Source organism: Mycobacterium bohemicum DSM 44277 (genome assembly GCF_001053185.1).
GTDB classification, from domain to species: domain Bacteria; phylum Actinomycetota; class Actinomycetes; order Mycobacteriales; family Mycobacteriaceae; genus Mycobacterium; species Mycobacterium bohemicum.
Window position 1 is genome coordinate 345,691 of the sequence record NZ_CSTD01000003.1, and the last position, 56,761, is coordinate 402,451.

At 70.1% G+C, this 56,761-nt stretch carries 48 protein-coding genes and 11 pseudogenes (2 of these 59 running past the window's edge); 29 read left to right on the plus strand and 30 right to left on the minus strand.

Annotation, left to right across the window (positions count from 1 at the left end; genetic code table 11):
• Window positions 1–335: pseudogene (locus BN971_RS16160) on the minus strand (cation-translocating P-type ATPase) (its annotated part extends 1,561 nt beyond the left edge of the window); the annotation flags it as partial.
• Between the two features lie 157 nt (window positions 336–492).
• On the opposite strand from BN971_RS16160, the gene phoU reads away from it, so the two are divergent.
• A complete protein-coding gene (gene phoU / locus BN971_RS16165) occupies window positions 493–1,158 on the plus strand; it encodes a phosphate signaling complex protein PhoU (protein ID WP_085182106.1) in 666 nt (221 codons plus the stop codon).
• Here phoU and BN971_RS16170 read toward each other — a convergent pair.
• Both BN971_RS16170 and BN971_RS16175 read right to left on the minus strand, forming a co-directional pair.
• Window positions 1,152–2,471 carry an ABC transporter ATP-binding protein gene (locus BN971_RS16170; RefSeq protein ID WP_085182171.1) on the minus strand — a complete coding sequence of 440 codons (1,320 nt, stop codon included), beginning with the start codon at window positions 2,469–2,471 and terminating at the stop codon, window positions 1,152–1,154. The two genes, phoU and BN971_RS16170, sit on opposite strands and share 7 nt — an antisense overlap.
• Window positions 2,472–2,488: 17 nt before the next feature.
• Window positions 2,489–4,237, minus strand: coding sequence for an ABC transporter permease (locus BN971_RS16175; RefSeq protein ID WP_085182105.1), 1,749 nt, complete (start codon window positions 4,235–4,237; stop codon window positions 2,489–2,491).
• Window positions 4,238–4,453: 216 nt separating this feature from the next.
• Here BN971_RS16175 and BN971_RS25880 point away from each other — a divergent pair, with 216 nt between their 5' ends.
• Both BN971_RS25880 and BN971_RS16185 read left to right on the plus strand, forming a co-directional pair.
• The gene (locus BN971_RS25880; protein ID WP_249262747.1) at window positions 4,454–4,600 is read left to right on the plus strand and encodes a hypothetical protein; all 147 of its coding nucleotides are present in this window, start codon (window positions 4,454–4,456) and stop codon (window positions 4,598–4,600) included.
• 88 nt (window positions 4,601–4,688) lie between these two features.
• A pseudogene (locus BN971_RS16185) lies at window positions 4,689–6,323 on the plus strand (sulfatase-like hydrolase/transferase); the annotation flags it as partial.
• 330 nt (window positions 6,324–6,653) lie between these two features.
• Here BN971_RS16185 and BN971_RS16195 read toward each other — a convergent pair.
• Complete coding sequence (locus BN971_RS16195) at window positions 6,654–6,989, minus strand: DUF732 domain-containing protein (RefSeq protein ID WP_085182102.1); 336 nt, start codon at window positions 6,987–6,989, stop codon at window positions 6,654–6,656.
• Between the two features lie 132 nt (window positions 6,990–7,121).
• Entirely contained in the window at window positions 7,122–7,472 is a 351-nt protein-coding gene (locus BN971_RS16200) for a DUF732 domain-containing protein (RefSeq protein WP_085182101.1), read from the minus strand.
• 205 nt (window positions 7,473–7,677) lie between these two features.
• Between BN971_RS16200 and BN971_RS16205 the strand changes: the two genes are divergently transcribed.
• Window positions 7,678–8,625 (plus strand): extracellular catalytic domain type 1 short-chain-length polyhydroxyalkanoate depolymerase, encoded by a 948-nt coding sequence (locus tag BN971_RS16205; protein WP_085182100.1) that lies wholly within the window; start codon window positions 7,678–7,680, stop codon window positions 8,623–8,625.
• Between the two features lie 197 nt (window positions 8,626–8,822).
• Window positions 8,823–9,494: pseudogene (gene pstS, locus BN971_RS16210) on the plus strand (phosphate ABC transporter substrate-binding protein PstS); the annotation flags it as partial.
• A gap of 3 nt (window positions 9,495–9,497) precedes the next feature.
• Here pstS (BN971_RS16210) and BN971_RS16215 read toward each other — a convergent pair.
• The 3 genes and pseudogenes from BN971_RS16215 to BN971_RS16225 all read right to left on the minus strand — a co-directional run bounded on the left by BN971_RS16215 (window position 9,498) and on the right by BN971_RS16225 (window position 12,203).
• Window positions 9,498–9,758: a DUF732 domain-containing protein gene (locus tag BN971_RS16215; protein ID WP_249262739.1), complete on the minus strand. Its 261-nt coding sequence runs from the start codon at window positions 9,756–9,758 to the stop codon at window positions 9,498–9,500.
• Window positions 9,759–9,760: 2 nt separating this feature from the next.
• A pseudogene (locus tag BN971_RS16220) lies at window positions 9,761–11,503 on the minus strand (DEAD/DEAH box helicase); the annotation flags it as partial.
• 34 nt (window positions 11,504–11,537) lie between these two features.
• Window positions 11,538–12,203: a TetR/AcrR family transcriptional regulator gene (locus BN971_RS16225; protein ID WP_085182097.1), complete on the minus strand. Its 666-nt coding sequence runs from the start codon at window positions 12,201–12,203 to the stop codon at window positions 11,538–11,540.
• Window positions 12,204–12,371: 168 nt separating this feature from the next.
• Between BN971_RS16225 and BN971_RS16230 the strand changes: the two genes are divergently transcribed.
• The 3 genes from BN971_RS16230 to BN971_RS16240 all read left to right on the plus strand — a co-directional run bounded on the left by BN971_RS16230 (window position 12,372) and on the right by BN971_RS16240 (window position 14,199).
• Window positions 12,372–12,755, plus strand: a complete 384-nt coding sequence (locus BN971_RS16230; RefSeq protein ID WP_085182096.1) for a hypothetical protein — start codon at window positions 12,372–12,374, stop codon at window positions 12,753–12,755.
• A 221-nt stretch (window positions 12,756–12,976) separates the two neighbouring features.
• Window positions 12,977–13,414 (plus strand): ATP-binding protein, encoded by a 438-nt coding sequence (locus tag BN971_RS16235; protein ID WP_085182095.1) that lies wholly within the window; start codon window positions 12,977–12,979, stop codon window positions 13,412–13,414.
• On the plus strand, window positions 13,411–14,199 hold the full coding sequence (locus BN971_RS16240) for an RNA polymerase sigma factor SigF (RefSeq protein WP_085182094.1): 789 nt from the start codon (window positions 13,411–13,413) through the stop codon (window positions 14,197–14,199). Before BN971_RS16235 ends, BN971_RS16240 begins: the two co-directional genes overlap by 4 nt.
• Here BN971_RS16240 and BN971_RS16245 read toward each other — a convergent pair.
• The 7 genes and pseudogenes from BN971_RS16245 to BN971_RS16275 form a co-directional block, all read right to left on the minus strand.
• Window positions 14,173–14,590: pseudogene (locus BN971_RS16245) on the minus strand (STAS domain-containing protein); the annotation flags it as partial. The gene BN971_RS16240 and the pseudogene BN971_RS16245 sit on opposite strands and share 27 nt — an antisense overlap.
• 189 nt (window positions 14,591–14,779) lie before the next feature.
• Window positions 14,780–16,573, minus strand: coding sequence for an acetyl/propionyl/methylcrotonyl-CoA carboxylase subunit alpha (locus BN971_RS16250; protein WP_085182093.1), 1,794 nt, complete (start codon window positions 16,571–16,573; stop codon window positions 14,780–14,782).
• 120 nt (window positions 16,574–16,693) lie between these two features.
• Window positions 16,694–17,113, minus strand: coding sequence for a SufE family protein (locus BN971_RS16255; RefSeq protein WP_085182092.1), 420 nt, complete (start codon window positions 17,111–17,113; stop codon window positions 16,694–16,696).
• A complete protein-coding gene (locus BN971_RS16260) occupies window positions 17,110–18,003 on the minus strand; it encodes a sulfurtransferase (RefSeq protein WP_085182091.1) in 894 nt (297 codons plus the stop codon). Before BN971_RS16260 ends, BN971_RS16255 begins: the two co-directional genes overlap by 4 nt.
• 115 nt (window positions 18,004–18,118) lie before the next feature.
• Window positions 18,119–18,760 (minus strand): Maf family protein, encoded by a 642-nt coding sequence (locus BN971_RS16265; protein ID WP_085182090.1) that lies wholly within the window; start codon window positions 18,758–18,760, stop codon window positions 18,119–18,121.
• The gene (locus tag BN971_RS16270) at window positions 18,757–19,005 is read right to left on the minus strand and encodes an acyl-CoA carboxylase subunit epsilon (RefSeq protein ID WP_085182089.1); all 249 of its coding nucleotides are present in this window, start codon (window positions 19,003–19,005) and stop codon (window positions 18,757–18,759) included. The genes BN971_RS16265 and BN971_RS16270 overlap by 4 nt, the downstream gene beginning before the upstream one ends.
• A gap of 71 nt (window positions 19,006–19,076) precedes the next feature.
• The gene (locus tag BN971_RS16275; RefSeq protein WP_085182088.1) at window positions 19,077–20,717 is read right to left on the minus strand and encodes an acyl-CoA carboxylase subunit beta; all 1,641 of its coding nucleotides are present in this window, start codon (window positions 20,715–20,717) and stop codon (window positions 19,077–19,079) included.
• Window positions 20,718–20,806: 89 nt separating this feature from the next.
• Between BN971_RS16275 and BN971_RS16280 the strand changes: the two are divergent.
• A pseudogene (locus tag BN971_RS16280) lies at window positions 20,807–21,129 on the plus strand (hypothetical protein).
• Between the two features lie 20 nt (window positions 21,130–21,149).
• Window positions 21,150–21,668: a PH domain-containing protein gene (locus BN971_RS16285; RefSeq protein ID WP_085182167.1), complete on the plus strand. Its 519-nt coding sequence runs from the start codon at window positions 21,150–21,152 to the stop codon at window positions 21,666–21,668.
• On the opposite strand, the gene BN971_RS16290 is transcribed toward BN971_RS16285, so the two are convergent.
• Complete coding sequence (locus tag BN971_RS16290; RefSeq protein WP_085182087.1) at window positions 21,623–22,297, minus strand: GtrA family protein; 675 nt, start codon at window positions 22,295–22,297, stop codon at window positions 21,623–21,625. The two genes, BN971_RS16285 and BN971_RS16290, sit on opposite strands and share 46 nt — an antisense overlap.
• Before the next feature lie 97 nt (window positions 22,298–22,394).
• Between BN971_RS16290 and BN971_RS16295 the strand changes: the two are divergent.
• The 6 genes and pseudogenes from BN971_RS16295 (at window position 22,395) to BN971_RS16320 (ending at window position 28,837) form a co-directional block, all read left to right on the plus strand.
• Window positions 22,395–23,700 (plus strand): annotated as a pseudogene (locus BN971_RS16295) (5-(carboxyamino)imidazole ribonucleotide synthase).
• Window positions 23,693–24,205 carry a 5-(carboxyamino)imidazole ribonucleotide mutase gene (gene purE, locus BN971_RS16300; protein WP_090350323.1) on the plus strand — a complete coding sequence of 171 codons (513 nt, stop codon included), beginning with the start codon at window positions 23,693–23,695 and terminating at the stop codon, window positions 24,203–24,205. The pseudogene BN971_RS16295 and the gene purE overlap by 8 nt, the downstream one beginning before the upstream one ends.
• A gap of 16 nt (window positions 24,206–24,221) precedes the next feature.
• Window positions 24,222–25,391, plus strand: coding sequence for an acyl-CoA dehydrogenase (locus BN971_RS16305; RefSeq protein ID WP_085182084.1), 1,170 nt, complete (start codon window positions 24,222–24,224; stop codon window positions 25,389–25,391).
• A gap of 256 nt (window positions 25,392–25,647) precedes the next feature.
• The gene (locus BN971_RS16310; protein ID WP_085182166.1) at window positions 25,648–26,793 is read left to right on the plus strand and encodes a PP2C family protein-serine/threonine phosphatase; all 1,146 of its coding nucleotides are present in this window, start codon (window positions 25,648–25,650) and stop codon (window positions 26,791–26,793) included.
• A 71-nt stretch (window positions 26,794–26,864) separates the two neighbouring features.
• A complete protein-coding gene (locus BN971_RS16315) occupies window positions 26,865–28,391 on the plus strand; it encodes a sensor histidine kinase (RefSeq protein WP_085182165.1) in 1,527 nt (508 codons plus the stop codon).
• The gene (locus BN971_RS16320; RefSeq protein ID WP_085182083.1) at window positions 28,388–28,837 is read left to right on the plus strand and encodes a response regulator; all 450 of its coding nucleotides are present in this window, start codon (window positions 28,388–28,390) and stop codon (window positions 28,835–28,837) included. The genes BN971_RS16315 and BN971_RS16320 overlap by 4 nt, the downstream gene beginning before the upstream one ends.
• A gap of 9 nt (window positions 28,838–28,846) precedes the next feature.
• On the opposite strand, the gene BN971_RS16325 is transcribed toward BN971_RS16320, so the two are convergent.
• The 4 genes from BN971_RS16325 to BN971_RS16340 are packed head-to-tail and all read right to left on the minus strand — an operon-like array spanning window position 28,847 to window position 32,774.
• Window positions 28,847–29,695 carry a PstA family ABC transporter permease gene (locus BN971_RS16325; protein ID WP_085182082.1) on the minus strand — a complete coding sequence of 283 codons (849 nt, stop codon included), beginning with the start codon at window positions 29,693–29,695 and terminating at the stop codon, window positions 28,847–28,849.
• A 1-nt stretch (window position 29,696) separates the two neighbouring features.
• Window positions 29,697–30,743: a phosphate ABC transporter permease subunit PstC gene (pstC, locus tag BN971_RS16330; RefSeq protein WP_085182081.1), complete on the minus strand. Its 1,047-nt coding sequence runs from the start codon at window positions 30,741–30,743 to the stop codon at window positions 29,697–29,699.
• A 9-nt stretch (window positions 30,744–30,752) separates the two neighbouring features.
• Window positions 30,753–31,880 carry a phosphate ABC transporter substrate-binding protein PstS gene (gene pstS, locus BN971_RS16335; RefSeq protein ID WP_085182080.1) on the minus strand — a complete coding sequence of 376 codons (1,128 nt, stop codon included), beginning with the start codon at window positions 31,878–31,880 and terminating at the stop codon, window positions 30,753–30,755.
• 6 nt (window positions 31,881–31,886) lie between these two features.
• Window positions 31,887–32,774, minus strand: a complete 888-nt coding sequence (locus BN971_RS16340) for an ATP-binding cassette domain-containing protein (RefSeq protein ID WP_170322186.1) — start codon at window positions 32,772–32,774, stop codon at window positions 31,887–31,889.
• A 275-nt stretch (window positions 32,775–33,049) separates the two neighbouring features.
• Between BN971_RS16340 and pstS (BN971_RS16345) the strand changes: the two genes are divergently transcribed.
• From pstS (BN971_RS16345) to BN971_RS16355, 3 genes are all read left to right on the plus strand, one after another.
• A complete protein-coding gene (gene pstS / locus BN971_RS16345) occupies window positions 33,050–34,165 on the plus strand; it encodes a phosphate ABC transporter substrate-binding protein PstS (protein ID WP_090350324.1) in 1,116 nt (371 codons plus the stop codon).
• A 31-nt stretch (window positions 34,166–34,196) separates the two neighbouring features.
• The gene (locus BN971_RS16350) at window positions 34,197–36,083 is read left to right on the plus strand and encodes a serine/threonine-protein kinase PknD (protein WP_090350382.1); all 1,887 of its coding nucleotides are present in this window, start codon (window positions 34,197–34,199) and stop codon (window positions 36,081–36,083) included.
• Window positions 36,084–36,179: 96 nt separating this feature from the next.
• Window positions 36,180–37,445, plus strand: coding sequence for an MFS transporter (locus BN971_RS16355; protein ID WP_085182161.1), 1,266 nt, complete (start codon window positions 36,180–36,182; stop codon window positions 37,443–37,445).
• A 15-nt stretch (window positions 37,446–37,460) separates the two neighbouring features.
• Here the strand turns inward: BN971_RS16355 and BN971_RS16360 are convergent, their stop codons facing one another.
• Window positions 37,461–38,645 (minus strand): CoA transferase, encoded by a 1,185-nt coding sequence (locus BN971_RS16360; RefSeq protein WP_085182079.1) that lies wholly within the window; start codon window positions 38,643–38,645, stop codon window positions 37,461–37,463.
• 12 nt (window positions 38,646–38,657) lie between these two features.
• A complete protein-coding gene (locus BN971_RS16365; protein ID WP_085182160.1) occupies window positions 38,658–39,572 on the minus strand; it encodes a class I SAM-dependent methyltransferase in 915 nt (304 codons plus the stop codon).
• Window positions 39,573–39,720: 148 nt separating this feature from the next.
• Between BN971_RS16365 and BN971_RS16370 the strand changes: the two genes are divergently transcribed.
• Both BN971_RS16370 and BN971_RS16375 read left to right on the plus strand, forming a co-directional pair.
• Window positions 39,721–41,373 (plus strand): AMP-binding protein, encoded by a 1,653-nt coding sequence (locus tag BN971_RS16370; protein WP_245836935.1) that lies wholly within the window; start codon window positions 39,721–39,723, stop codon window positions 41,371–41,373.
• Between the two features lies 1 nt (window position 41,374).
• On the plus strand, window positions 41,375–42,151 hold the full coding sequence (locus tag BN971_RS16375) for an SDR family NAD(P)-dependent oxidoreductase (RefSeq protein ID WP_085182078.1): 777 nt from the start codon (window positions 41,375–41,377) through the stop codon (window positions 42,149–42,151).
• Between the two features lie 13 nt (window positions 42,152–42,164).
• Here BN971_RS16375 and BN971_RS16380 read toward each other — a convergent pair whose 3' ends face one another.
• Window positions 42,165–42,857, minus strand: coding sequence for a hypothetical protein (locus tag BN971_RS16380; protein WP_085182077.1), 693 nt, complete (start codon window positions 42,855–42,857; stop codon window positions 42,165–42,167).
• Between the two features lie 100 nt (window positions 42,858–42,957).
• On the opposite strand from BN971_RS16380, the gene BN971_RS16385 reads away from it, so the two are divergent.
• Entirely contained in the window at window positions 42,958–43,614 is a 657-nt protein-coding gene (locus BN971_RS16385; RefSeq protein ID WP_085182158.1) for a cation efflux transmembrane domain-containing protein, read from the plus strand.
• A 51-nt stretch (window positions 43,615–43,665) separates the two neighbouring features.
• Here the strand turns inward: BN971_RS16385 and ctpC are convergent, their stop codons facing one another.
• From ctpC to BN971_RS16405, 4 genes are all read right to left on the minus strand, one after another.
• Window positions 43,666–45,759 (minus strand): manganese-exporting P-type ATPase CtpC, encoded by a 2,094-nt coding sequence (ctpC, locus tag BN971_RS16390; RefSeq protein ID WP_090350326.1) that lies wholly within the window; start codon window positions 45,757–45,759, stop codon window positions 43,666–43,668.
• Window positions 45,760–45,826: 67 nt separating this feature from the next.
• Entirely contained in the window at window positions 45,827–46,108 is a 282-nt protein-coding gene (locus tag BN971_RS16395; protein ID WP_085182075.1) for a DUF1490 family protein, read from the minus strand.
• A 233-nt stretch (window positions 46,109–46,341) separates the two neighbouring features.
• Window positions 46,342–47,058 (minus strand): TIGR03089 family protein, encoded by a 717-nt coding sequence (locus BN971_RS16400; protein WP_211279827.1) that lies wholly within the window; start codon window positions 47,056–47,058, stop codon window positions 46,342–46,344.
• Window positions 47,046–48,521: an LCP family protein gene (locus tag BN971_RS16405; RefSeq protein ID WP_085182074.1), complete on the minus strand. Its 1,476-nt coding sequence runs from the start codon at window positions 48,519–48,521 to the stop codon at window positions 47,046–47,048. Before BN971_RS16405 ends, BN971_RS16400 begins: the two co-directional genes overlap by 13 nt.
• Before the next feature lie 88 nt (window positions 48,522–48,609).
• Between BN971_RS16405 and rfbD the strand changes: the two genes are divergently transcribed.
• The 3 genes and pseudogenes from rfbD to manB all read left to right on the plus strand — a co-directional run.
• Window positions 48,610–49,524 (plus strand): dTDP-4-dehydrorhamnose reductase, encoded by a 915-nt coding sequence (rfbD, locus tag BN971_RS16410; RefSeq protein WP_085182073.1) that lies wholly within the window; start codon window positions 48,610–48,612, stop codon window positions 49,522–49,524.
• Window positions 49,521–50,411 (plus strand): glycosyltransferase family 2 protein, encoded by an 891-nt coding sequence (locus BN971_RS16415; protein ID WP_085182072.1) that lies wholly within the window; start codon window positions 49,521–49,523, stop codon window positions 50,409–50,411. Before rfbD ends, BN971_RS16415 begins: the two co-directional genes overlap by 4 nt.
• 1 nt (window position 50,412) lies before the next feature.
• Window positions 50,413–51,192 (plus strand): annotated as a pseudogene (gene manB / locus BN971_RS16420) (mannose-1-phosphate guanylyltransferase); the annotation flags it as partial.
• On the opposite strand, the pseudogene BN971_RS16425 reads toward manB, so the two are convergent.
• Window positions 51,189–51,752: pseudogene (locus BN971_RS16425) on the minus strand (2-phospho-L-lactate transferase CofD family protein); the annotation flags it as partial. The pseudogenes manB and BN971_RS16425 overlap by 4 nt on opposite strands.
• Before the next feature lie 339 nt (window positions 51,753–52,091).
• On the opposite strand from BN971_RS16425, the gene BN971_RS16435 reads away from it, so the two are divergent.
• Window positions 52,092–52,454, plus strand: coding sequence for a WhiB family transcriptional regulator (locus BN971_RS16435; protein ID WP_308203774.1), 363 nt, complete (start codon window positions 52,092–52,094; stop codon window positions 52,452–52,454).
• A gap of 26 nt (window positions 52,455–52,480) precedes the next feature.
• On the opposite strand, the gene BN971_RS16440 is transcribed toward BN971_RS16435, so the two are convergent.
• Complete coding sequence (locus tag BN971_RS16440) at window positions 52,481–52,918, minus strand: metallopeptidase family protein (protein WP_090350329.1); 438 nt, start codon at window positions 52,916–52,918, stop codon at window positions 52,481–52,483.
• A gap of 35 nt (window positions 52,919–52,953) precedes the next feature.
• Here BN971_RS16440 and BN971_RS16445 point away from each other — a divergent pair.
• The 3 genes and pseudogenes from BN971_RS16445 to manA all read left to right on the plus strand — a co-directional run.
• Window positions 52,954–54,315 (plus strand): annotated as a pseudogene (locus BN971_RS16445) (phosphomannomutase/phosphoglucomutase); the annotation flags it as partial.
• Window positions 54,310–54,573 (plus strand): annotated as a pseudogene (locus tag BN971_RS26710) (TobH protein); the annotation flags it as partial. The pseudogenes BN971_RS16445 and BN971_RS26710, both read left to right, overlap by 6 nt.
• Window positions 54,574–54,581: 8 nt before the next feature.
• Window positions 54,582–55,808: a mannose-6-phosphate isomerase, class I gene (manA, locus tag BN971_RS16450; protein ID WP_085182065.1), complete on the plus strand. Its 1,227-nt coding sequence runs from the start codon at window positions 54,582–54,584 to the stop codon at window positions 55,806–55,808.
• Here the strand turns inward: manA and BN971_RS16455 are convergent.
• Window positions 55,786–56,761 carry the 3' portion of an FAD-dependent oxidoreductase gene (locus tag BN971_RS16455; RefSeq protein WP_372511899.1) on the minus strand. The gene runs 410 nt beyond the window's last position, so the window shows 976 of its 1,386 coding nt (coding positions 411–1,386); its start codon lies beyond the right edge, outside the window; the stop codon is at window positions 55,786–55,788. The two genes, manA and BN971_RS16455, sit on opposite strands and share 23 nt — an antisense overlap.

Below are 56,761 nucleotides of genomic sequence, written 5' to 3' on the forward strand. Positions count from 1 at the left end.
CGGGAATGCAGGGCCGCCGCGGCCTGCTCCGCGCGGTACTCGTTGAAGAACCCCAGTCCGATGCTGGCGGCCAAGATGGTGCCGATGATCAAAGCCTGGCTATGGTCGCCCAGTGCGTACGACAGCACAGCGGTGACGGCCAACAGGATCAACACCGCGTTCTTGAGCTGACGGGCCAGCACCGCGAGCGCGCTGACGCGATGGATGTGGATTGCGTTGGGGCCGTGACTTTCCAAACGTTCGACGGCCTCGGCGCTCGACAGTCCGTCGGCCGAGCTGTCGAGCCAATCCAAAACCGCCTCGACTCCGGCGGCCGACACCGCATGAGCGGTCAGCGGTTCGCGGATCGCCGGAACGGGCACCACCGCAGATTAGCGGCAACGTCGTCGCCCGGCAGGGGCCGTTCAGGCCCCCGTTCGGGAGGCTTTCGTCACTTGGCAAGCCGGCGGAAATTCTCTAGCGTGTGACGCGCGCCATGACGAGAGGCTTGCGATGCGAACGGCTTACCACCAGCAGATCGCCGATCTGACCACGCAACTCGGCGAGATGTGCGGCCGGGCCGGGGAGGCGATGAAGCGCGCGACGCAGGCCCTTCTGGAGGCGGACGCCGACGCCGCCGAGCAGGTGATCGGTGGCCATGAAGAGCTGGTCGAGATGCGCGCGCGCGCCGAAAAGGACGCGTTCGATCTGCTGGCGCTGCAGCAGCCGGTGGCCGGCGACCTGCGGGCGATCTTCAGCGCCATCCAGGTGATCGCCGACACCGAGCGGATGGGCGCGCTGGCCGTGCACGTGGCCAAGATCGCCCGGCGCGAGCATCCGAAGCAGGTGCTGCCCACCGAGGTGCGGGCGTTCTTCGCCGACATGGCGGACGTCGCAATCGCCATGGGGGAGAGCGCAAAACAGGTGCTGATCTCCCGCGACCCGCGGCACGCCGCCCAGCTTCACCAGCAGGACGACGCCATGGACGACCTCTACCGGCAGCTGTTCCGCGTCGTGCTGGATGACGCCTGGCCGCACGGCACCTCCGTGGCCGTCGAAACCGCCCTGCTCGGACGCTTTTACGAGCGCTTCGCCGACCACGCCGTCGAAGTCGGGCGGCGCGTCATCTTCATGGTCACCGGGGTGCTGCCCGCCGCGGACGAGATCTCCACCTACTGATCGGGCGTGGGCGTCACCAGCGTCGCGTTGGGATCGGCCGTGATCTGGTCGGTATCGGCGTTGTAGTCAAAGAGTTCGGCGTAGCGGCCCCAGCCGATCGCGATGTCGAGTTGCCGCTGGGCGTTCTGGGGATTGAACCCCTGCTGGAGGATGTCGAGGAAGAATCCGGCGCGCAGGTTGCCGTCGGGGCAGTCGTGCAGTGCGTGACAGATGGTGCGCACCAGCGGTGCGCGGGTGCGCGCCTGCTGGGCGAAGATCTGCTTGCTGGTTTGGATGTCGGCGACAGTGAAATCCCTTCCGGTAGATGTTAATTCGAGGTTTGCGCCGCTGACATGCATGAAGTCGAGCAGGGCTGTGGCGTCCACCAGCGGCAGCAGGTCTTCGGCGGCAATGCCCAAATCGGCTGCGATGTGCGGGATGTCGGCGCGCCCACCCTTGCCGTATACGATTTCGACCAGGCCGGCCAGCCCGCCGACGGTGGCTCTGGGTAGCGGGTGGCTGGAGGGTGTGGCGGAGCCGGATTCGACGAGCGTGGTGGCCGGTCCGGTGCCGGTCAGCAGCTCATAGAGTTTGTCGACGAGCGCTTCAAAGGACGGGGAACGGCGGTCGCGGGGGCGTTCCAGCTCGATGGGGAATTCGGCCAGTATGCGGCCGGGATTGCTGGCCAGCACAATAACGCGGTCGGCCAGCACGATCGCCTCTTCGATGTTGTGGGTGACCAGGCAGATGGCCTTGGTGGGGAATTCCTGGCCGGTCCACAGAGTCATCAGCTCGTTGCGCAGGTTTTCGGCGGTAAGGACGTCGAGCGCGGAGAAGGGCTCGTCCATCAGCAGCAGGTCGGGTTGCAGCACCAGCGCGCGGGCGAATCCGACGCGCTGGCGCATTCCACCGGAAAGCTCCTTGGGATAGGCGGATTCGAAGCCGTCCAGCCCGATCAGATCGATTACCTCCACCGCGCGCTTACTCCGTTCGGCGGGAGGCATTTTGCGTGCCGCAAGGCCGAGCTCGACATTCTTTTGTACGGTCAGCCAGGGCATCAGGGCGAAGTTCTGGAACACCATCGCCGTGCCCGGGTTGGCGCCGGTCAGTTCGGCACCGTCGTAGCGCGCCACGCCGCTGGTGGGTCCGACGAGCCCGGCGATGACGCGCAGCAGCGTCGACTTGCCGCACCCGGAACGACCCAGCAGCGCGACGACTTCCCCGGCACGGATGTCGATGTTGATGTCATCGAGAACCTTCAGCTCACCGCCGTCGGGTTTGCTGAAGCTCTTGCTCACGTGCTCGAGTTGGACGATCACGTCGTTTGGGGCCATCGGAACCTCCGTCACGATCAGGATAGGGAGAAGCGCCGCTCGGACAGGCGGTAGAGGCGTTGCCACAGAACGATGTTCATCGTCACGACATAGAAGCTCATCGCGATCACGCCGATGAGCAGCCGCGGGGCGTCGCCGACGGCGGTGGCATGCGTGATGTAGGAGCCCAAACCGACAGCCGACAGCGTGGTGCCGTGGTACTGCACGACCTCGGCGACAATGGACGCGTTCCACGCGCCGCCGGCGGCGGTGATGCCGCCGGTGACGTAGCTGCCGAAGATTCCCGGCAGTATCAGGGTGCGCCACTTCAGCACGGTGGGCAGGCGCAGGCTGGAGGCGGCGTCGCGAAGCTCGGTGGGAATGGAGGTCGCCCCAGCGATGACGTTGAACAGGATGTACCACTGAGTGCCCAGCGCCATCAGCAGGGTGCCGCCCCAGTTGATGCTGATTCCGGTGGCCAGGAGCAGGGCGGTGAACACCGGAAACAGGAAGTTCGCCGGAAACGACGCCAGCACTTGGACGACCGGCTGAGCGAAGCGGGTTACCTTGGGATTCAATCCAATCCATACTCCAATCGGCACCCAGATCAACGTCGATGCGACCACCACCACCACGACACGGGCGAAGGTGGCCAAGCCGAGCAGCGCGGCGTGGCCGACCTCGGCGAAGCCGACGCTGCCGGCAATGTACTCGACCACCCGTAAAGCGCCGTAGCCCAAGACGATAGCCAAAGCGAGAACGAAAACGGCGTCACCGATACGGCGGCGCACGGTCGACGCTTTCAGCGGCCCCCCGGTCATGCCGAAGATCGCCGTGGCCCGGTCGACCGGGTAGACCAGCCGGCCGAGCGGGCGGGCGACGATGCCGGGGACGCGGGAGCGACGCAGGACGTCGAGCGTCACGCTTCGCGGTGCCTCGATAGCCTCGGATTCTTCGATGCGGAATCGTTCGGACCATGCCGTCAGCGGACGCCAGAACAGCGCGTTGACCCCGATGATCACGACGATCATCGTCACGATCGCAAGCAGGACCCGAACGAGGTTTCCCTGGTCGCTGGCGGCCGCGACGTAGGCGCCGATCCCGGGCAGGGCGAACCTGTGGTTGTTGACGCTCAAGGCTTCTGACGCGGTCAGGAAGAACCAGCCGCCGCCGAAACTCATCATGCCGTTCCAGACCAGCGGAATCACCCCGCTCGGGAGGTCGACCCGCCAGAACCGCTGCCAACGTGACAGCCGCAGCAGCCTGGATGCCTCGTCCAGATCGCGGGGCTGGGTGATCAGGGACTGGTAGAACGCGAACGTCATGTTCCAGGCCTGCGAGGTGAAGATCGCGAATATCGACGCGCATTCCAAACCCAGCAGCGAGCCGGGGAACAATGCGATGAACCCGGTGATGGTGATCGCCAGAAACCCGAGCACCGGCACGGATTGTAGGAAGTCCAGCAGCGGGATCAGCACCTTTTCGGCGCGGCGGGAGCGGGCCGCCGCGGTGGCATAAAAGAACGTGAAAACAAGCGACAAGCCCAGCGCCGCGAACATCCGCAACAGCGAGCGGGCGGCGTAGTACGGCAGGTTAGCCGGGTCGGTGGACACCGACGAGGGTGCGCTGGGCACCGTCCACGGCACTGCCGTTCCGCGGCCGACGCGCACCACCAACCACAGCAGCACTGCGGCGCCGACGAACACGGCGACGTCGGCGGCCCAGTTGCGTCCCGGTCGCGCCGCCACCGCCACACCCCGGCCGGGGAATGTGCGAACCACCGTCATCCGCGCACCCTCCAATACAAGTGGGATGCTCACGATTCCCGTTGAGCCCGGGCCCATCGTGGCGCAAGGGACGCATTTGCACCACCCGGGTACCCGTCCGGGGCTCAGCGGGTGAATCGGCGGTGAACAAACACCCGGGGAGCCCTTCGAGGTCTATATTTACCGACCGGCCCGTTCATCTGACGGGCCGCGGTCCGCCCAACAGGGAGTCTCGCCATGAGCGAAGAGCACGCGCTGGTCATCGTCGCCGGCTACCAGGATCTCGATTTGGCCCGCCGCGACTTCGGCACCCTCGCCGAACGGACCGAGGGCAAGCAGATCCCGCTGCGCGGCGCGGTGTTGGTGGGCACGGTCAGGGCGTAGGAACTCGCGCCCGCGTTGAGGGTCTGCACGAACTGGTTGTGGAAGGTGGCCGCCTGGGCGGTCAAAGCGTTGAACTCTTGGGCGTGGGTACCGGGGCCAGTTCGACGAGGGCTGGGACGTCTACCGCCGCAAGACGTTCGAACGCCAGAAGGAACTCGGGATCATCCCGCCCGACACCGAGCTCACCGAGCGGCCCGACCTGTTCCCGGCGTGGGAGCGCCTCTCGGACACCCAGAAGAAGCTGTACGCCCGGCAGATGGAGGTGTTCGCCGGGTTCTCCGAGAACGCCGACTGGAATGTCGGCCGGCTGCTCGACGCGATCGAGGACCTCGGCGAATCCGACAACACGCTGGTCTTCTACATCTGGGGCGACAACGGCGCCAGCATGGAAGGCACGGTCACCGGCTCGTTCAACGAGATGACGTTCCTCAACGGCGTGGTGCTCGACGCCGATCACCAGCTGAAGCTGATCGAGCAGTACGGCGGGATCGAGGCGCTGGGCAACGAGCACACCGCGCCGCATTTCGCCTCCGCGTGGGCGCACGCGAACAACACCCCGTTCCAGTGGGGCAAGCAGATGGCCAGCCACCTCGGCGGTGCCCGTGACCCCATGGTGGTCGCCTGGCCGGCCCGGATCCGTCCGGACGCCCGGTTGCGGTCGCAGTTCACCCACTGCATCGACGTGGTGCCAACGGTGTTGGAGGCCATCGGTTTACCGGCGCCGACCCACGTCGACGGCATCGAACAGGAGGCCATGGACGGCACCAGCTTCCTGCACACCTTCGCCGACGCTGACGCCGAGGAGCGTCACACGGTGCAGTACTTCGAAATGTTCGGCAGCCGAGCCATTTACGAGGACGGCTGGTGGGCGTGCACCCGGCTGGACAAGGCGCCGTGGGACTTCTCCCCGGAGACGCTGCAGCGGTTCGCGCCCGGCAGGTACAACCCCGACGACGACGTGTGGGAGCTGTACTACCTGCCCGACGACTTCTCCCAGGCCAGGAACCTCGCCGCGGAGCGCCCGGACAAGGTCGCGGCGCTCACGCGCAGGTGGTGGGAGGAGGCCGAACGCAACCGGGTGCTGCCGCTGCTCGGGGGTGTGGCGGTGATGTTCGGCAACCTGCCGCCGCTACCGACCACCACCCGGTTCTCCTTCAAGGGCGACGTGCAGAACATCCAGCGCGGCACGGTGCCCAGGATCTTCGGCCGCTCGTATGAGATCGAGGCGCGGCTGCACGTCCCGGACGAGGGCGCGCAGGGGGTGATCGTCGCCAACGGCGACTTCATCGGCGGGTTCGCGCTGTGGGTCGATGAGCGGCAGCGCCTGCACCACACCTACTCCTACCTCGGCGTGGACACCTACAAGCAGGTGTCCACCGAGCCGATCCCGACCGGCGACGTGACCGTGCGGGCGCTGTTCGAATCCGATCAGCCGCTCCCGGGTTCGGGCGGGCGGCTGACCCTGTGGGCCGACGACACCCTGATCGGCGAGGGCCGGATGCCCAATACGGTGCCGATGGCCTTCACCTCGTACGCCGGGATGGACATCAGCCGCGACAACGGGCTGGTCGTAGACCTCGACTACGAGGACCGGGCGCCGTACGCGTTCACCGGAACGGTCAAAGAGGTGGTGTTCGACCTGAAACCCGTCGCCGGGGAGGCGGAGCTGGCGCTGCACGAGCACGCGTCGGTCCAGGCCATCGGCCACGGCGCGGCCGGCTGAGACGACCGGCCCGGGCTACTGAAAGGGGGAGGCCGCGGGCAGGCTCGACAGGCCCTGCCGGATTCCCTGGTTCACCCTGTCGGTGCGGACCGGGCTGTCGGCCGGGGCGACGTCGGCGCAGCCGCAGCTGAGTACACCGAAGACGCTGGGATCGGCGGCGGCGGGGGCGGCCAAGCCGAGACAAGTACCGAAAACGATTGCGCTGCTTAGTATTGCCTTACTTATCAAGTGCAGTTCTCCGTAATAGGTGACACGCAACATGATACGGGCGGCCGGAAACCGGAGGGTTAACGCCGACGTTGCAATCAGGTCAGCGGGGTTGCGATCACGTTACGAGGCGTACTTGGGGCAGTACGTGCGAATGGCGGCGCCGACGAAGAACCCGGCGTGGTACCCGTCGAGGTTGCTGTTGCCCTGCACGGTCGACGCCACCTGCGCGGGGGTTTTGCCGTTGTCGAGTTCGTCGCAGACCTCGTGGGCCGCGACGAGCGCCTTGTCCGGGGATCCGAATTTGATGCCCTTGGACTTCAGCGCCGACAGGAAGGAGTCATCGACCGCGTCGGCGTGCGCGACGCCGTCAAGCGGGCCCAGCAACAACCCCGCGGCCAGCACCAGGCACGCCGCCGCGCGGGCAGGCAGGCCCCCGATGACGCCGTTGCTGGTCATTAAAACTCCCGTGGAACAAAACCGCCACCGAGGTGCGGCGGCGGTCGAGGCGACTTGCCATTTTACGTTCCCCGGCGGGGGACGTCTCAGAGTTGTCAAGCGGCTGTCACGCGGGTCTCCCCGGACCGGCCGTCAGGACGGGATGTCGGCGTATTTCGGGCAGTACGCGCGTTCGGCCACGGCGACGAAGTAACCGGCGTTGTCGCCGTCGAGCGTGCTGCTGTTCATCACGTCGGTCGCGACCTGCTCCTGGGTCTTGCCCATGCCGAGCTGGTGACAGACCAGATGACCGGCGGCGATGGCGGATTGGTTCGTCTCGTGGACGATCCCGTGCGCCTTGAGCGCTGCGATGAACTCGTCGTCGACGACGTCGGCGCGGGCGGCGGGAGCCGCTCCGAGAGGGGCGAGCAGTGCGCCCGCCATCAGCGGGCCGGCGGCCAGCAAGGCCAGGCGGCCAGGCTTACGGATACGGATGCTGGTCATGTGTGTCCCCGCTGCGATAGAAGCGTGATTGCTTTGTCGCCTCTAAGTGTTGCGCCGAAAGTGGCCGGCAGGTTAAGACGGGTTTCCCATCAGGCGACGTCGACATTGCCAACGTACCAACTTTGCGCTAGGTTCCGCCGCGGGCCACCGTCGTTCACCGGAGGGCCCTCGTCGATTCACCAGGCCGATCGGTAATTTGACTCCCGTGTCCAACGCGCGATGGTTGTGCCTCGCCGTCTCGGCGGTGTGCGCGGCGATCTGCGCGGCCTCGCCGGCGCTTCTCGCCGGCTGCGGCGCCCGCCACGTCTCGGCGTCGAGCGCCCGAGACATTGCCGGCACCTTCCGCGCGGACGGCATGGACCGGACGTACCGCCTGCACGTACCGCCCGGCAATCCGGTGGGGCTGGTGCTCAGCCTGCATGGTGGCGGCGGCACCGGGGTCGGGCAGCAGGGCCTGACCGACTTCGACGCGGTCGCCGACGCCCACGCCCTGCTGGTGGCCTATCCCGATGGCTACGACAAGAGCTGGGCCGACGGTCGCGGCGCGTCGCCCGCCGATCGCCGCCACGTCGACGACGCGGGTTTCCTCGTCGCGCTCGCGGGCAGGCTCGCGACCGACTACGGCGTCCCCGCCGGGCACGTGTTCGTCACCGGAATGTCCAACGGGGCGTTCATGTCCAACCGCCTGGCGTGCGAGCACGCCGACGCGTTCGCCGCGGTCGCGGCGGTGGCCGGGACGCTGGGCGCGGGCGTGGGCTGCAACCCGTCGCGGCCGGTGTCGGTCCTGGCGGCGCACGGCACCGCCGACCCGCTGGTCCCGTTCAACGGCGGGGAGGTGCGTGGCCGCGGCGGGGTGAGCCACGCGATCTCGGCCCGCGGCATGGTGGACCGCTGGCGTTCGGTCGACGGGTGCCAGGGCGATCCGTCGGTGCAGCCGCTGCCCGGCGCCGGCGACGGCACCCTCGTGCGCCGATTCGATTGGGCGTCGTGTGCGGCGTCCACGGAGGTGGTCTTCTACCAGATCGACAGCGGCGGGCATACCTGGCCGGGCGGCAAGCAGTACCTGCCGAAGGCGATCATCGGCGCCACCGCCCGCGGGCTGGACGCCTCGGAGGTGATCGCGCAGTTCTTCCTGGCGCACGCCAGGGACTAGCGGGCGACCAGCGGTGTACGGGCGGCGAACGGCAGTTGAACGCCCGGCGCCACGGGCTTGAGGTTGTTAGCATGCCTCATGCTCGGAGGAATCGGGTTGAGGCTCAGGCGATTCGGCGCCGTCCTGGTTGCCGTGGCCACCGTTGCGGCCGCGGCGGCGGCGTGCGGCGGCGACAACGACGCGACCGGGACGAGCACGACGGCGCCACTGCGGCAAGGATCTTCAACGGGGCCATCCCCGCGTGGAACGACGGCGCGATCGCGGCCCTGAACCCCGGCGTCCCGCTGCCGGCCGAGCCGATCCGGGTCATCTTCCGCAGCGACGAGTCCGGCACCACGGACAACTTCCAGCGCTACCTGGACAGCGCGTCCAACGGCGCGTGGGGCAGGGGCGCCGGCAAGACGTTCACCGGCGGCGTGGGCGAGGGCGCCAAGGGCAACGACGGCGCGGCCGCCGCCGTCAAGGCCACCGAGGGGGCCATCACCTACAACGAATGGTCGTTCGCGACCGCGCAACACCTGAGCATGGCCAGAATCATCACGTCGGCCGGACCCGAGCCGGTGGCCGTCAGCGCGGATTCGGTGGGCAAGACGATCTCGGCGGCCTGGTTCATCCGCGACGGCAACGACCTGGCCCTCGACACGATCTCGTTCTACCGGCCCAACCAGCCCGACGCCTACCCGATCGTGCTGGCCACCTACGAACTGGTGTGCTCGAAATACCCCGACCCGCAGGTCGGCGCGGCAGTGCGGGCGTTCCTGCAGAGCACGATCGGCGGCGGCCAGAATGGCTTGGCGGACAACGGTTACATCCCCGTCCCGCCCGAGTTCAAGTCACGGTTGTCGAAGGCGGTCGACGCGATTTCCTGACGCTCAGGACGCGCTGTGGTAGCGCGGGCAGTACGCGGCGACGCTCGCGCCGACGAAGAATCCCGCGCGGTAGCCGTCGAGCTGGCTGTTGGTCATCACCTCGGTCGCGACGTCGGACTTCTGCTTGCCCAGGTCGAGTTCGTCACAGACCTCGTGGCCGGCGATGAGCGCGGCCTGCGGCGACGCGAAGTTGATGCCCTTGGCCTTCACCGCGTTCAGGAACGCGTAGTCGACGGCGTCGGCGTGCGCGGTCGCGGCCGCCACGGCCGCCAGCTGGTGGCGCCCAGCGAGATGACGTCGCCGGGCCGCGACTCGTAGACCATCTCCTCGTCGAGTTCGCCCACCCGCGAGGGCTTTTCGGGGTCGGTGGCGAGGTAGACGGTGAACATGCCCCGGTCCGGGATCGCCCCGCCGGAGGTGACGGCCAGCCGCTGCGCGCCGGGCCGCGCGGTCAGCGTGCCGGCATCGCGGTCGTAGACGAGCCGCGGGCGCAGTTCCGCGAAGTCGGTGGACGGATACTTGCCCGCCAGCAGGTCCAGGGTGGCCTCGTAGACGCTGCGCGGCAGGGTCGCGAACGGGGCGGCCCGCCGCACGGTGTCGAACCACCGGTCGGCGTCCAGCGGCTCGAGCGCGGCCGCCGCCACCGTGTGCTGCGCCAGGATGTCCAGCGGGTTGGCCGGCACCCGCATCGTCTCGATCTGGCCGGCCAGCATCCGCTGCACGGTCACCGCGCAGCCGATGAGGTCGGTGCGGTGCTTGGGGAACAGCACCCCCCGGGAGACCTCGCCGACCTGGTGGCCGGCCCGGCCGATCCGCTGCAGCCCGCTGGCGACCGACGGCGGCGCCTCGACCTGGATCACCAGGTCCACCGCGCCCATGTCGATACCCAGCTCCAGGCTGGACGTCGCCACCACGGCCTTGAGCAGCCCCCGCTTTAGGTCGTCCTCGACCAGGGCGCGCTGCTCCTTGCTGACCGAACCGTGGTGGGCGCGCGCGAGCACCGGGTCCGCGCCGTAGGTCTGGCCGCTGCCCATGATGTGCGCCGGCGCGCCGCCCGGCACCCCGGGATTGGCGTCGGTGGTCAGGGTCTGGCCGCAGCGCTCGGCGTGGATCTCGTTGAGCCGGGCCGTGAGCCGCTCGGCGAGCCGCCGGGAGTTGGCGAACACGATGGTCGAGTTGTGCGACTCGATCAGGTCGACCAGGCGGGCCTCGACGTCGGGCCAGATGCTGTTGTTCTCCAGGTTCGCCATGTCCGGCACCGGCACCTGCACGCTGAGCTCGACCGTCTTGGACGACGCCGGGGCCACGATCGTGGTGGGGTGCCGGCCGGACAGGAACCGGGCCAGCTCCTCGGGCGGACGCACGGTGGCCGACAACCCGATGCGCTGCGCGGGCCGCCCGCCCCGCAGCTCGTCGAGGCGCTCGAGCGAAAGCGCGAGGTGCGCGCCCCGCTTGCCGGCGGCGATGGCGTGGATCTCATCGACGATCACCGTCGCCACGCCGGCCAGGGTCTCCCGCGCGGCCGAGGTCAGCATCAAAAACAGCGACTCCGGGGTGGTGATCAGCACGTCGGGGGGGCGGGCGATGAGCTGGCGGCGCTGGGCCGGCGGGGTGTCGCCGGACCGGACGCCGACGCTGATGGCGGGCGGGGGCACGCCGTGCCGGGCGGCCACCCGGGTGAGCCCGGCCAGCGGGGTGCGCAGGTTGCGCTCGACGTCGACCGCCAGCGCCTTGAGCGGGGAGACGTAGAGCACGCGGGTGCCCGCCGGCGCGTCGGCGGAGCCGGCGAGGGACGCGAGCGAATCCAGGGCCCACAGGAAGGCCGCCAGGGTCTTGCCCGAGCCGGTGGGCGCGATCACCAGGGTGTTCTTCCCGTCGGCGATGGCGTCCCACGCCTGCGCCTGCGCGGTGGTCGGCGCGGCGAAGGTGCCCTCGAACCACTCCCGGGTGATGCGGCCGAAACGGCGCAGTGGATCGGGAGGCGGCGGGGAACCGCGGCGAGCGTTCACCCCCCCATGGTGCCAACCGGTGCCGACACGAGCCTTACAGTCGCGCGGTGGCCATCGCCCCGGCCAGCTCCTCCGGGATCTCCGGCACGCGGGCGATGGCGTCCAGCAGGGCGTGCGCGCAGGCGTCGGCCAGCCGGTCGGCGTCGGTCGTGGGGTCGATGATGCGCTGGCGGCACACCTCGAAGGTGAACGAAAGCCAGCCGCTGAGGATCACCCGCAGGTCCCGCTCGACGTCGGGCTGCAGGGCCCGGTTGTCCTGCATGCCGCTGACCACCTCGGCGATCCGGGACATGATGTGTTCCATTTGGCGGTTCTTGGCTTCCTCGTCGATCCCGAGCAGGACCGGGTCGGACCGGCCGAGGCCCACGTACGCCGCCCACGCCGCCTCCGGGTTCTGCTCGTGATAGGCCATGTAGGCCAGCACCCCGGTGCGGATCTCCTCGAACATCGTCATGCCCGCGGGCGGGGGGTTGTTGGTGGCCTCGTACAAACGGTCGGCCTCGTCCTTCACGACCGCCGCGAAGAACGCCCGCTTGTCGGGAAAGTAGTGGTACATCAGGGCCCGCGAGACCCCGGCGCGTTCGGCTATCTCGTCGATGCGGACCTCGTCATAGGGTCGTTTCCCAAAGACTTCTGCCCCCAACGCGAGCAGCTCGGCACGGCGATCCTCGGGGGATAGCCGCCTTCTAGCTGTCGGCATGTGTCAGATAGTACTCACCGAGGTTAAGGGCGGTTTGTCTCGGCAGTGGGCCGGGTGGGCAACCGTGAAATTCCCCTGGCGTGAGTTCACCTGGCGCGGTAACTTTTTCCACCCGGAACCCGATGCACTACACGGCAGCGCTGGTCGGGAGTATTCGAGGGGCAGGGGATGCAGAGGGCAGGTGAGCGATCGCCGGGCGATCACCTCGGGCGCGAGGACCGCGAGGTGCACGCCGCCGTGAGGTTCGCCGTGCTGGCGGCGGCCGCCGGGCTCGGGTTCTTGATCCTGGCCGCCTTGTGGGTCAGCACCTGCCCCGGGACCAGCGTCGACACGGCGGCCTGCGGCGCACCGCAGCGCGCGCTGCTGGCCCTCGGCAGTCCGGTGATTCTGTTCGTCGCCGGGCTGTGGGCGTTCCTGCGCACCTATCGGGTGTGGAAGGCCGAGGGCACCTGGTGGGGATGGCAAGGGGCCGGCTGGTTCCTGCTCACGTTGATGGTGCTGACCGTGTCCATGGGCGTCGCGCCCATCGCCGGGCCCGCGCTGACGGGTTAGCGTTCAGCCGCGGGAAATCCGGCGGTTACCGCGCTTACCGAGTGGGTATCAGGTGTAGACCATGATGAGTGCCCTCAAGGTCTTGCCAGCGAGATCAGACGCCGACATCGACGTCCGCATCGGGCGAGTACCCGGCGGCGATCATGACTAACCAATTGGAGCCTACGGTCCACGGCAGGCTGCAGAGTAGTAGTTTCAGTCAAACGGTGCCGGGAGACCAGATGTCCGATGCGGGAGCGCGCGCCAACAGGAGTCAACGAGGCCATCGCGCGGTAGAACTGCACGTCGCGGCGCGCCTGGAGAACCTGGCGATGCTGCGCACCCTGGTCGGCGCGATCGGCACCTTCGAGGACCTCGACTTCGACGCCGTCGCCGACCTGCGCCTCGCGGTCGACGAGGTGTGCACCCGGCTCATCCGCTCGGCCACCCCGGACGCCACGCTGGTCGTGGTGGTGGACCCGCGCGACGACGAGCTGGTGGTGGAGGCCTCGGCCGCCTGCGACACCCACGACGTGGTGGCGCCCGGCAGCTTCAGCTGGCACGTCCTGACCTCGCTGGCCGACGATGTCCAGACCTTCCACGACGGCCGCGAACCGAACGAAAGCGGCAGCATCTTCGGTATCAAGCTGACGGCGCGACGGGTGGCCTCCAGCAGGTGACGGCGCGAGCTGCCGGCGGGTCGGTGTCACGACCGAACGAGTACGCCGACGTCCCGGACATGTTCCGTGAATTGGCCGCCGCGGCGGCCGATTCGATGGAGTTCCAGCGCCAACGGGACAAGATCGTGGAGCGCTGCCTGCCGCTCGCCGACCACATCGCCCGCCGGTTCGAGGGTCGCGGGGAACCCCGCGACGACCTGGTCCAGGTGGCGCGGGTCGGGCTGGTCAACGCGGTGATCCGGTTCGACGTGGAGGCCGGCACGGACTTCGTGTCGTTCGCGGTGCCCACGATCATGGGCGAGGTCCGCCGCCACTTCCGCGACAACAGCTGGTCGGTCAAGGTGCCGCGGCGACTCAAGGAGCTGCACCTGCGGCTCGGCACGGCCACCGCGGAGCTGTCGCAACGGCTGGGCCGGGCGCCGACGGCCACCGAACTCGCCGCGGAACTCGGCATGGACCGCGCCGAGGTCGTCGAGGGCCTGGTGGCGGGCAGCTCCTACAACACCCTGTCCATCGACAGCGGGGGCGGCGGCGACGACGACGAGGCGCGCGCGATCGCCGACACCCTGGGCGACGTCGACACCGGGCTGGACCAGATCGAGGACCGCGAGGCGCTGCGCCCGATGCTCGACGCGCTACCCGAGCGGGAACGAACGGTGCTGGTGCTCAGGTTCTTCGAGTCGATGACCCAGACGCAGATCGCCGAGCGGGTCGGCATCTCCCAGATGCACGTCTCCCGGCTGCTGGCCAAGTCCCTGGCGCGGCTGCGCGACCAGCTGGAGTAGGGGTTCAGGCGGCCCCGCGCTCGGGGGGATCGGCCGGCACCAGCGGTTCGCGCAGCGGCGTGGTCACGGGCAGGGTGTCGTCGGGGTCGCAGATGCGCAGCAGCCTCGACACCGCCGTGCTGGACACCATGGCCCAGTCGATTCCTGCTCCCGAGCACATCACGTTGATCCGGTGCAGCGCCGAAAAGCCCGCGGTGCCAATGAAATCCAGCCCCCGCAGGTCAAGGATCACGCGGCGGGAGCGGCCGAGGCTGTGCTGGACGTAGGCCGCCAGCTCGTCGGCGTTGGCCGCGTCGAGTTCACCGTCGACGGTGATGACCGTGCCCGACGGTTCCCAGCGCGCGTTGAACCGGGTGGTGCGGCAATTTTGCCAGGGTTGCGCCACAAGCATGCTTGACTCCCTCATGTGAGGAGGATGTGCTGTGGATGACGTCGGGTCTGTCGGGCGCCGTTAGCGCTACTGGGAGGGGAGGGGTTCACCTTCCCGACAAATCCGTGACGTGATCCGGTGTGGCTGTGAACTCAACCTGCCAAGAACCCTACTCGCGTCGGAGAGGACCCGACAACCGATCACGCGGGTTCATTTGATTTCGGCGAGCACCGTGCCCTGGGTGATGGCGGCACCGGCCTCGACCGCGAGCCCGGTGATGGTGCCGTCCTTGTGCGCGGTGACCGGGTTCTCCATCTTCATCGCCTCGAGGACCACCACGAGGTCGCCGGTGGAGACTTCCTGGCCCTCCTCGACGGCCACCTTCACCACGGTGCCCTGCATGGGCGCGGTCACGGCGTCGCCGGAGGCCGCGGCCCCCGCGTGCGACCCGCGCTTGCGCGGCTTGGGCTTCTTGCGGATCACGCCGGCCGGGTCGGCGGCACCGTTGGACAGCGCCAGGTCGCCCGGCAGCGACACCTCCAGCCGCCGGCCGCCCACCTCGACGACCACCTTCTGCCGCGGCCGCGCGTCGTCCTCGTCGAGCGGGTCGCCGGCGGTGAACGGCTCGACGGTGTTGTTCCACTCGGTCTCGATCCAGCGGGTGTGCACCGTGAAGCCGTTCTCGTCGCCGATGAACGCCGGGTCGGACACCACGGCGCGGTGGAACGGGATGACCGTCGCCAGGCCTTCGACCTCGAACTCCGCCAGGGCGCGGCGGGCGCGCGCCAGCGCCTCCTGGCGGGAGGCGCCGTACACGATGAGCTTGGCCAGCATCGAGTCGAACTGGCCGCCGATCACCGAGCCGGTCTCGACGCCGGAGTCCAGCCGCACGCCCGGACCGGTCGGTGGGTGGAACTTGGTGACGGGCCCGGGGGCGGGCAGGAAGTTGCGGCCGGCGTCCTCGCCGTTGATCCGGAACTCGATGGCGTGCCCCCGGGGCGTCGGGTCCTCGGTGATGTCGAGCTTCTCGCCGTTGGCGATCTTGAACTGCTGCAGCACCAGGTCGATCCCGGCGGTCTCCTCGGTCACCGGGTGCTCGACCTGCAGGCGGGTGTTGACCTCCAGGAACGAGATCAGGCCGTCCTGGCCGACGAGGTATTCGACCGTGCCGGCGCCGTAGTAGTGGGCCTCCTTGCAGATCCGCTTCGCCGACTCGTGGATCTCCTTGCGCTGCGCCTCGGTCAGAAACGGCGCCGGCGCCTCCTCGACCAGCTTCTGGAAGCGGCGCTGCAGCGAGCAGTCGCGGGTGCCCGCGACCACGACGTTGCCGTGCTGGTCGGCGATCACCTGCGCCTCGACGTGGCGCGGCTTGTCCAGGTAGCGCTCGACGAAGCACTCGCCGCGGCCGAACGCCGACACCGCCTCGCGGACCGCCGACTCGTAGAGCTCGGGGATCTCCTCGAGGGTGCGGGCGACCTTCATGCCCTTACCGCCGCCGCCGAACGCCGCCTTGATCGCGATCGGGACGCCGTACTCCCGGGCGAAGGCCACCACCTCGTCGGCGTCCTTGACCGGGTCCGGGGTGCCGGGCACCAGCGGGGCCTGCGCGCGGGCGGCGATGTGGCGGGCGGTGACCTTGTCACCGAGGTCGCGGATGGACTGCGGGCTGGGCCCGATCCAGATCAGGCCGGCGTCGATCACGGCCTGGGCGAAGTCGGCGTTCTCCGACAGGAAGCCGTACCCGGGGTGGATGGCGTTGGCTCCCGACTTCGCGGCCGCGTCCAGGAGCTTGCCGAAGTCCAGGTACGACTCCGCCGACGTCTGACCACCCAACGCGAACGCCTCGTCGGCCAACCGCACGTGCGGCGCGTCGGCGTCGGGTTCGGCGTACACCGCCACGCTGGGCAGGCCCGCGTCCCGGGCCGCCCGGATCACCCGGACCGCGATCTCGCCGCGATTGGCGACGAGCACCTTGGAGATCCTCGAGCTGGCGTGATTGGCCACTGCGCCTCCCTGTTGGCTGGACGTATTCGTCTCTAAGAGAATTTCTTACAAGTCTTGTCCGGGGAAGTTTATGCGCCGCGCCGCGCGGGCCGTTAACCGCCTCTCCCATCCCCTTTGAGGTCACGACATTTCGCGCACTCGCCGCTTGATGCGGGCCAGCATGGCCGACATGCCGCGCAGCCGCAGCGGGCTGATCAACGCGGCCAGCCCCAGCTCGGTGTAGAAGTCCTCGGGCACCGCCAGGATGTCGGCGGCGGGCTGGCCGTCGAGGCCGGCGGCCAGGATCGAGGCGAAACCTCGGGTGGTGGGCGCCTCGGCCGGGGCGCTGAAGTAGAGCCGCACGCGGTCGGGATCGCCGGCGTCGACGTGGAGGAACAGCGGCGTCTGGCACTCCGGCACCGGCTCCATCGCCGCCTGGGCGAGGTCGGGCGGAAGCGCCGGGAGGTCGTCGGCGAACTCCAGCAGCAGCCTCAGCTTGTCCTGGCCCTGCACCTCGGCGAACTCGGACACCACCTCGGCCAGTGGCACGGGCATGGTCATCGGGCGGGCACGGCTCCGGGTTCTTCACCGCCGACGATCGGCACCCGCACGGTGTTGCCCCACTCGGTCCAGGACCCGTCGTAGTTGCGCACCCCGGGCTTGCCCAGCAGGTGGGTCAGCACGAACCAGGTGTGGCTGGACCGCTCGCCGATGCGGCAGTACACGACGGTCTTGTCGTCCGGGTCGAGGAAGCCGTAGAGCTCCTCCAGTTCGGCGCGGCTGCGGAACCGCCCCGACTCGTCGACCGCCCTGCTCCAGGGGATCGACCGGGCGGTCGGGATGTGGCCGCCGCGCAGCACACCCTCCTCCGGGTACTCGGGCATGTGGGTGCGCTTGCCGGTGTACTCGTCGGGCGAGCGTACGTCGATCAGCGGCTGGCTGCCCAGGATGGCCAGCACGTCGTCCTTGAACGCGCGGATGGGCTCGTCGTTGCGGGCGACGACGGGGTAGCCGGTGCCGGTCTTGGTGGGGACGTCCAGGGTGGTGTCGCGGCGCTCGGCCATCCACAGGTCGCGCCCGCCGTTGAGCAGCCGCACGTCCGGGTGGCCGAACAGGCTGAAGACCCACAGCGCGTACGCGGCCCACCAGTTGCTCTTGTCCCCGTAGATGACCACGGTGTCGTCGCGGGCAATGCCCTTGCGGTTCATCAGGTCTGCGAACTGCTCGCCATTGATGTAGTCGCGCACCCGCGGGTCGTTGAGGTCGGTGTGCCAGTCGACCTTGACCGCGCCCGGGATGTGCCCGACGTCGTAGAGCAGGACGTCCTCGTCGGACTCGACGATCGCCAGGCCGGGGGCGCCCATGTTGGCCGACAGCCAGTCGGCGGTCACCAGCCGTTCGGGGTGGGCGTAGTCCAGGAGCGAGGGGTCGGGGTCCGGGGGTAGTGGCACGGGGTCGAGCCTACCCGGCAGGCCAATGAGCGGGGCGAGCCCGTCACGACACCGCGACACATAAACGTCTGCGACGACACGCCGAACGGCGTCGCAGCGGTTTATGTTTCGCGCGTCAGTCGCCGGCGTTCGACGCCCACAGCGCGGCCACCGACAGCCCGGCCCGCGCCAGCATCCCCCGCAGCAGGGGCAGGCTCACCCCGATGACGTTGGACGGGTCACCCTCGATCCCGTCGACGAACCACCCGCCCAGGCCGTCCAGGGTGAATCCGCCCGCCACCCCCAGCGGCTCGCCCTGCGCGACGTACGCGCCCAGGTCCGCGTCCGCGGGCGCGGCGAAATGCACCGTGGTGCAGGCGGATTCGACGCCGCGGTGGGTGATGGCCCCGGCGGCCACGCGCAGCAGGCAGTGCCCGGTGTGCAGCCGCCCGGACCGCCCGCCCATCAAGCGCCACTGGCTCACGGCAGCCTCGGCCGAACCCGGTTTGCCGCACAGCAGCCCGTCGATCGACAGCATCGAATCACAGCCCACGACAACGCAATCCGACGCGACGGCGCCGCTCAGTCCGGCGGCCACCCGCTCGGCTTTGGCCTCGGCCAGGGCGCACACCACGTCGTCCGGCGCGGCGGCCGGCCCGAGGCCGGCGACGATCGCGTCCTCGTCGACGCCGGACACCCTGACCAGCGGGTCGACGCCGGCGTGGCGCAGGACCTTGAGCCGCCCCGCCGACGCCGACGCCAGCACCACCCGGGTCACTGCTTCAAGTGCTGCATCTGTTGCAGGGTCAGCCGCTGGTAGTTGGACATCGCGAACCGCAGCCGGTCGAACGGCAGTCCCCAGCGGGTGCGCTCGGGCGCGGGCGGTTCGGGCGCGCCGCCCGCGCTGCCCAGCACGACGACGAGCGCCGCCAGCTCCGCGTCGGTGGGGTTGCCCCGAAGGATCTGGATGCGCGGCTCGTGGTGCGCGGGTTCGGTTGCCGCGGTGGCATTTTCGCCGGCCATGGCGTCTCGACTCACTGCTCGATTGTTCGTCTCACTCCCGTCGCTCACTGCGCTCGCTCCGCTCGTTCGACTCACAGCGGGATGTTCCCGTGCTTCTTGGGGGGCAGGTGGGAGACCTTGCGTTCCAGCAGGCGCAGCGCGGTGGCGATGTAGCCGCGGGTGTGTGACGGGGGGATGACGGCGTCGACGTAGCCGCGCTCGGCGGCGACGTAGGGGTTGACCAGGGTGTCCTCGTACTCCTGCTGCAGCTGCAGGCGAAGCGTGTCGACGTCCTCGCCGGCCTCGGCCGCCTCCTTGAGCTTCTGCCGATAGACGAAGCCGACGGCGCCCGAGGCGCCCATCACCGCGATCTGGGCGGTCGGCCAGGCCAGGTTGACGTCGCAGCCCATGTCCTTGGAACCCATGACGCAGTACGCGCCGCCGTAAGCCTTGCGGGTGATGACGGTGATCTTCGGGACGGTGGCCTCGCCGTAGGCGTACAGCAGCTTGGCGCCGCGGCGGATGATGCCGTTGTACTCCTGGCCGGTGCCGGGCAGGAAGCCCGGCACGTCGACGAGCATCACGATCGGGATGTTGAAGCAGTCGCAGGTCCGCACGAAGCGGGCGGCCTTCTCCGAGGCGTTGATGTCCAGGCAGCCGGCGAACTGGGTGGGCTGGTTGGCGACGATGCCGACCGGGCGGCCGTCGATGCGGCCGAACCCGACCACGATGTTCTGGGCGTAGCCGTTCTGGATCTCGAGGAACTCGTCGTCGTCGAGGATGCGGGTGATCACCTCGTGCATGTCATAGGGCTGGTTGGGCGAATCGGGGATCAGCGTGTCCAGCTCGATGTCCTCGGCGGTGAGGTTGTCCTCGATCGGGCCCTCGGGTGCGGGCTCGGCGTAGCGCGGCGGGTCGGTGGCGTTGTTGGGCGGCAGGTAGCTCAGCAGGTCGCGCACCCATTCGAACGCGTCCTGCTCGCCGGAGGCGACGTAGTGCAACGTCCCCGACTTCGCCATGTGGGTGTGGGCCCCGCCGAGCTCCTCCATGGTGACGTCCTCGCCGGTGACGGTCTTGATCACGTCGGGACCGGTGATGAACATCTGGCTGGTCTGGTCGACCATGATCACGAAGTCGGTCAGCGCGGGGGAGTAGACGTGCCCGCCGGCGGCGGCGCCCATGATCAGCGAGATCTGCGGGATGACGCCGGAGGCCAGGATGTTGTTGCGGAAGATCCGGCTGTAGAGGCCGAGCGAGACGACGCCCTCCTGGATGCGCGCGCCGGCGCCGTCGTTGATGCCGATGAGCGGGCGGCCCGTCTTGATCGCCAGCTCCTGGACCTTGACGATCTTCTCGCCGTACACCTCGCCGAGGCTGCCGCCGAACACCGTGGCGTCCTGGCTGAAGATGCACACGTCGCGGCCGTCGATGGTGCCGTAGCCGGTGACCACGCCGTCGCCCAGCGGCCGGTTGGCCTCCAGGCCGAAGTTCGAGCTGCGGTGCCGGGCCAGGGCGTCGAGCTCGACGAACGAGTCCTCGTCCAGCAGCGCGTAGATGCGCTCGCGAGCGGTGAGTTTGCCCTTGGCGTGCACCTTCTCGACGGCGGCCTCGCCGACCGGATGCAGCGACTCCTCCCGCCGCTTGTGCAGCTCCGCCAGCTTGCCTGCGGTGGTGTGGATGTCGACGGTGTGCTCGGCAGCGGGCTCCGCCGTGTGGTCGGTAACGCTTGTCATGGGAGTCAACAATATCCGCGTTATCGGCTGCCCCGACGGGGCCCCTTAGGCTGGGCTGGGTGATCGACTCGCCACCGCTGGACGAGGCCATGCTGCGCGCCGAGCTGATCGGGACCGGGCTGGGCTGGCGGCGGCTCGACGTCGTCGAACGAACCGGATCCACCAACGCCGACCTGCTGGCCCGGGCGGCCCAGGGGACCGACGTCGCCGGCTCGGTGCTGATCGCCGAGCACCAGACGCCGACTACCGGGCGCAAAGCCTGACGATCGGGAGCCGCGTGCGCGCCCACCTGCCCGGCGGCAAGGAGATCGTCGGGACCGCGGGCGGCATCGACGAGCAGGGCAGGCTGCTGCTGGAGACGGGCGGCCAGACGCTCGTCGTCTCGGCCGGTGACGTCGTGCATCTGCGTTAGGAAACGGTAGCTTCGTGCGGGTGAGCTACCCGGACAACGCCCTGGCCGCCGGCGAGCAGGTGGTCATCCACCGCCACCCGCACTGGAAGCGGCTGATCTGGCCGGTTCTGGTGCTGCTCGGCGCGACCGCGCTGGCGGCGTTCGGGTCCGGGTACGTCAACTCGACGCACTGGGAGCAGATGGCCAAGAACATCCTGCACGGCGCGATCTGGGGCATCTGGCTGGTGATCGTCGGCTGGCTGACGTTGTGGCCGTTCCTGTCGTGGCTGACCACCCACTTCGTCGTCACCAACCGGCGGGTGATGTTCCGCCACGGAGTGCTCACCCGCAGCGGGATCGACATCCCGCTGGCGCGGATCAACAGCGTGGAGTTCCGCGACCGGCTGACCGAGCGGATGTTTCGCACCGGGACGCTGATTATCGAGTCGGCGTCACAGGATCCGTTGGAGTTCTACGACATTCCGCGCCTGCGCGACGTGCACGCGCTGCTCTATCACGAGGTTTTCGACACGCTCGGTTCGGAGGAGTCGCCCAGCTGACCCAGCCGGGCGGCCCGGCGGTTGCGCCAGGACCGCAGCAGCGTGACGTTGCCGATGTCCAGGCCGCGCTCGATCTCGTCCTCGAAGACCTCGGCGATCCCGCCCGCGGTGAGCGCGGACTCCAGCGCCTTGTCGGGGTTGCGGGCGAACTCGTCGGGGAACACCCAGCGCCGGAACGCCCAGAACCGGAACGCCATCTGCAACAGGTTGCCGATGATGTAGGCCGAGATGAAGTCGGCGATGTTCTCCACGGTCAGCGACACCATCGGCTCCCGCAGCTGCAGGACGTAGCTGGAGAACCACAGCGGCGCCATGGACAGCAGCACGCCCACGCCGCTGAACGCGAAGAACAGCAGCGCCTCGTGGTGGCGCTCGCGGCCGCCGCGGTCGCGGAAGCTCCACTCCCGGTTCAGCACGTAGGAGGCGATGACCGCGACGATGCCGGCGATCACCTTGGCGGTGACCGGCTTGGGCTCGAGGATCGTCAGCTTGAGCGTGTAGAAGATCGCGGAGTCGATGACGAACGTCGTGCCACCCACGATGGCGAACTTGATCAATTCGTGGTGCCGCAGCAGGTAGGGCTGAAGCGCGCTGGGCATGCGCGCGATCGCGGCTTCGGCTAAGGACACAACACGTCAGTGTACGGACAGACGCACAACCGTACCTAACGATTCCGCGTCGGCGCCGGTCAACACGCCTGAACGCGGCGCCGCGCGCCGTGACACCATGATGGCCGTGCCGAGTACACGCAGCCCACTGGTAGCGATGGTCGGCGGTGGACAGCTCGCCCGGATGACCCACCAGGCCGCGATCGCGCTGGGTCAGACGCTGCGGGTGCTGGCCACCGCCCCCGACGAGTCCGCCGCGCAGGTCACGCCCGACGTGGTGATCGGCTCGCACACCGACCTGGAGGACCTGCGCCGGGTCGCCGCCGGCGCCACCGTCCTCACCTTCGACCACGAACACGTGCCCGGCGAGCTGCTGGACAAGCTGGTCGCCGAGGGTGTCAACGTGGCGCCGCCGCCGGGCGCGCTGCTGCACGCGCAGGACAAGCTCGTCATGCGCCGGCGGCTGGAGGCGCTCGGCGCCGCGGTGCCCCGCTTCGCCGAGATCCGCAGCGTCGACGAACTCGATGGCTTCGCGCGGCGCATCGCCGGCCCGGTGGTGGTGAAAGCCGTCCGCGGCGGTTACGACGGGCGCGGGGTGCGGATGGCGCGTGACCCCGTGCACGCCCGCGAGATCGCGGCCGGGTTCCTCGCCGACGGGGTGCCGGTGATGGCCGAGGAACAGGTGCAACTCCGCCGCGAGCTGTCGGCGCTGGTGGCGCGGTCGCCGTTCGGGCAGGGCGCCGCCTGGCCGGTGGTCGAGACGGTGCAGCGCGACGGCATCTGCGTCCAGGTGATCGCCCCGGCCCCCGGCCTGCCCGGCGACGTGGCGTCGGCCGCGCAACGGCTGGCGTTGCGGCTGGCCGACGAGCTCGGCGTGGTGGGGGTGCTGGCGGTCGAGCTGTTCGAGAACACCGAGGGCGAGCTGCTGGTCAACGAGCTGGCGATGCGGCCGCACAACTCCGGGCACTGGACCATGGACGGCTCGCGCACCAGCCAGTTCGAACAGCACCTGCGCGCGGTGCTCGACTACCCGCTGGGCGACACGGCCGCCCTCGCCCCGGTGACCGTGATGGCCAACGTGCTGGGGGCGCCGCATGAGCCCGCGATGACCACCGACGAGCGGCTGCACCACCTGTTCGCCCGGATGCCAGACGCGCGGGTCCACCTGTACGGCAAGGCCGAACGACCCGGCCGCAAAATCGGGCACGTGAACTTCCTGGGTGACGCGGGGGCCGCGGACCCCGCCGGGCTGGCCGCGCTGCGGGAACGCGCCGAGCTGGCGGCACACTGGTTGTCACGCGGGCAGTGGACGGACGGATGGGACCCGCATGGCTAGCCGCGCCGGCGACGATGCAGAGGGGGCTCCCCCGGGCGCGGAGCGCCGAGGGGGAGGAAGCGATGAGGAGGAGCGGCGCAATGACTGAGGCCAGGGTTGGCGTGATCATGGGCAGCGACAGCGACTGGTCGGTGATGTCCGACGCCGCCGCCGCGCTGGCCGAGTTCGACGTCCCGGCCGAGGTCCGGGTGGTCTCCGCGCATCGCACCCCGCAGGTCATGTTCGACTACGCCCGCACCGCGGCCGACCGCGGCCTCGAGGTCATCATCGCCGGCGCCGGGGGCGCGGCCCACCTGCCGGGGATGGTGGCGTCGGCGACGCCGCTGCCGGTGATCGGGGTGCCGGTGCCGCTGTCCCGGCTGGACGGCCTGGACTCGCTGCTGTCGATCGTGCAGATGCCCGCGGGGGTCCCGGTGGCCACCGTGTCCATCGGCGGCGGGCGCAACGCCGGGCTGCTGGCCGTGCGCATCCTGGCGTCGTCGGACCCGCAGCTGCGGGCGCGCCTCGTGGCGTTCTCCGCCGAGCTGGCCGCCAGCGTGGCGGCCAAGGATGCGGCGCTGCGCGAGCTGCACGGTAAAGTTACCGGCGAGTAGCACGAGGAGGCTTGAGATGGCCGGATGGGGCGGAGACCCGTCGTTCGATTTGTTCCAGTTGCCCGACGAGCACAACGAGTTGCGGGCGGCGATCCGGGCGCTGGCGGAGAAGGAGATCGCGCCGCACGCCGCCGACGTCGACGAGAACTCGCGGTTCCCGCAGGAGGCGCTGGACGCGCTCAACGCGTCGGGTTTCAACGCCGTGCACGTGCCCGAGGAGTACGGCGGGCAGGGCGCGGACTCGGTGGCCGCGTGCATCGTGATCGAGGAGGTCGCCCGGGTCGACGCCTCGGCGTCGCTGATCCCCGCGGTGAACAAGCTGGGCACCATGGGGCTGATCCTGCGCGGCTCCGACGACCTCAAGAAGCAGGTGCTGCCGCAGCTCGCCGACGGCACCGCGATGGCGTCCTACGCGCTGAGCGAGCGCGAGGCGGGCAGCGACGCGGCCGCGATGCGGACCCGGGCCAAGGCCGACGGCGACGACTGGATCCTCAACGGCGCCAAGTGCTGGATCACCAACGGCGGCAAGTCGAGCTGGTACACGGTGATAGCGGTGACCGACCCGGACAAGGGCGCCAACGGCATCTCGTCGTTCATGGTGCACGCCGACGACGAGGGGTTCAGCGTCGGTCCCAAGGAGCGCAAGCTCGGGATCAAGGGCTCGCCGACCACCGAGCTGTACTTCGAGAACTGCCGCATCCCCGGCGACCGGATCATCGGCGAGCCGGGGACCGGCTTCAAGACCGCCCTGGCCACCCTCGACCACACCCGCCCGACGATCGGCGCCCAGGCGGTCGGCATCGCCCAGGGCGCGCTCGACGCCGCGATCGCCTACACCAAGGAGCGCAAGCAGTTCGGCCGCCCGGTCAGCGACAACCAGGCCGTGCAGTTCATGCTCGCCGACATGGCCATGAAGGTCGAGTCCGCCCGGCTGATGGTCTACCACGCGGCCGCCCGCGCCGAGCGCGGCGAATCCAACCTCGGGTTCATCTCCGCGGCGTCCAAGTGTCTGGCCTCCGACGTGGCGATGGAGGTCACCACCGACGCGGTGCAGCTGTTCGGCGGCTACGGCTACACGCGGGACTTCCCCGTCGAGCGGATGATGCGCGACGCCAAGATCACCCAGATCTACGAGGGCACCAACCAGATCCAGCGGGTCGTGATGTCGCGGGCGCTGCTGCGCTGATTCGACCCTCCGCGGGGGCGTCGCCGTGGTCGAATAGGATTTCCAACGGCAACCAGGCAACTATGTGGGGCGGTCGCCGAGCCCCGGGTCGGTAAGCAGGCACCGACCGCAGACGTCGACCGACGTCACTGAGCAAACGCTTTACCCGGGCCAGGGGGTGTCCAGTTAACAACGTCGCCTGCCATGCGCGCCCACGGATGACCGGTACTTGATTCCCGTGCGCGCTCCCGTCACACCCGCGGCCCACTGGAGGTCGCTGTCGCTGCTGCTGGTCGAGGACGACCGGGCCGACGCCGTGCTGGTGGAGGACCTGATCGCGGACGCGGTCGCCGACATCAGGGTCATCTGGGCACAGTCGATGGCCCACGCCGAGCAAGAACTCGCCGCGGCCCGGCCCGACTGCGTGCTGCTGGACCTGCACCTGCCGGACGCCAGCGGCATCGAGGCCCTCGACCGCATCGCCAAGCGCGACGCCACCGTCCCCGTCGTCGTGCTCACCGGGCTCAACGACGAGTACTTCGGGGCCACCGCCGTCGCGGCGGGCGCGCAGGACTATCTGGTCAAGGGGCGCGTCGAACCGGAGATGCTGCGGCGGGCGCTGCTGTACGCGATCGAGCGCAAACGGGCCGAGCTGATCTCCGCCGACCTGCACGCCAGCCAGCTGCGGGCGCGCGAGAACGCGCTGCTCGAACGCGGCCTGCTGCCGTCGCCGCTGCTGCTGGACAACCCCGGTGTCGACATCGTCGCCCGCTACCGGCCCAGCCGCGAGGACGCGTTGCTGTGCGGGGACTTCTACGACGTCGTGCAGACACCCGACCGGATCGTGCACGTCCTGATCGGCGACGTCGCCGGGCACGGGCCGCACGAGGCGGCCCTGGGGGCGGCGCTGCGGATCGCGTTCCGGGCGCTCACCTTCGCCGGCGTCCGCGGCGTCGAACTGATGCGCCAGCTGGAGCGCGTGCTGTACTCCGAGCGCACCGCCACCGGGGTCTTCGCGACCGTGCTCAGCCTCCAGATCGCGCCCGACAGCCCGCGCGTCACCGCGGTCCGCGCCGGCCATCCCGGGATGCTCCTGCAGGGGGGCGGCACCGTGGACTGGATCGAGCCGCCGGCCGGGCCGGCGCTGGGCCTGCGCGCCCACGACTGGCCGCAGCACGACCTGGAACTGTCCCCCGGTCGGGGGCTGCTCCTGCTGACCGACGGCCTGTTCGAGGGGTATTCGGGGCGCGGGATCGAACGCCTCGGCGAGGACGGCCTGCTGGCGCTGGCACGCACGCACGCGCCGCTGCCCGGTCCCGACTTCGTCGACGCCCTCATCGACGGCGCGCAGCGGCTCGCCGAGCCGCTCGGCGGCCTCACCGACGACATCGCCGTGCTGCGCATCGAACGGACCCCCGCGTGAGCGCCGTCCTCGACCGGCTGCGGCCCTCCCAGCTCACCGCGCGGGGATGGCAGGGCGTCGCCCTGTTCATCATGGGCGCGATGGTGCTGGCCGGCGCGGTCGTCGGCGCGGTGTTGATCCGCCACACCGACCAGGTGGCGCGCGAGCTGATCGACAACATCCAGCCGGCGCGGACGGCGGCGGGCCGGCTGCAGTCCGCGCTGCGCGACCAGGAGACGGGGGTGCGGGGCTACCTGATCGTCGAGGACCGCCAGTTCCTCACCCCGTACTACGACGGCCAGCACGCCGAACAGGCGGCCGCCGAGGAGGTCCGGCGCCGCATCGGTCAGAACGAGGACCTGATCGCCGACCTGGACGCCATCGAGGAGGCCGGCGCGCAGTGGCGGGCCAACTACGCCGAGCCGGCGATCGCCAGCGTCGACCCGGGCGGCCGCAATCTCACCAACCGTCCGGCGGCCGAACGCGGTAAGGCCGAATTCGACCATCTGCGTTCGCTTTTCGACAAGCAGAACGCGAACCTGCGCGCGGCGCGCGACCGGGCGGCGGACGAGCTGCGGCGCACCGACGCCTGGCGCAACAGGGTGCTGATCGCCATGGTGCTGCTCTTCTTCGCCACGGCCGCCCTGCTCGGTCTGCTGGTGCGCGACATGGTCGCGCGCCCGCTGGCGGCGCTGGCCGCGTCGTGCCGGCGGATCACCGAGGGCGACTTCGACCGGACGATCGTGCCGCCGAAGCGGCCCAGGGACATCCGGGACATGGCGATGGACGTGGAGAACATGCGCGGGCGGATCGTCGAGGAGCTGCAGACCTCCCGTTCGGCCCAGCAGATGTTGGACGAGCAGGCGCTCGAGTTGCGGCGCTCCAACACCGAACTCGAGCAGTTCGCCTACGTCGCGTCGCACGACCTGCAGGAGCCGCTGCGCAAGGTCGCGTCGTTCTGCCAGCTGCTGGAGAAGCGCTACGGCGACAAGCTCGACGAGCGCGGGATCGAGTACATCGGCTTCGCCGTCGACGGCGCCAAGCGCATGCAGGTGCTCATCAACGACCTGCTCACTTTCTCGCGCGTGGGCCGGCTGAACACCTCGGAAAGCGAGGTGCGGCTGGACGAGGCGCTGGACGCCGCGCTGGCCAACCTGAGCGCCGCGATCGAGGAATCCGACGCCGAGATCGTGCGGCCCGCGCAGCCGCTCCCGCAGATCGTCGGGGATCCCACGCTGCTGACGATGTTGTGGCAGAACCTCATCGGGAACGCGGTCAAGTTCCGGCACAAGGACCGCCGCCCCCGCGTCGTCGTCGGCTGCGAGGCCGGTGACGGCGAGTGGTTGCTCAGCGTCGCCGACAACGGGATCGGCATACCGCAGGAGTTCGCCGACAAGGTCTTCGTCATCTTCCAGCGGCTGCACGGCCGCGACGTGTACAGCGGGACGGGTGTGGGCCTGGCGCTGGTGAAGAAGATCGTCGAGCACCACGGCGGCAGCATCCGCATCGACGACTCCTACACCGAGGGCGCCCGGATCATGTTCACCATCCCGATGCCCGCGTCCGGCGACGAAAACCATGCGGGCACAGCCGTTTTGGAAGGAGCGCAGCAACAGTGACATCCTCAAGGCCCGAGGGCCGGGCGATCGAGATCCTGCTGGTCGAGGACGACCCGGGAGACGAACTCATCACCCGGGAGGCGTTCGAGCACAACAAGCTCAAGAACAACCTGCACGTCGCGCACGACGGGGAAGAGGGCCTTGACTTCCTCTACCGGCGCGGCCCCTACGCCGACGCGCCGCGGCCCGACCTCATCCTGCTCGACCTGAACCTGCCCAAGTACGACGGCCGCCAGCTGCTGGAGAAGGTGAAGTCCGACCCCGAGTTGTCCCGCATCCCCATCGTGGTGCTGACCACCTCGTCGGCCGAGGAGGACATCCTGCGCAGCTACGAACTGCACGCCAACGCCTACGTCACGAAGCCCGTCGACCTCGACCAGTTCATCAACGCGGTGCGCCAGATCGACGAGTTCTTCATCCAGGTGGTGCGGCTCCCGGGAATCTGATGCTGCGCATCAGGTTTCGGTGTTTCGCCGCGACAGCCAGGTGATGAGCCTGCCCAGCAGGATCAGCAGCACGAGGAACACGATGAGCAGGAACGCCGCGTCGTAGGACAGGTCCTGCGCCGATTTCGACGGCAGGTTGTAGAAGGTCCAGATCGGATACGTCAGGTACCCGACCGGCGAATGCGTGAGCTGCCCGGTCGGCAACGAGGCCGACCACCCCGCGGTGTACAGCATCGGCGCCGTCTCGCTGACCGCCAGCGCGAGCGCCACCAGCATGCCCGTGACGATCCCGGGAATCGCGGGCTTCAGGATGATCTTGCGCAACGCCCACATGGTCGGCAGCCCGAGCGCGTCGGCCCCCTCCCGGTAGGACGTCGGCACCGCGGCGAGCGCGGACTCGGTGGCCTTGGTGATGTAGGGAACGCTCATGACCGACAGCACCGCCACCCCGGCCGCCAGGGAGAAGCCCCAGCCGAAGTACACCACCAGCGCGAGGTAGCCGACGTAGCCGAGCACGATGGCCGGGATGCCGGACAGCACCTCGTAGGCGCCGCGCAAGATGGAACGCGTTCTGCCGGTGGCAAATTCGGACAGGTAGACACCCGCCAGCACGCTAACGGTGCCGCCCACCAACATTACGCCGAGGCCCAGGACGGCGGTCCCGGCGATCGCGTTGCGCAGGCCGCCTCCGTTGCCCTGGGTGTCCTGGGTCAGCACGTCGAAGCGGAACACCGGCAGGGCGCGGCCGACGACGCCGATGAGCATCCACAACGTCGGGGCGATCACCATCGCCAGGGAGCCGAAGCAGGCCGCCCAGAACAGTGCGTTGACGCCCCTGCGGCGCATCGCGACCGGCATGTCAGACACCCCGCCCCACCGGCAGCGCGGTGCCGGACGCCCGGTGCACCAGTGCACGAGCGGCGATGTTGGTCAGCATGGTGATCGCCATCAGCACCAGGCTGACTTCGGCGAGCGTCTTCACCGCGAAGTTGGTGGAGTCGGTCATCGCCGAATCGAGTTGCGACACAACGGTGGCGGCGATGGTGGTCATGGTGGAGTAGATGTTGGCCGGCATCGTGCCCAGCTCCGCGCCGGACACCATCGCGACGGCCATGGTCTCGCCGAGCGCGCGTCCGAGTCCGAGGACCACGGCGCCGACGATGCCACCGGACACCCACGGCAGCGTGACCCTGCGTGCGCACTCCCAGTCGGACATGCCCAGCGCCCGCGCGCCCTCGCGTGGCAACAACGGCACCTGCCGGATCAGGTCGCGGCAGGTGCCGGCGATCACGGGGATGATCATGACCGCCAGCACCAGGCCGGACACCAGCATGCCCTCGCCGTTGCCGGTGTTGCCCCGGAAGTAGTCGAGCACCGGCACGTCGGGCGCGTTGCGGGCGATCACCGGAGCGATGTGGTGGGCGATGAACGGCCCGAACGTCATTGCGCCCCAAAGGCCGACGACGACGCTGGGGATGCCTGCCAGCAATTCCAGCACCATGCCGACGGCGGCGGCGAGCCGCCGCGGCAACCGCTCCACGATCGCCAGGGCCGCGCCGATGGACACCGGCACCGCGACGAGCAGGGCGATCGCGGACGTCGCCAGGGTGCCGACGATCAGCGGCAGTGCCCCGTAGTAGGCGCCGACCGGGTGGGCGACACCGCCGGTGACGACGGTGTCGCCGTAGGTGTTGCCCGGGTTCCAGTCGGTGCCGGTGAACAGGTGCAGCCCGTTGAGCCGGATCGCGCCCACCGCCTCCACGATCAGCGTCGCCAGCACGAACACCAGCGCGAGCAGCGGGGTCACCGCGCTCACCCTGCCCGCATACCGGACCGTGCGCGCCCCGCGGCCCGAGTCGCGGACGCCGCTCGGCGCTTGTCGTTGTCGGGGAAGCGTGCGGGTCACCGACGTCGCCTAGCTCGAGATCTTGGCGATCTGGGCGTCGGACAGCTTCGCCACCGCGGCCGGCAGCGGCTGGAAGTGGAACTGGTTGAGGAACGAAGGGCCGTTGCCGTCGGTGACGGCCCAGTGCAGGAACGCCTGCATCGTCTGCGCGACCGCGGGATCCTTCTGGCCGCCGTAGACGATCGCGTACTCGTAGTTGACGATCGGATACCCCTCGGCGGTGGGCCCGTTGATCAGCGAGATCGCCTCGTTCGCCGGGGTCTGGGCGGCGAAGCCCGCCGCCTCGGCCTGCACGCTCTGGGCGTCCGGCAGCAGGTAGTTGCCGGACGCGTTGCCCAGTTGAGCCTCGCCCAGCCCCTTCTGGACGGCCTGGTCGAGGTAGCTGGTGCCGATGTAGGCGACGCAGCCGGGCGTCTGGGCGCAGCCGGTCACCATGCCGCCGGCGCCGTTCTCACCCAAAGACCCCGGCACCGCGGGGAAGTCGACGGTGGTGTTGTATCCGGGCGACTTCCCCCAGCCGTCCGGGTCCTGCTTCGACAGGTACTGGGTGAACACGAACGTGTCGCCGGACCCGTCGGACCGGTGCAGGGGAACCACCGCGGTGGCGGGCAGGGTCACGCCGGGGTTGAGTTCGGCGATCTGCGGGTCGTTCCAGGCCTTGACCTTGCCCTCGTACATGGCCGCGAGGACCTTGCCGTTCAGCTTGAGGTGGCCGCTGACGCCGGGCAGGTTGTAGTTGACCTGCTCTGCGGAGACCGCCAGCGCGATGTTCATCAGCCCCTGATGCCCGGACATGTCACCGTTGGACAGGTAGGCGCCCGATGCGCCGATGTTGACCGCCCCGGCGGCGGCCTGGGAGATCCCGGCGCCCGATCCGGTGCTGCCGGTGGTGATCGACACGTTGGGATACTTGGCGTTGTAGGCCGGCCCCCACACGTTCATCAGCGGGTAGAGCTCGGTGGCGCCGGTCTCCGTCAGGGCCACCTTCGACGTCGCGGGCGCGGTGGCGGGTCCGGCGCCGTTAGCCGCGCCGGCGGTGGGGCCCGCGACGGAAGCCACCGTCGAGTTCGAACCGCAGGCCGCGGCGGCCAGCATCAGCGGCACGACGAGCAGGAGCGCGCGCGAACGAATCTTCATGGGATATCACCTTTCTCGTCCCCCGTCTGCGCCCCCGTGAAATGTCGCCGCCCCCACCCGCCGTCCCCGGTCGCCGAACATCGTGCAGTCACCGAACAGCCCGGAGACGTAGCGGACGGTCTCCGGGTGCTGAGGCGCCAGGAAGACCCGTTCGGTGGGTCCCTGCTCGATCAGCCTGCCGTCGAAGAACAGGGCGGTCCGGTCGCCGATGCGGGCGGCCTGGGCCAGGTCGTGCGTCACCATGATCACCGTGAGCCGGTCGGCGAGTGATCGAATCAGCGCTTCGATCTTCTCGGTCGTCGCCGGATCCAGCGAGGCGGTGGGCTCATCGAGCAACAGCACCTCCGGGTTCACCGCGAGCGCACGAGCCAGGCACAGCAACTGCTGCTGACCGCCGGAGAGCCGGAATGGGGAGTCGTCGAGCCGGTCCTTGACCGCATCCCAGAGGCCCACCTCGGCGAGCCGGGCCTCGGCGACGGCCGCCAATCCCTTGCGCGGCACCATTTTATGCGCGCGCGTCCCGGCCACCACGTTGTCGAGGATCGACATCGGGAAGGGGTTGGGCCGCTGGAACAGCATGCCGACGCGGCGCCGAAGCTCCATCAGGTCACGGCTTTCGAAGATGCTGCGGGCGCCCAACAGCACGTCACCGCGGCGGCGATAGCCGGTGACCCGGTCGTTCATCCGGTTCAGGGTGCGCAGGAAGGTCGTCTTGCCCGAGCCGGTCGGCCCCAGTAGGGACGTGACGGCGCGCTCGGGGAAGTCCAGGGTCACGCGATCGAGAACTGTTGTGGCGCCATAACTCAGGGTGAGATTCACCGCGGTGATCGCGCTCGTTCCGGAATCGGCAGGGGCGCTCCCGCTTTCGGGAGTAAGTTGGGTGGGGCTGGTGATCACTCCATCAAGCTACGTCGCGCCGTGCCGATAAAAACCACCCGCGGCGAAGCTCTGCACATCTTCAAAGGCGTCGCTCATCGCCCGCTCATTTTCGCGCAACGGCGTTAATGCTCAACGTCTTCAGAGGCGCTGCTAAGCGGGCGCCCACATTCCGGGGCTTTGATGTTCCAAGGTTCACGTGACGCCGCAGCCGGCCGAACGTGGTCCGGGGGGCTCCCCGGTGGCGGAGTGTGAGTGAGTGTTCCGTCGCCCCGAGAGTTCGAGGAGTTCCGTTGAAGGGCAGACAGAGCAACAGATTCGGCGCCGCGCTGAGCCTGCTGGCCGTAACCGCACTGGCTTCGGCGGGCTGCGGGAGCGCCACGCACGCCTCGTCGCCGGGTACCTCCGCCACGGCGGTGCAGTGCGGGGGCAAGACGCAACTCAAAGGCAGCGGCGCAGCCGCGCAGGAGAACGCGATGCAGCAGTTCGTCTATGCCTACGCGCGCGCCTGCCCCGGATACACGCTGGACTACAACGCCGACGGCTCGGGCGCGGGCGTGACCGACTTCCTCGGCAACGTCTCGGACCTGGCGGGCTCGGGCGATCCGCTGAACCCGGCGAAGGGGCAGGTCGATCGCGCGGCGCAGCGTTGCGGGTCGCCGGCGTGGGACCTGCCGACGGTGTTCGAGCCCATCGCGGTCACCTTCAACGTCGGCGGCGTCAACACGCTGAAGCTCGATGCGCCCACTCTCGCAAGGGTTTTCAACGGCACCATCACCCGGTGGGACGACCCGGCCATCAAGGCGCTGAACCCGGGGGCCGCCCTCCCGCCGGCGACCATCCGCGTCTTCTTCCGCAGCGACCAGTCGGGGGATACATCGAACTTCCAGCAATACCTCGTCGCCGCGTCGGACGGCGCCTGGGGCAAGGGCGCCGGCCAGACGTTCAACGGCGGCGTCGGGCAGGGGGGCGTCGGGGACGACGGCACGTCGGCGCAGGTGCAGAGCACCGACGATTCGATCACCTACAACGAGTGGTCGTTTGCCGTGGGCAAGCAGTTGACCATGGCCGACATCGTCACCCCGGCCGGCCCCGACGCCGTGGGCATCACCACCGACTCGATCGACAAGACGATCGCCGGTGCCACGTTCAAGGGCCAGGGGAACGACCTGGTGGTGGACACCTCCTCGTTCTACCAGCCGACGCAACCGGGCGCGTATCCGATCGTGGAGCCGACGTACGAGATCGTGTGCTCGAAGTATCCGGACGCCGCGACCGGAACGGCGGTGAAGGCGTTCATGCAGGCCGCCATCGGCGCGGGCCAGTCCGGCCTGGACCAGTACGGATCGATCCCGCTGCCCACCGCATTCCAGGCCAAGATCGCGGCGGCCGTGAATGCGATCTCGTGACGCCGTGCGGTGAAGTGAAAGGAGCGTGGACGTGAACGACACCATGTCCAGGGTTGGTTTGCGTTTCGGGCCCTATCAATTGCGGCGCCTGCTGGGGCGCGGCGGCATGGGCGAGGTCTACGAGGCCGAGGACACCCGCAAGCACCGCGTGGTGGCGCTGAAGCTGATCTCGCCGCAGTTCTCCACCGACGCCGTGTTCCGCGCGCGGATGCAGCGCGAGGCCGACACGGCCGGTCGACTCACCGAGGCGCACATCGTGCCCATCCATGACTACGGCGACATCGACGGCCAGTTCTTCGTGGAGATGCGCCTGATCGACGGCCTCTCCTTGCGCGCGCTGCTGGCGAACTACGGGCCGCTGCCCCCCGCGCGGGCCGTCGCCGTCGTGCGCCAGGTCGCCGCCGCACTGGACGCGGCGCACGCCAACGGCGTCACCCACCGCGACGTCAAACCCGAGAACATCCTGCTGACCAAAGACGACTTCGCCTACCTGGTGGATTTCGGGATCGCGCGTGCGGCCACCGACCCCGGGCTGACCGAATGCGGAACCGCAATGGGCACTTACCATTACATGGCCCCTGAGCGGTTCAAGGGTGCCGAGGTCACCTACCGCTCCGACATCTATGCGCTGGCCTGCGTGCTCGAAGAGTGCCTCACCGGGGCGCCGCCGTACCGGGCCGACAGCGTCGAACGGTTGATCACCGCCCATCTGCTCGAGCCCGCGCCGCGGCCCAGCGAGCTGCGACCGGGGCGGATCCCACCGGCCCTGGACCACGTCATCGCCAAAGGCATGGCCAAGGACCCGGCGGACCGCTACTACTCCGCCGGAGACCTGGCCGCGGCCGCCCACGACGCGCTCACGACGCCCGAGCAGCATCAAGAGGCAACGATCCTGCGGTACGGCCAGTATGCGGCCCAGCTCGCGAACGGTTCGGGCCCAAGCTATTTCACCAACCGGACCGAGGTGCGCCCCGCGCCGCCGGCGGCGATCGGCCCACGACCGTCCGCGCCCCACGTCCCGCCCGCTGCGGCGCGGGCGGGGCGGAAGGGCAAGCGGTGGATCGTCGCCGGCGCCGCGGTCCTGCTGCTGGCCGCGACGCTGGCCACGGTCGGCTATTTCGGTAGGCACCCGTCGGCGGCGTCCAGGCAGCAGGCGTCGGGACAGACGGAGTTGCCGTTCACCGGGATCGACTTCCGGCTGTCCCCGGGCGGGGTGGCGCTGGACAAGGCCGGCGACGTCTACGTCACCAGCGAAGGGATGTACGGGCGGGTGGTGGAGCTGCCCGCGGGGTCGAGCACCCCGACCGTGCTTCCGTTCAGCGGCCTGTATCAGCCGCAGGGGCTGGCGGTGGACGGCGCCGGCGCGGTGTACGTCGCGGACTTCAACAACCGGGTGGTGAAGCTGACCGCCGGCTCGACAAAGCAGTCGGTGCTGCCGTTCTCGGGCCTCAACTACCCCGAGGGCGTCGCGGTCGACGGCCAGGGCGGCGTCTACGTCGCCGACCGGGGTAACAATCGGGTGCTGAAGCTGGCGCCCGGTTCGAACGCCCCGACCGCGCTGCCGTTCACCGACCTGAAGAACCCCGACGGTGTGGCGGTGGACCCCGCCGGCAACGTGTACGTGACCGACACCGACAACAACCGGGTGCTGATGCTCGCGGCCGGGTCGACCGCGCAGACCGTGGTCCCGTTCACCGGCGTCGCCGTGCCCTGGGGCATCACGGTGGACCCGGCCGGCGACGTGTTCGTCACCGAGCACGACAGCAATCGGGTGCTCAAGTTGCCCGCCGGGTCCAACACCCCGACGGTGCTGCCGCTGACGGGCCTGAACAACCCGTTGGGGGTGGCGGTGGGCGCCAACGGGGACGTCTACGTCGCCGATCGCGGGAACGACCGAACGGTGAAGCTCGTCAGCTGAAGGCAAGCGCTCCGTTGGCCGACGTGCGAGCATGTCGGGGTGAATCTCGAGCCGGCGCCCTGTGCGCTGCCCGGCGCGACGGTCGCGCGGACCCCGATGACCCGCGTTGCCCTGGCCAGCCTGGTCGGGTCCGCGATCGAGTTCTACGACTTCTTCCTGTACGGCACGGCGGCGGCGCTGGTGTTTCCCGGCGTGTTCTTCCCCGGCCTGGGGCCGACGATGGCGGCGATCGCGTCGCTGGCGACGTTCGCGTCGGCCTTCTTCTCCCGCCCGCTGGGAGCCGCGCTCTTCGGGCACTTCGGCGACCGCCTGGGCCGCAAGGCCACGCTGATCGCGACGCTGGTGATCATGGGCCTGTCCACCGTGGCCGTCGGCCTGCTGCCCGGGGTGGCCACCATCGGCCTGGCCGCGCCACTGATCCTGCTCGCGCTCCGGCTGCTGCAGGGGATAGCGCTCGGCGGTGAATGGGCCGGGTCGGCGCTGCTGCTGGCCGAACACGCGCCGCGCGACCGGCGCGGGGAGTTCGGGATGTTCACCCCACTGGGCGCCGGCGTGGGGCTGGTGCTGGCCAACGTCGCCATGCTGGCCGTCAACCGCACCGTCGGCGAGGCCAGCCACGCGTTCATGAGCTGGGGGTGGCGGGTGCCGTTCCTGTTCAGCGCGGTGCTGATCGTCGTGGCGCTCTACGTGCGCCTGAACGTCACGGAGACACCGGTTTTCGCCGCGAGAGGCCGCGACGCGCGGGCGGGCACCCCGATCGCCGAGCTGTTCCGGGCCCAGCCCCGCCAGGTCCTGCTCGCCGCCGGGTGCGCGGTGGCGCCCTTCACGCTGAGTTTCATGGCGGGGACCTACCTGATGAACTACGCCCACGCCCGGCTGGGCCACCCGCGTGACCTCATCCTGTTCGTCGGCGTGCTCGGCGGGCTGTCGATGATCGCCTCGGTCGCGGCGGCGGCGGTGTGGTCCGACCGGCTCGGCCGGCGCCGGGTCATGCTGTACGGCCTGGCTTTCGGCCTGCCGTGGGTGTTCGCGGTCATGCCCCTGATGGACACCGGTGACACCGCGCTGTTCGGCGCGGCGATCATCGGCACCTACGCGGTGCTGGGCATGCTGACCGCGCCGCTGAGCTCGTTCATCCCGGAGACCTTCGCCACCCGCTACCGCTACACCGGCGCGGGGCTGGCGTTCAACGCCGGCGGGATCGTCGGCGGCGCGATGGCGCCCCTGCTGGCCGGCGCGCTGGCGGCGACCGTGGGCGGCTGGTCCATCGGCCTGATGATGGCCGTGCTGATGCTGGCCAGCCTGGCCTGCACGCTGGCGCTCCCGGAAACGCTGGGCGGCAGCCTCACCGAGGCCGATTAGCGCTCAGGTCGCGGATCAGGTCGCGCCGAGGAACTCCTCGTTGTGCTGTCCCGGCGCGGGCGGGGGATCGGTGGTCACGGCGTCGAAGCTGGCGTAGCGCGCCGGCAGGCGCACCACCGTGACGGCGTCGGGGGCGTCGCCGCCGACACGCAGGGCCAGGTCGTTCTCGGCGAACAGCGGGGTGTCGACGACCTGCTTCCAGGTGTAGGCCAGGCAGGCCATCAGGCCGCCCTCCTGCAACAGCTCGACCCATTCGGCGGCGGTCTTGGCGGCCAGCGCCGCCTCGAGCTCCTCGGTCAGTTCGTGGTAGTTCAGGGCGCGTGAGCGCTGGTCGGCGAACCGCTCGTCGTCCGTCAGGTCGGGCCGGCCGATGATCTGGCACAGCTTCGCCCAGTGCTTGGGCACGTACGCGCTGATCACCAGGTAGCCGTCGGCCGCCTTGAAGGCGTCCGACGGCTGGGTGGCGAAGCCAACCCCCTTGCGCCGCTTGGCCTTCGGGTCGGGGGCCGGTTTGGAGTCCGGGGTGGGCTTGTTCAGGTGAATGGTGAGCTGACCGGCCTGCAGGCCCACCGCGACGTCGTACATGGCGACCCGGACGACGTCGGCGACCCCGTGGCGCTCCCGGTTGAGCAGCGCGGCGAGCACGGCCTGGGCCAGCACGTGACCGCTGGCGGCGTCGACGAGCTGGAACGGGATGATCTGCGGCTTGCCCGTCGGGGTGGGCATCCCGGTGGTCATGCCCGACTCGGCGGCGACCATCAGGTCCACGCCCGGCCTGCTGCCGTGCGGGCCGTTGCCGCCGTAGGCCGACAGCCGCGCGTAGATGAGTTTCGGGTTGCGGGCCCGCAGCTCGTCGGGGCCCAGGCCCAGCCGCTCCATCACCCCGGGCCGAAAGCCCTCCAGCAGGACGTCGGCGCTGTCGGCCAGCCGCAGGATCCGCTCCTTGGCCTGCTCGTCGGTCAGGTCGACCGCCACCGACTTCTTGCCCCGGTTGTGCGGCAGGAACAGCGTGGGCAGCGGCGGCCGCCCGGGCAGCACCGCGGTGATCTGCCGGGCCGCGTCGCCGCCGGGGGCTTCGACCTTGATCACCTCGGCGCCCAGGTCGGCCAGCACCTGCCCGGCCAGCGGGCCGGCGATGTTCTGGGTGAAGTCGAGCACCCGGAATCCGTCAAGTGGCTTGGGCGCCTTGCTGTTCGGCATCGAGGCCTTCCCTCACCCGGCCCGGTGCAGGACCGCGGTGCAGTAGTAGTTCCTGGCGAACGGTGCGTCGGGATCCCCGGACTGCAGCGGTAACCCGTTGTCCCCCAACAGCTGATTGAGTGTGGTGCGGACCGGACGCCAGCCGCGCTCGGCCAGGTAGTCGGCCACGTCGTTGCGCTCGCCGGGGAAGCCGAGGTCGCCCAGGGCGATGTCGAGGCCGTTCGCCCGCCACTTCTCGCTCGCGGCGTTCAGCGCGTCGCCGGTGGGACCGGTGTTGAAGAAGACCTCGGCCACCAGCCGGCTGCCGTCGGCGCTCAGGTCCGTGACCTGGTCCAGCAGCCGGTCCTGCGCCTCGGCCGGCAGGAAGCCCAGCAGGCCCTCGGCGGCCCAGGCGGTGGGATGGCCGGTATCAAAACCGCTGCGGCGCAACGCCGTTGACCAATCGTGGCGCAGGTCGATCGGGACCGGCCGAACCTGGGCGGTCGGCGCCGCGCCGAGGTCGGCGAGCGTGACTGTCTTGAATTCGATGACCTCGGGCTGGTCGATTTCGTACACCGTGGCGCCCGGCGCCCACGGCAGGCGGTAGGCGCGGGCGTCCAGGCCCGAGGCCAGGATGACCACCTGCCGGATGCCGGCGTCCTGGGCCTCGGCGAAGAATGCGTCGATGTAGCGCGTGCGCGCGGCCAGCATGTCGGTCATGCGCTGCATGCCCCACGGCGCGCCCGGCACGTCGACGTCGTCGGTGTCCAGCTCGCCGGCGGCCCATCGCGTGAGGAAGTCGACGCCGACGGCGCGCACCAGCGGCTCGGCGAAGGGATCGTCGATCAACGCGTCCCGGGTGGCCCGGGCGCGCCCGGCGGCCACCATGGTGGCGGTGGCCCCCACGCTGGTCGCCAGGTCCCAGGTGTCGTCGTCGGTACGTGCCATCGAACATCCCTTCGGTCTACTGGTTAGCCAGAATAACGACGGGCGGGCCGGCGCATCCTTGGGCTCCGCCCCGCGGGTGACCAAAGACCCGAGCCGCTGGTGGCGTTGCGCCCTTGTCCACGGCGCGGGCCGGCGGCAGCATCGACGCGTGACGAGCACAATGCAGGCTACGGCGGCCGGATGGGTGAGGCGACTGGGTTTGGAAGCCTGGTCGCTGCTGTTGTATGCGCGGTCCGGCGGACTGCGCTTGATCATGCCGGGTGAGATCGTGCCGGTGTTGCGCGCGGTCGAGCGGTACGGCCTGCTGGGCGGGGCGACGGCCATCGCCGCCGGGCGAGATCCCAAGGGGCTTGCGCTCATCGACGAGCGCGGCCCGCTCACCTTCGCCGAGCTGGACGAGCGGACCAACGCGCTGGCCAACGAGTGGCGCCGCCTCGGGGTCGGCCCGGGTGCCAGCGTGGCCATCCTGGTGGGCAACCACCGGGGCTTCCTGGAGGCGGTCTTCGCCGCCGGCAAGTGCGGCGCGGGTGTCCTGCTGCTCAACACCGGCTTCGGCGGCGAGCAACTCGCCGGGATGCTGGCCCGCGAGGGCGCCGACCTGCTGGTGTTCGACGAGGACTACAGCGGCGTCGTCGCCGACGTCCACCCCAGGCTGGGCCGCTTCCGGGCGTGGGCCGATCAGCCCGCGGCCGACACCCTCGATGCGCTGATCGAACGCGGCGATCGGACCCCTCCGCCCAGTTCCGGCGGCCGGCCCAAGATCGTCATCTCGACCAGCGGGACGACCGGGGTGCCCAAGGGCGCCGCGCGGAGCGAGCCCTACTCGCTGATACCGGTCGGCGGCCTACTCGGCAAGGTCCCGTTCCGCGGCCGGGAAGTCACCGAATGCTGTGTGCCGCTGTTTCATTCGATGGGCTTCAGCCACGCGATGTACGCCATGGTGCTGGGCTCGACCCTGGTGCTGCGCCGCCACTTCGATGCGAAACAGACCCTGGACAGCGTGGCCGCGCACCGGGCCAGCGCGATGATCGTCGTGCCGGTCATGCTGCGGCGCATCCTCGACCTGGGCCCGGCGGCGCTGGCCGAGCACGATCTGTCGTCGCTGCGCATCGTGTTCATCGGCGGATCGCAGCTGGGGGCCGCGCTGGCCACCCGAGCGCTCGAGGCATTCGGACCGGTGGTCTACAACATGTACGGGTCCACCGAGGTCGCCTACGCGACCATCGCCACGCCCGCCGATCTGGCCGTCGCGCCCGGCTGCGTCGGCGCGGTGGTGCCGGGCTCGGTGGTCAAGGTCTTCACCGACGACCGGCACGAGGCGCCGGCGGGGACGCCGGGCCGAATTTTCGTCGGCAACGTGCTGGCCTTCGAGGGCTACACCGGCGGCGGCACCAAGGAATCCATCCAGGGACTGATGTCCACCGGTGACATCGGTCATTTCGACCGGGACGGCAGGCTTTTCATCGACGGCCGCGACGACGAGATGATCGTCTCCGGCGGGGAGAACGTCTACCCCGGCGAGGTCGAAGAGGCGCTCGAGCACCACCCCGGCATCCTCGACGTCGCGGTGATCGGTGTCGACGACGAGGAGTTCGGCCAGCGGCTGCGCGCCTACATCGTGGTGCGGCCGGGCGCGTCGCTGACCGAGCAGGACGTCAAGGACTACGTCCGGCGGCGGCTGGCCCGCTTCAAGGTGCCGCGCGACGTGCTGTTCGTCGATGCATTGCCCCGCAACGCGGGCGGCAAGGTGCTCAAACGCCTGCTGAACAACCAGCCCATAGAAGACGAGGCGGGTGTCTGACATGTCCCGACCCATCGCGCTGATCACCGGACCCACCTCGGGTCTCGGCGAGCGATTCGCCCGGCGCTACGCCGCCGACGGTTACGACCTGGTCCTGGTGGCCCGCGACGCCGAACGGCTCAAGCACCTGGCCAACGATCTGCAACAGGCGCATGGCGTCGACAGCGAGGTCCTGGTGGCCGACCTGACCGGCCCGTCGGGCCGGGCCGCGGTGGCCGACCGGCTGGCCGACGGCGTGCGCGTGCTGGTCAACAACGCCGGCTTCGGCATCGCCGGCGAATTCTGGACGATCGATCCGGCGCTGCTGCAGGCCCAGCTGGACGTCAACGTCACCGCGGTGATGCAGCTGACCCGCGCGGCCCTGCCGGCCATGCTGCGCGCGGGCCGCGGCACGGTGATCAACATCGGCAGCATCGCGGGCCTGCTTCCCGGCCGCGGCTCGACCTATTCGGCGTCCAAGGCGTGGGTCGTTTCGTTCTCCGAAGGGCTGTCCAGCGGGCTGGCCGGCACCGGCGTGGGCGTCCACGCGCTGTGTCCCGGCTACATGCACACCGACTTTCATCACCGGGCGGGCATCGAAATGTCGTCGATGCCGGCGTTTATGTGGCTGGACATCGACGACGTGGTGGACAAGTGCCTGTCCGGGGTGGCCAAGGGCGACATCGTGATCGTCCCGAGTCTGCAGTACAAGGTGCTGACCACCGGCGGCAGGATGCTGCCGCGGGGCCTCACCCGCAGGCTCACCAAGATGTTCGGGCAGGGCCAGGGACGAACTTAGGGCGCACCCGAGTTCAGCCGGGCACGACGACCGCGTCGAGCGGGATTGTGCCCGACGAACGCACGGTGACCACCCCCGGCCGCAGCCGGTGGACTGACCCCGCGACCGCGTCCGGGCCGTCGGGCAACTCCGCCGTGCCGGCGACGACGACGAGCACGCCACCGGCCGGCGCGGTGAAAGTCGTTGTGCCGCCGGCATCGAGCCGCAGCCGATAAACCAGCCACCGCGGGCCGCGCTTTTCGACTCGCAACCCCGCCCCACCGTCGATAGGACTCGGCGCCGGGTGGCCGCTCGGCAACTCCACGCCGATCATCTTGATCGGGCCGGCGTTCGACGGATGGGCGTGGACGCGGTGGATCAGCGGAAAGTCCTTGTGCGGCTGCAGGATCACCGTGCCGGCCGGCACCCGCAGCCACCCGATCGTCAGGCGGCTCGCGAGGAGTCGCAGTTGGCTGCCCAGCCCGGTGGAGCGCCCGAGCGATGTCCGGCTACGTTGATGTCCGGGCTCTTGCGATCGGAACCGCCCGCCGGAAGTGATCACGTAGACGGTGTCGCGGTCGTGCCGGTGGTACAACGTCGCCGTCCCGGCCTTGATCGTCACCTCGTAGATCCTGGCGGCGTCGGTGCGAAATTGCTCCACATGGTTCGGCTCGGCGGATACGTCGACCCACTCGACTCCGAGCTCACTGTCGTTGCCGTCACACACATTGACTCCTGACCGGATTCCTGATCGCCCTGTGACACGGTTGCGTTACGGCCGGGTGTCGAAGCCCGCGACCCCGCCGCGCCGCTTCTACTCTCGCGCAATGACCACTTCCCCCGCCATTGCCGAAGACTGCGCGATCGTCGCGGCGCAGGCCGCCGGCTGGCAGGCCGGCGCCCGGGCGGCGCGGCAGTTGGCCTGGATCTGCCTGACCGTGGTGCTCGTCGAGGGTGTCGTCGGTCTGTGGCAGGGACTTGCCGTCGGGTCCGTCGCACTGACCGGATGGGCCCTCGGGGGTGCGTCCGAGGCCTTGGCCAGCGCGATGGTGGTGTGGCGTTTCAGCGGCGCGCGCACCTTTTCGCGAACCGCCGAGCGCCACGCTCAACGGGGCGTCGCGGTGTCCTTCTGGCTGACCGCCCCGTACATCGCCGCCGAATCGATCAACAACCTCACCGGTGAACGCCACGCCGAGACGTCGGTGATCGGCATCGGGTTGGCGGCTCTCGGGTTGTTGCTCATGCCGATTCTCGGCCGGGCCAACCGCAGACTGGGCGGGCGCCTGGATTCGGGAGCCACCGAGGCTGAGGGGATCCAGAACTACCTGTGCGCCGCACAGGCGGCCGGCGTGCTTGTCGGGCTGGCCATGACAGCGCTGTGGTCCGGCGGTTGGTGGGTCGACCCCGCGGTCGGGCTCGTGATCGCCGGCCTTGCGGCCTGGGAGGGGGCCCGGGCCTGGCGCGGCCACGACTGCTGCTGCTGAACGTCGCGTGGCGACCCGCTGCGCCCGGCTTCGCCGCGCTGGCGATCGCCACTACTCCAGCCGGTAGCGGATCAGCCGGGAGCTGTTGGCCACGACCGCGACCGAGGAGGCGTTGTGCAGGATCGCGGCCAGCACCGGGGATAGGGCGCCGCCGGCGCCGATGATCAGTCCGGCGGCGTTGACCGCGATGGACATGCCGTAGTTCTCGCGGATGACGTCGACGGCGCGGGCGCCCAGGTCGCGCACGTCGAGCAGGCGGTGCAGGTCGTCGTTGGACAGCGCCACGTCGGCGGTCTCGACGGCGACGTCGGTTCCGGCCAGGCCCATGGCGATGCCGATGTCGGCGGCCGCGAGCGCGGGCGCGTCGTTGACGCCGTCGCCGACCATGCCGACGACGTAGCCCTCGCTCTGCAGCCCGCGCACCACCTCGAGCTTGTCCTCGGGCATCACCTCGGCGCGCCACTCGTCGATGCCCAGCTCGCCGGCGACCACCTCGGCGATGTCGGGATGGTCGCCGGTGAGCATCACGATCCGGCGAATCCCGTTGGCGCGCAGCTCTTGCAAGACTTCGGCGGCCTCGGGACGCACCTCGTCGCGCAGGCTGATCAAGCCCACCAGCGTGCCGTCGACGGCGAGCAGCAGGGGGGTCTCGGCCTGCCGGCGCAGCCGGTGCACCCAGTCCGAGGCCTTCTTCGACACCCGCACCTTCTCGGCGCGCAACAACCCGGGGCTGCCCAGCAGCAGGGTGCGGCCGTCGGCCCAGGTCCGCATGCCCTGGCCGACCAGCACCTCGCACTCCTCGTGCGGCGGGATGGTTATGTGGCGTTCCTCGGTGGAGCGGATCACCGCCTCGGCCAGCGGGTGGCGGGAATGGATCTCCGAGCTGGCCGCGTACGCCAGCACCTGCTCGGGGTCCCAATCCTTGTGCAGCGCAACGATGTTGGTCACCACCGGGCGCCCGAGGGTCAGCGTTCCGGTCTTGTCGAACACGATCGCGTCGACCTGCCCGGCCTGTTCCAGATGCGATCCGCCCTTGATCAGGATGCCCCGGCGCGCGCCGTTGCCGATCGCCGCGCTGATCGCGGTGGGGGTGGCCAGGCCCACCGCGCACGGGCAGGCGATCAACAGCATGGTCATCGCGCGGCGCACATCCCCGGTGACGACCAGCGTCAGGGCCGACACGACGAACGAGGTGGGAACGAAACGGCGGGAGAAGTTTTCACCGACCGTCTGGATCGGCGCCCGGTCGTGCTGGGCCTCCTCGACGCGGGCGATGATGCGCCCGATCGCGGTCTGATTGCCCACGGCGCGGGCGCGCACCACCAGGCGTCCGCGCACCACGACCGACCCGGCGTGCACGCCCGCCCCGGCCATCACGCTCACCGGCAGGTTCTCCCCGGTGATCGCGGACTGGTCGACGATCGCCTCGCCGTCGATGACCTCGCCGTCCACCGGGATCGCCACGTGGTCGTGCACCACGACCTCATCGCCGATCTGCAGGCTGTCGATGGGCACCTGGACCTCGCCGTCGGCCAGCCGGACCCAGGCGGTGTCCTGACTGCCGCGCAGCAATTCGGAGATGGCGCGCCGGGTCCGGCGCAGGGTCAGGTCCTGCAGGTACTCACCGATGTTGAGCAGCCACAGCACCGTCAGCGCCACCACGTTCTCGCGCAGCACCAGGCTGGCCACCGTCGCCGCCGACACCAGCGCGTCGGTGCCGGCCCGCCCCGAGCGCAGCGACCCCAGCGCCCCGCGCAAGAACGGGTAGCCGGTGAACACGGTGACCCCGGTGGCGAACACCCGCCCGCTCGGGCCGAGCAGCGGCGGGCGGGCGAACACGTAGCGGCGCACCCCGAGCAGGGCCAGCGCCGCGCCGCCGATGACCATGCGCAGCACGTCGGTGTTGCGGATCTCCGACGAATGCGGCGCCCGCGCCGGGATCAGCTCGGCGGCCACGTGCGCGGCGGCGCCGATCGCCGCGAGCACCGCGGAGCGATCGGCGCGCCGGGGGGAGTACCACACGACGACCGATCCGGTGCGCGGGTAGGCGTGCACGACGCGGACCCCGGGCTCCTTGGCGACGGCCTCCTCGACCGCCACCGCGCGCCGGGGGTCGCTGCGCACCCACCCGACGCGAACCCGCATGCGCCCAGCCGCATCCGAAACAACATGCAGCGCAGACTCTTCGGCTGCGATGGACACGGCCGCGCGATCAGTGCTCGTGGTCGTGCAGTTCGGCGACGGACGGGGTGGGCGCTTCCTCCCCGATGCGTTCGCGGGCCTCGGCCATGACGTCGGCGAGCTTCAGGCGCGCCGACTCCGCGGCCTCCTCGGCCTTACGGGTGCCGCGCAAACCCAGCTCGGCCGCGCTGACCGCGGTCTCGTGCAGCGGCGCCTTGGCCGCGGCCTTACGCAGGAGTTCATAGGCCGTCACCCCGGCCAGGCCGGTGACCACCGTGGATGCCGCCTTGGCCAACAGTCCGTACGCCGCCATCGCTGAACCTTCCTGTTCGGGTGCTTGCCCGACATTAACATCGGGATATTGCGATATCAATATGTATCTGGCACCCGATCGACACTGCGCTGATGGCGTCGCGGAAGCCCCATATAGCGCCCTCACCGCAGGCTCGACGCCGCATACGCAGGCTCGACGCCGCCACCGCAGGCTCGACGCCGCAACCGCAGACTCGACGCCACCACCGCAGGCTCGACGCCGCCTACGCAGGCTCACAGGACCCGGGTGACCTTCTCGGTCTCGATGCGGCGCTGCAGCGCCGCGGGGTCGGGGTTGGCCACCTGGACCAGCGAGGCGCCGACGGCCAGGATCGACAGCAGCCCGTCCACCAGATCGCCGGCGCGGGCCCACGGCAAGCTGGACAACACGCGGTCGGCGGCCGTCAAACCCCTTGCCGCAGCTGAGCTTTGGCATTCGGCCAGCATCTGCTCGACCGAGCGGCCCGCCAGCGCCGGGCCGGGGCGGCGTTCGGGCACGATCTGGTCGCCGTGCACCCGCACCGCGGTGGCGTAGTCGGTCACGCCGATCGGCAGGTCGGGGGCCGGGCGGCCGAACGGGTCGAGCGACAGCACGGCGACCTCGCCGGCGCCGGTGCCGTCGGCCTCGTCGAGGCAATCGGCGGTGCACAGTGCGATGTCGGCGGACCCCGGGCCGAGAACGACCTCCGCGCCGATCCACCACACGCCGAACAGGACCGCCGCCGTCTGCCAGTGCGCCGGCAGCAGGAGAGCCACGCGCGTCGCCGGCCCGGCGCCCAGCTCGTCGCGAAGCAGGTTGGCCGTCTTCGCGGCCCAGTTGGCCAGCGTCGCCGCCGACAGTTCGATGCGCTCGCCCGTGGCGTCGTCGTAGTAGGTGATGCGCGGCCCGACCGGGTCGGCCCGCAGCATCGGGTCCAGGATCGCGCCCGACAGCGTGCTCAGTTGATGCACTCGGGTTTGTCGGAGCCCGCGGTCAGGATCGGTGACGGCGGCGGCGCGTTCGTGTCGGCGCCGTCACCGGCGTTCGACGCACGCGCGTTCACCACCTGGCCCGTGGAGCCGCCGCCCAGCCCCGAGCCGGGACCGGTGTAGTCGTTGGCGAGCACCACCTTGACCGACCCGGCCGCGAGCGCGGGGTCGGGGACCACCGGCAACCCGCCCAGCTCCTTGGCGACCTGCTGGGCGCCCAGGTCGTCGGCCTTGGCGGCCCGCACCTGGCTGGCCTTGACGTGCCCGCCGTCGTTGTTGCCGACCGTGCCGGTGCTGAACCCCTTGGCACTCAACACTTCCGACACCGCCGCCGCCAGCCCGTTGATGTCGGTGTCGTTGACCACGCTGGCGGTGGTCTTGGCCGGGGTGTAGGCGAGCTCCTCGGTCTTGCCCTGCGCCTGGTCGTGTAGCAGCCCGGCGACCCAGTCCTGGACCTGGTGCGGGTCGACCCGCACCACGCTCTGCATGCCGTCGTCGCTCCAGCCGGCGCCGTCGAGCACCGGGATGGTGGCGAACGCGACGTTGCCGCCGGCCAGCTTCTGCATCTGCTGGACGAAATCCATGACGTCCCAACCCGATGAGATCACCACCGAACGCTGGATCGCGGACTCCAGCCGCTTGACCGTGGCGGGGCTCGACAGGGTCTGGCCCGAGATCACCCGGTGGGCCAGCGACGCCATCACCACCTGCTGGCGCACCACCCGGTCTAGGTCGCCGCGCGGCAGCTCGTGTCGCTGGCGCACGAAGCTCAGCGCCTCGGGACCGTCGAGCCGCTGTTGGCCCGCCGGGAAGTCCGCACCCGAAAGCGGTTCGAACACCGGCTCTTTGAGGCAGACGTCCACGCCGCCCAGCGCGTCGGTGATCAGCGAGAAGCCCAGCAGCCCGATCTCGGCGTAGTGGTCGACGGTGACCCCGGTGAGGTCGGCGACGGTCTTGATCAACGCCTCGCGCCCGGCCTCGGTGCCCTGGGCGGCGGCGTGTTCGGGGGAGTCGCCGGCCTTGACCAGCTCCACCCGCTTGGCCTCGCGGGTCTGGCCGTAGACGCCGTTGATCTTGGTCTTGCCCAGGCCGGGGGCCGAGACGTAGGAGTCGCGGGGGATCGAGATCGCGGTCGCCGAGCGCCCGTTGTTGGGGATGCGGATCAAGATGATGGTGTCGGTGTTGGTGGCTTCCTCGTCGCCGGCCCGCAGCGTGGCCAGTTCCTCGGCCGACAACGGGTTGCCGTGCGCGTCGGTGCGGCTGTCCAGGCCGACCAGCAGGATGTCGATCGCGCCGTCGTCGCCGCCCTTGCCCAGCGACGGCGCGGACATGTGGAAGATGCCGTCCTCGAAGGAGCGGACGTTGCTCCACGCGATCCCGGTGCCCAGCACGATCAGGACCGTCAGCGCGGTGGCAACCACACGAACCACACGTTGCACAAGCATCCCAATAGGTTACTTGCGGCTCATGCGCATCGCGGGTAGCGAAGTCCGGCGTGGCCCGGCGTTTCCGGGGCGTGCCACACTCGACACCATGTCAGCAAGGATCGTGATCACCGGCGCCGGCGGTCAGCTGGGCGGCTGCCTGTCCGCACTGGTGGCCGGTCAGGGCCGTGACGTGGCCTCTTTCACCTCGAAGCAGTGGGACATCACCGATCCGGCCGCCGCCGAGCGGATCATCCGGGGCGGCGACGTGGTGATCAACTGCGCGGCCTACACCAACGTCGACGGCGCCGAGAGCGACGAGGCCACCGCGCACGCCGTCAACGCCACCGGTCCCGAACACCTCGCGCGGGCCTGCGCCCGCGCCGGCGCCCGGCTGATCCACGTCTCCACCGACTACGTGTTCTGCGGCATCCCCACCGACGGCGCCGAGCCGCGGCCTTTCGAACCCAGCGACCCCGTGGACCCGCGCGGGGTCTACGCGTGCACGAAGTATGCCGGCGAGCAGGCCGTGCTGGCCGCGCTGCCGGATCCGTCGCAAGGGATAGTCGTGCGCACCGCCTGGGTCTACACCGGCGGCACCGGCAACGACTTCGTCGCCGTCATGCGCCGCCTGGCCGCCGGCGAGGGCCCCGTGGACGTCGTCGACGACCAGGTCGGATCGCCCACCTACGTCGCCGACCTGGCCGCCGCCCTGCTCCAGGTCGCCGACGACTCCGTGCCCGGTCCCGTGCTGCACGCCGCCAACGAGGGCGCCGTCTCGCGCTTCGGCCAGGCCCGCGCGGTGTTCTCCGAATGCGGCGCCGACCCCGAGCGGCTGCGGCCGGTCAGCACCGACCAGTTCCCGCGGCCGGCACCGCGGCCGAGCTATTCCGCGCTGGGCGGGCGGGAGTCCGCGGCGGCCGGGCTCGCGCCGCTAAGGCCTTGGCGCGCCGCACTTGTCGCGGCGCTGGCGGTGTCGGAGGGCGGGGCCGCGCCCGACCGACCGTTACCCTCGACCCGATGACCGACGTCCTACCCGTCGTGACGGTGACCTATTCGCCGGGCCCGCACCTGGAGTGGTTCCTGGCGTCGCTGTCGCTGGCCACCGAGCGCCCGGTGAGCGTGCTGCTGGCCGACAACGGCTCCACCGACGGCGCCCCGCAGGCGGCGGTCGGGCGCTACCCGAACGTGCGCCTGTTCGACACCGGATCCAACCTCGGCTACGGCACCGCGGTGAACCGCGCCGTCGCGCAGCTGGACGAGAGTGACGACTGGGTGATCGTGGCCAACCCCGATGTGCAGTGGGGGCCCGGCAGCATCGACGCCCTGCTGGACGCCGCCAGCCGGTGGCCCCGGGCCGGGGCGCTGGGCCCGCTCATCCGCGACCCCGACGGGTCGGTGTACCCGTCGGCGCGCCACCTGCCCAGCCTGATCCGCGGCGGCATGCACGCGGTGGTGGGGCCGTTCTGGAAGCGCAACCCGTGGACCGCGGCCTACCGCCAGGACCGGCTGGAGCCCAGCGAACGCCCGGTGGGCTGGCTGTCGGGATCGTGCCTGCTGGTGCGCCGCTCGGCGTTCAGCCAGGTCGGTGGGTTCGACGAGCGCTACTTCATGTACATGGAGGACGTCGATCTGGGCGACCGGCTGGGCAAGGCCGGCTGGCTGAGCGTGTACGTGCCGTCGTCGGAGGTGCTGCACCACCGCGGCCACTCCACGGGCTACGACCCGGCGACGCACCTGGCCGCCCACCACCGCAGCACCTACCTCTTCCTCTCCGACCGGCACCCGGGGTGGCGGCGGGCGCCGCTGCGCTGGACGCTGCGCGCCTCGCTGGCGCTGCGGTCGCGACTCATGGTGCGCAGCGCCGTGCGCAGTGCGCGGCGGCAGCAACTCGCAGAAGGGCGGCGCTGACATGGAACCTCGCGACGTCGACGCGGTGATCCTGGTGGGGGGCAAGGGAACCCGGCTGCGGCCGCTGACGCTGTCGGCGCCCAAGCCGATGCTGCCCACCGCCGGGCTACCGTTCCTCACGCACCTGCTGTCGCGGATCGCCGCGGCGGGCATCGAGCACGTCGTGCTGAGCACGTCGTACCAGCCGCAGGTCTTCGAGGCCGAATTCGGCGACGGGTCCAAGCTGGGCCTGCAGATCGAGTACGTGACCGAGGAACAGCCGCTGGGCACCGGCGGCGGCATCGCCAACGTCGCCGACCACCTGCGCCACGACACCGTGATGGTGTTCAACGGCGACGTGCTCTCGGGCGCCGACCTGGGCCAGCTGCTGGAGTTCCACCGCAGCAACCACGCCGACGTCACGCTGCACCTGGTGCGGGTGGGCGACCCGCGGGCGTTCGGCTGCGTGACCACCGACGAGCACGGCCGGGTCACCGCGTTCCTGGAGAAGACCCAGGACCCGCCGACCGACCAGATCAACGCCGGCAGTTACGTGTTCGAACGCAACATCATCGACCGGATCCCGCGGGGGCGCGAGGTCTCGGTCGAGCGCGAGGTGTTCCCGGCGCTGCTCGCCGACGCGGGAGTGAAGGTGTGCGGCTACGTCGACGCCACCTACTGGCGGGACATGGGCACGCCCGAGGACTTCGTGCGCGGGTCGGCGGACCTGGTCCGCGGGATCGCCCCGTCGCCGGCCCTGCACGGCCATCGCGGCGAGCAGCTGGTGCACGACGGCGACGCGAAGCTGTGCGTGGGCACCTTGGCCCGGTAGCGCACCCACCACTCCTGGAAGTGGATCGCCCGGCGGGTGCCGTCGTGTGGGTCGGTGATCACCACGTGCGTCTCGCAGCGGTCGTCGCTGGCCGGCAGCAACCGCGCGCCCGGGTTCCAGCGGTCGCACAGCGCCGCGGTGATCTGTGAGAGCGGATAGCCGGCGCCCAGCATCTGGGTGCGCACCAGGTGGGTGGCCAGGTCGCGGTCGCCGAGCCCGAACCAGTCCGGCTGCACGCCGTAGCGCGCCAATTCCTCTTTGGCGTGCCAGGTTTCGTCGCGGTGACCCCACCCGCGCTGCGGGTCGACGCCGCCGCCTAAGGTGTACATGCAGGTGTCCAGATCCGGACAGACCCGCACCCCGTGGATCCAGGCGTCGTCGCCGATGTTGACGACGGCGCTCAGTTCGTGGTCGCGGGCCGCCGCGTTCGGACCCTGCGCAGCACCGAACTGACCGAGCCCGAGTAGCTGTTGAACGCCCAGCAGGAATCGGGCCCCGCCGACGCCGCCGACCAGAACGGTGACCTTCACTTGGCCCTCACAGGGCCTGACAGTACCGCCGCCCCGGCACCGCCGACGCGGGGCCCGATGGAGACGATTCCGAAATGGGGGTGGGGCCAATGTGATCGACACGCCGAAGGGTCAATACAACAGAAACGCCGAAAATCGGTCACGAGATGATATGGAAATGCGCCCAAGTGCTTGACCAGGCAGGTCAACCCGTGTCTAATCACAACAGTGTCATTTCCCGGTTGGCCGGCCGATTCCGGTGTCGCAGGCCGAGATTCGATCACTTGTTCGAATTGTCTGTACATCAGAACAGAGCTGAATACTCACTCTCTCCACCACGCTGAGGAGGCGGACGACCGCATGTCTTACGAGCACCTTCAGGGTCTACTGGCAAACCCCCCGCACACCGCGATGACCCCGGCCCCGGCCCCGCTGCCCCGGCCGCACTTGACTGTGGTCCCTGACGTCCCAGTCGAATTCGAGCCCGAGCCGCTGCCGCTGCCCGCCGACCAATGGCAGGACCGCGCCCTGTGCGCGCAAACGGACCCCGAGGCCTTCTTCCCGGAGAAGGGCGGCTCGACCCGCGAGGCCAAGAAGATCTGCCTGGGCTGCGAGGTGCGCCACGAATGCCTGGAGTACGCCCTCGAACACGACGAGCGGTTCGGCATCTGGGGCGGCCTGTCCGAGCGCGAGCGCCGGCGCCTCAAGCGCGGCATCATCTGACCCGCGCAGGCAACAAACGGGGAGAACTACTCGTCGTCGATCGTCGGATCGACGACCGAGGGATCCACATCCAGATAGATCGCGACCTGAGCGACCAGTATCTCGTGCAGCAGGTCCCCGAGTTCCAGGGTGTCCTTGGCTCGCCGCTCGATCGGCTTGCGGAACAACACAATTCGTGCCCGGGTGGCGTTGCCCCGGACGTCGACGCCGGCCGGGATCAGCCGGGCCAGCGCGATCGGGCCGTCGGCGACGACCTCCGGCGGCCACTGCACGGCATCGGGATCCTTGGCGGCGATCCGCGGGATCTCGTCGACCGCCACGTCGAGTTCGCCCAGCCGGTCGGCCAGGCGCCGCTCGATGGGCTCGTAGGCCTCCAGCACCGCCATGTCGAACCGCTCGGCGCGGCTGCGCCACCCCGGCACCGTCGGGTCCGAAGTCGCCGCGGGCCGATAGGCTGACGCCAACGGTTCACACCCAACAGATGGCGTCAGGAGTTCCCATGTCTCGGCCCGCCGCGACGGTCCACCGCGTCGTCAAGGCGTACGACGTGCGCGGGCTGGTCGGCGAGGAACTCGACGAGTCGCTGGTCGCCGAGCTGGGCGCCGCATTCGCCGGGCTGATGCGGGCCGAGGGCGCCCGCCGGGTGGTGATCGGTCACGACATGCGCGACAGCTCGCCGCCGCTGGCTTCCGCGTTCGCCGCCGGGGTCACCGGCCAGGGGCTGGACGTGGTGCGAATCGGCCTGGCCTCCACCGACCAGCTCTACTTCGCCTCGGGGGTGCTGGACTGCCCCGGCGCGATGTTCACCGCCAGTCACAACCCGGCGGCCTACAACGGCATCAAGCTCTGCCGCGCCGGCGCCAAACCCGTCGGCGCCGAGACCGGGCTGCGCGTCGTCAGCGACGACGTCATCGCCGGCGTCGCGCCCTACGACGGGCCGCCCGGCACCGTCTCCGACCGGGACGTGCTCGACGACTACGGCGCCTTCCTGCGCTCGCTGGTGGACACCTCCGGGCTGCGGCCGTTGCGGGTGGCGGTCGACGCCGGCAACGGCATGGCCGGCCACACCGCGCCGGCCGTGCTCGGCGCGATCGGCGCGATCACGTTGCTGCCGTTGTACTTCGAGCTCGACGGGTCGTTCCCCAACCACGAGGCCAACCCCCTGGACCCGGCCAACCTGGTGGACCTGCAGGCCTACGTGCGCGACACCGGCGCCGACATCGGGCTGGCGTTCGACGGCGACGCCGACCGCTGCTTCGTGGTGGACGAGCGCGGCCGGCCCGTCTCGCCGTCGACGGTGACCAGCCTGGTCGCCGCCCGCGAGCTGCGTCGCGAGATCGGCGCCACGATCATCCACAACGTGATCACCTCCCGCGCGGTCCCCGAACTGGTCACCGAGCGGGGCGGCACGCCGCTGCGCTCGCGGGTCGGGCACTCCTACATCAAGGGCCTGATGGCCGAGACCGGCGCGATCTTCGGCGGCGAGCATTCGGCGCACTATTACTTCCGCGACTTCTGGGGCGCCGACTCGGGGATGCTGGCGGCGCTGCACGTGCTGGCCGCCCTCGGCGAGCAGGACCGACCGCTCTCGGAGCTGACCGCCGACTATCAGCGCTACGAATCGTCGGGGGAGATCAACTTCCGCGTCGAGGACGCCCAGCGCTGCGTGGACGAGGTGCTCAAGTCGTTCGGCACCCGGATCCACTCCATCGACCACCTGGACGGCGTGACGGTCGACCTGGGCGGGGGCACCTGGTTCAACCTGCGCAGCTCCAACACCGAGCCGCTGCTGCGGCTCAACGTCGAGGCCCGCGCGGCCGAGGACGTCGAGGCGGTGGTCGCGCGGATCGCGGCCGAGATCGACGGCCCGCTGCCCGACCGGCTCCGGGTGCTGGTGCTCACGCTGTCCGAGGAGCAGACGGTGGTCGCCGCCCGGACCGCCGGCCTCGATGACGTGTACCTGCTGGCCGCCGAGGACGTGCCCGACGGGCCCGGCGGCGCGGCGGGTTCGGAGGTGTCGGCCCCCCTGGGGGGCCCGATCAGCCGTGAGCAGCAACTGGCAGTATTGGCCGTCCGGGTGGAGATGGCCGCGGTTTACATGCGACTGGTGCGGGGATAGATACACAAGTGGAGCTGCTGCGCGGGGCCTTGCGGACGTACGCGTGGGGATCGCGCACCGCGATCGCCGAATTCACCGGCCGTCCCGTCCCCGCCGCGCACCCGGAGGCCGAGCTGTGGTTCGGCGCGCACCCCGGCGACCCGGCCTGGCTCGAAACCGACGGCGGCGAGGTGTCTTTGCTCAAGGCGCTTCTCGCCGACCCCGAGGGCCAGCTCGGCCCGGGGTCGCGCACCCGCTTCGGCGACGTCCTGCCGTTCCTGGTCAAGGTGCTGGCCGCCGACGAGCCGCTGTCGTTGCAGGCCCACCCCAGCGCCGAACAGGCGCTGGAGGGCTACCTGCGCGAGGAGCGGCTGGGCATCCCGGTCAATTCGCCGATCCGCAACTACCGCGACACCTCGCACAAGCCGGAGCTGCTGGTGGCGCTGCAGCCGTTCGAGGCGCTGGCCGGCTTCCGCGAGGTGTCCCGGACCATCGCGCTGCTGCGCGCGCTGGCCGTCTCCGACCTGGACCCGTTCATCGAACTGCTCGACGACACCTCCGCCGCCGACGGGCTGCGCGCGCTGTTCACCACGTGGATCACCGCGCCGCAGCCGGACCTCGACACGCTGGTCCCGGCGGTGCTCGACGGCGCCATCCACTACGTCAGCTCGGGGGCGACCGAGTTCGCCGCCGAGGCCAAGACGGTGCTGGAGCTCGGCGAGCGCTACCCCGGCGACGCCGGGGTGCTGGCGGCGTTGCTGCTCAACCGGATCACCCTGGCCCCGGGCGAGGCGATCTTCGTGCCGGCCGGCAACCTGCACACCTACCTGCGCGGCTTCGCCGTCGAGGTGATGGCCAACTCCGACAACGTGTTGCGCGGCGGGCTGACCCCCAAGCACGTCGACGTGCCCGAGCTGCTCCGGGTGCTCGATTTCAACCCCAGCGCCGAGGCGCAGCTGCGCCCGCCCGTGCGCCGCGAGGGGTTCGCCCTGCTCTACGAGACCCCGGCCGACGAATTCGCGGTCGCCCGGCTGGAGCTCGACGGCGAGTACCTCGGCCACGAGGTCGACGCCGCGTGCGGCCACGAGGGCCCGCAGGTCCTGCTGTGCACCCGGGGTTGCACGACGGTGCACGGCAAGTCCGGCTCCCTCACGCTGCACCGGGGAACTGCCGCCTGGGTCGCGGCCGACGACGGGCCGATCCGCCTGATCGCCCGCGAGCCCACCGAGCTGTTCAGGGCGACTGTAGGGCTGTGACCGCCCGGTCCTCCCGGGCCGCCGCCGCGCGCTCCCGCGCAGCCTCCCGGCGCTCGCGCAGCCACAGCCGCATGTTGTGCCGGATGGCGTGGCCGATGATCCGCGGCGGCGGGACCATGTAGAGGCTGTCCAGCAGGGAGAACCGGCGCAAAAACCATTCGGCCAGAACGGCTTCCGTCTCGGCGGCCCCGAGGAACTGGTCGAACAGGGCCGCGGACGGCCGCCACCACCAGGGGACGTGCTCCTTGCTGACCGCGTGGTGGAAGCCGACGTCGGCGATGCCGTTCATGATCCACACCGGATAGGTGGTCCTGGCCGTCGCGCCGTTCAGCGCCGCGGCCACCTGGTGGTCCGGGAAACGCAGCGCCCACTTCAGGTGCGCGGCCTGCAGGGACGTCATCGTCATGCCCTGGCCGAACGTGGGGTTGAAGCTGGCGACGGCGTCGCCGAGCGGGATGATGCCGGCCGGGAAGCGGTCCAGCTTGTCGTAGCGGCGCCACCTGCTGGCCGGGAACGCGTGATAGGCCGGCTCACCGAACGGCTCGGCCTGCGCCAGCGCGGCCTGGAAGTGGTCCGGGAGCAGTTCGCGGGCCAGCTCCAGCATCTCCGGAAACGTCCCGGGCGGTTTGGCGCCGCCCACCCCGAACGTCGTCAGCACCCAGCCGCCGTCCTCGTAGAACAGCATGCCCAGGCCCAGCGACTGGTCGTGCGAGGCGCCCGCCACCACCACCTTCTCGGCGAGCAGGCCGTCGGGAATCCGGAACCGCTGCGTCGCGTAGTGGATCCCGATGTCGATGATCTGCTCGACCGGGCGCTCGTATCCCCACTGCTGGAGCCACACCGGCAGCCGGGTGCCGCGCCCGGCGGCGTCCACCACCAGGTCGGCCGGCACGAACTCGTCGTCCGGGTCCAGCACCACACCGGTCACCCGACCGCGGGCGGCGTCGAACCGC

Coding starts and splice junctions, on each gene's coding strand:
- phoU (WP_085182106.1), top strand. CDS start 493: ATGCGAACGGCTTACCACCAGCAGATCGCCGATCTGACCACGCAACTC.
- BN971_RS16170 (WP_085182171.1), bottom strand. CDS start 2,471: ATGGCCCCAAACGACGTGATCGTCCAACTCGAGCACGTGAGCAAGAGC.
- BN971_RS16175 (WP_085182105.1), bottom strand. CDS start 4,237: ATGACGGTGGTTCGCACATTCCCCGGCCGGGGTGTGGCGGTGGCGGCG.
- BN971_RS25880 (WP_249262747.1), top strand. CDS start 4,454: ATGAGCGAAGAGCACGCGCTGGTCATCGTCGCCGGCTACCAGGATCTC.
- BN971_RS16195 (WP_085182102.1), bottom strand. CDS start 6,989: ATGACCAGCAACGGCGTCATCGGGGGCCTGCCTGCCCGCGCGGCGGCG.
- BN971_RS16200 (WP_085182101.1), bottom strand. CDS start 7,472: ATGACCAGCATCCGTATCCGTAAGCCTGGCCGCCTGGCCTTGCTGGCC.
- BN971_RS16225 (WP_085182097.1), bottom strand. CDS start 12,203: ATGCCGACAGCTAGAAGGCGGCTATCCCCCGAGGATCGCCGTGCCGAG.
- BN971_RS16230 (WP_085182096.1), top strand. CDS start 12,372: ATGCAGAGGGCAGGTGAGCGATCGCCGGGCGATCACCTCGGGCGCGAG.
- BN971_RS16235 (WP_085182095.1), top strand. CDS start 12,977: ATGTCCGATGCGGGAGCGCGCGCCAACAGGAGTCAACGAGGCCATCGC.
- BN971_RS16255 (WP_085182092.1), bottom strand. CDS start 17,113: ATGACCATGCCCGTGCCACTGGCCGAGGTGGTGTCCGAGTTCGCCGAG.
- BN971_RS16270 (WP_085182089.1), bottom strand. CDS start 19,005: ATGGCCGGCGAAAATGCCACCGCGGCAACCGAACCCGCGCACCACGAG.
- BN971_RS16275 (WP_085182088.1), bottom strand. CDS start 20,717: ATGACAAGCGTTACCGACCACACGGCGGAGCCCGCTGCCGAGCACACC.
- purE (WP_090350323.1), top strand. CDS start 23,693: ATGACTGAGGCCAGGGTTGGCGTGATCATGGGCAGCGACAGCGACTGG.
- BN971_RS16305 (WP_085182084.1), top strand. CDS start 24,222: ATGGCCGGATGGGGCGGAGACCCGTCGTTCGATTTGTTCCAGTTGCCC.
- BN971_RS16315 (WP_085182165.1), top strand. CDS start 26,865: ATGGGCGCGATGGTGCTGGCCGGCGCGGTCGTCGGCGCGGTGTTGATC.
- BN971_RS16325 (WP_085182082.1), bottom strand. CDS start 29,695: ATGCCGGTCGCGATGCGCCGCAGGGGCGTCAACGCACTGTTCTGGGCG.
- pstS (WP_085182080.1), bottom strand. CDS start 31,880: ATGAAGATTCGTTCGCGCGCGCTCCTGCTCGTCGTGCCGCTGATGCTG.
- BN971_RS16355 (WP_085182161.1), top strand. CDS start 36,180: ATGACCCGCGTTGCCCTGGCCAGCCTGGTCGGGTCCGCGATCGAGTTC.
- BN971_RS16360 (WP_085182079.1), bottom strand. CDS start 38,645: ATGCCGAACAGCAAGGCGCCCAAGCCACTTGACGGATTCCGGGTGCTC.
- BN971_RS16365 (WP_085182160.1), bottom strand. CDS start 39,572: ATGGCACGTACCGACGACGACACCTGGGACCTGGCGACCAGCGTGGGG.
- BN971_RS16375 (WP_085182078.1), top strand. CDS start 41,375: ATGTCCCGACCCATCGCGCTGATCACCGGACCCACCTCGGGTCTCGGC.
- BN971_RS16385 (WP_085182158.1), top strand. CDS start 42,958: ATGACCACTTCCCCCGCCATTGCCGAAGACTGCGCGATCGTCGCGGCG.
- ctpC (WP_090350326.1), bottom strand. CDS start 45,759: ATGCGGGTTCGCGTCGGGTGGGTGCGCAGCGACCCCCGGCGCGCGGTG.
- BN971_RS16395 (WP_085182075.1), bottom strand. CDS start 46,108: ATGGCGGCGTACGGACTGTTGGCCAAGGCGGCATCCACGGTGGTCACC.
- BN971_RS16405 (WP_085182074.1), bottom strand. CDS start 48,521: ATGCTTGTGCAACGTGTGGTTCGTGTGGTTGCCACCGCGCTGACGGTC.
- rfbD (WP_085182073.1), top strand. CDS start 48,610: ATGTCAGCAAGGATCGTGATCACCGGCGCCGGCGGTCAGCTGGGCGGC.
- BN971_RS16415 (WP_085182072.1), top strand. CDS start 49,521: ATGACCGACGTCCTACCCGTCGTGACGGTGACCTATTCGCCGGGCCCG.
- BN971_RS16435 (WP_308203774.1), top strand. CDS start 52,092: ATGTCTTACGAGCACCTTCAGGGTCTACTGGCAAACCCCCCGCACACC.